This window comes from Mesorhizobium loti (genome assembly GCF_003148495.1).
GTDB lineage: Bacteria > Pseudomonadota > Alphaproteobacteria > Rhizobiales > Rhizobiaceae > Mesorhizobium > Mesorhizobium loti.
The window spans coordinates 1-55,603 of the sequence record NZ_QGGH01000013.1 but is presented as its reverse complement, the minus strand read 5'-3'; the positions used below and the strand labels follow the sequence as shown (position 1 = coordinate 55,603).

The following is a 55,603-nucleotide window of genomic DNA, read 5'->3' as shown; positions in this document are numbered from 1 at the left end:
CATGGCCATCCATGCGGTCTTGAAATCCGCTTCCGACCTCAAGGTTTTCATGCCGGCATCGGTGAAGAACGGCGACATCGTTGCCGGATCGTCAAGTGCGGATGTGTTACCAGCAGCCAGCGCTGAGCCCGTCATCATTGCGAGCGCCATCGCGCCCATCGTGAGCATTTTGGTGTTCATTTCAATTTCCTCCGTCTAGGTCATTCAAACCGCGCAAAAACGCGTGACCTGGAGGAAAAAACGTCCGCCTCTGAACTCGGTTCCCGCATGTCGCTTATTCCTTTCATCTATCGACGGCCGTCGGCTTTTTCGGCACCCAATGCGGCTTCTCGACACACTCACGACGTAGGTTTGTGGCCGGCTTGTCGGTCATCTCTTCGCCTGATCGATAAAAGCCCGCGCCACGGAGGGACCAAGACGCGGGCCGGCTGATGAGTTTAACCACCAGCCTTTCGCCGGATGCCAGTGACAACATCCGAGCATGAACTCAACTATTCGAAACAGCTAACGTTCCGCATGCGGTGCTGGTCGGCCGTATTGCCTGTCATCATCTTTCAAACCCTGCGCAGCTTCGATCACGGCCTTGCGGCTGTTGCCGTGTTTTAGGATCAACTCCCAAGTCAGGTCCGGAGACAAACCGTTCTCCGAGGCGAAATACTCGACGTGATGATCGTGAATAGCATCGTCCCTGTCGCCGGCCATTTGAGCTCCGCTCCGCAGTCTAATGCTCCCGTCGGGATCGGTCCAGGGGATGCTTGGGTGAAGCGGCCGCACCAGCCATTGCGGGTCAGTGTTTTGGGATCTCTCCCAGCAATGCCAAAGCTAAATGCATATTAGCATAGCAACAGATCAACTAAGACTGAAGTCTCTAGGTCCCTGAACCGAACGTCGGATTCCAGTCGCGATTGCGCCTGTCCACATCGCGCCGTCGGCGGGCAATTTCGTCTAGTTCTCCGCATGGCTAAAAACGACAGTGCCGTTTTCCTTGCGAATTTCAACGGACACGATTCCATCGTCGCCCTTCCGGGTCTGAAACAGGGAGATTGCATGATCCTTTGCCGCTTTCTCGGCGTGGAATATTTCCTTGTCGACGATGCCCTGTCGTCCATACCAGATGACAGTAAAAGCCATATTCGTCGTCCCTTCGCGGCAGCCACCAAGGGAAATGGTATGGCGGTTGGGACGGAAAGTCACACAATGAAAACAAACGGCTTTGCGGGGTGCAGTGGACGCTCCCGTGGGGGCAACGGATCACACCGGCCACTGCGGGAGCGTTGATTGTCCCCGCACGGCTTTCAACAACACGCCATGCAAGACACGCGTCTTGCCGATAGTGGTCGCAATGCGGCGATCTGAAGGGCTTGATGATGCTCAAGTGCAGCGCTTCCGCCGCCGCCAGAAAGCGCTCGATTTCAGCATACCTGCCTGGAAGGTTTCGATGTGGCTATGGCAGCCGTATGAGGGGGATCGCCGCAACGGGAGAATTATATTCCTCGCCTACCGCCTGGCAAGGTCAGCGCAAGTCCCGCATGATGAACTGATAGATTTGGCCAATTTCTTCATCAATCTCCTGGCCTGGGATGCCTTGGGCTTCGGCCGCCCTTTTTGCATCAACAGCCATCTCAATCACCATCAGAACCGGGTCGACCATCGGAGCGTCCGGTAGGTGGTCCGATATCCAATGGTAGAGAAATTCACTCCCGCGTTTGCTCATTCTACCCTGAAATCCTGCAGTGAAGCGTGCCGGAGGTCTTCCTCGCCGCGGAGGTGCCACACACGGCCGATCAGCCCCGGCTTACCCATTGCGTCGCGGGCCGCTTCAGGCCCTTTGGCGGCGGCCCTGCGTGCTCTTATACGCGCTTCCAAAGCCGATCTCGGACAGCGCGTTTGGAATTCCCAGTCATTCGAGGCGGGACGAACTTCAAATGCATGCATACCGGACTCACAAGCCAGGATTCAATCAGCTTGCGCTAAAATAGTTCCGGAACATTTTAGACGAATTGAATGTTTGGCGGAGATGACGGTGCTATGACCTTAAACCACCCATCCCTGGCAAGCGGCACGGTGGCGAGCCGGCCGACGAGGATGACAACTTCTATACCGGTCCGATTTCCGGTCAGCAGGTCGACATGCACGACCTGCGCCAAGTCATTTGGCACGAGCGGCCAAAGCATAAGCTTGCTGGTGGATTAGGCGAAGATGCGCTCTCAAGCGAAGCGGCAGCGCTTGGTTCATCTCCCGTGGGTCAGTGCAAGGTAGATAGCGGGCACCAACATCAACCGGCCCCCATTGCTAGAACCACCAAAATAGCCATGCGCTCAGTACCCCTAACAAGTTCGGCAAATGTTTTCCCCGTCGGTCAAAGGGTCGGCGTCCAGCAATCTAGGCGCGTGATCATGGTTGTCATTTGCGGGGTGGCTCACGCCACTCTCATTCGATCTCTGGACCATTGCTATTGTTCACCAAATAGTACCGGCCTGATCTCGGCGGGGTGAGCCGAGAACAGACCGGGCGCAAACACCTAGATCGCGGCAGCGGGCTTGTTTGGAATTGAGGCTCAGGCCTCGAGGTCCTTTGTCACATTGTTCAACATCCTCAACGCCGAACTTTTGCTTGTCGGCTGCAGAAGGCGCTGCTCGATCGCAGCGGCTTTGAATGCCGCGAAGGCGATGGCCGGGTTGCATGTGCCGTCCTTTGCCGCGGCGATCAACCGGCAAGCATCCCGGTGAACCGCCGCTCGCTTGTTTGGCCACTGTCCCAGAAGCGCCTGTTCCGCTTCACAGATCGAAGAGACCGATATAGATTTATCATCCAACAACCTGATTTGAAGCGGTGAGAAAGCGCCCATCGCACGGCCTGCTGCATAGAGAGCTGCATAACGCGCCGATAGCATTTTGGTTTCGGCGCCCCGCTTTCCGTTATTCCTGAGCCGCGGACCGCTCTGGAACATCTTCCACTAGACGCCGTTGATGGCCCAGATCGAGATACCCATTCGATCATCCGTCGTGACCCTTCGGTGACGGGCTTCCTTCGTTTCGGAAGACCTCCACCTAAACCGCCTCCCGTTGATGAAGTCGGCGCGGCGATCATCATCACAGCCCCGTCAATTCATTCAACCGGGGCGAGGAGCTATACGACGACAAAGGGGTTGGCATTGCGATCTCCACAAAAGGCCTGGCGAAGCATTGGCCAAACAAGGCAATACGCGCGAACGCTGTTGCGTCTGGGCACGTATGGACACCATTGCAGGTCGCGGGCGGTTGTCGAAGTTCAGTCAAGACACGCGGTCGCACAGGACAGCCTGCGGAACTTGCGCCGTTTCTCCCAAAGGACAGGTGCTGCCGTTGCGGGCGAGAGTCTAGAGGTGGAACATTAGTGTTCTCTAACGGTTCTATGTTGGCGATACCAAATCCACATGGTGGGTACAGCAATGGCAGCGTTGGCGTTTGAGACGGTCTATTTTTTCGGCCTGACCGGGGACGGCCTGTCAGGAGGGGTCGTTTCGCTTGTGGCGTGCACGCTGCTTTTCAATGCTATGGCGAAGGATCGCTCAAACCCATAGGTGCGCCGGGGCAGTTAGTCTACCTTGTCACGCAGCGGCTTACTGCCTTTTGGCCTTCGGAACTTCCTCAATAGCCGGACAGAATTGGCATCGACCGTGATACGGCCAAGCGCCTGCACTGTCACACGGCCTGTGTCGTCATCGACGTGCACGACCTCACCTTCGAACCGGATCTTGTCGCCTGGCTTGGCCTCGGGGTCGATGATCGAACAGGGGAAAGTGGCGGTGGGGAAATGCAGGGCCACCCGCTCCTCGATGCGCTTGCCCACAGTGGCAACGATCGCCACCTTGTCACCAATATTGATTTCCCGCGCCATGTATAGGATTCTGGCGCTGCCCTTCGGTTCGTCAAGGGGTTGCTAATGCACGGCTTTCGAGGGGCCTTTGCCTTTATGCTTTTCTCTGCCGGCGGCGCCACATTCTATTGTCGGTGGCGAGACCGCTATCACCTTCAGGGCGGGCTAGCGATGGAGCGCCTTCGATGGTGAAGATAATTCCGGCGTCCTCAAACGCTTGGCGCATGGCCGCGATGTTGGGGGGACGCGGTTTCCTAAAGCCGTTCTCAAAATCGCTGATCGTCATTTCGCTGAGATTGGCCTTTCCGGCAAAGCGCACTCGCGACCAGTTCAGCAGGGCACGTGCTGCTCTTGATTGATCTGCTGAGAGTAGGTTTCGGCTGTCCATAAGAGTTGAACATTCGATATAGCTAAAATGTTCCCTCGACCTATCATCATTGCCGCATGATGGCCGCTGCAGTGCATGCGGCTGGCCACCGGCAGGCGCCAGAACGCGCGGGACGCTTAGGCAGCGGTAAAATCGGCACAGCCATCTTTGCCGTACCGTGGCTGGAAAGCGCCGCCAAAGGGTATGAAGCGGCCAGCGACCCATTGGGTAAAGCCGGGCATCATCGGCCATGAGAGGCACTTGCGCGGCAAGGAATCATCCAAGGGTTGCGCCAAGGTGGCTACAGTCACGAAGTGCGGCGACCTACGCCTCAGCCGGTCCTATTTGCAACCTTTGAAGGACGAAGTGACCTGATCGCCTCCAGCAGTTGGCGTTCATTGGTATGAGCATTGCGAAAAATCCCGACAACCATCGACGCTATAACTTCAGCATCTCGGCCTAAGGGGTCCAGGTCTTCGTCTGCGCAAACCTGGTCGAACACACGCTGGCAAATTGCCATATCGTGAGGACTTAGGCAGGCTCTAACGGTACGGCGGTCCCGCATAACCTGAAGCCTCCGACCTGTCCACACTACAGTAGCAGGCCTTAGGACCGGAGGGAGTGAAAGTTCCGGTCCCTGACGCAAAATAACGTTCGGTGGTTGAGCGATGTTCCCGGCAGACCGGATTGGTTGATTTCGTACAATATCTTCATATAGCCGCGAGAATCAGGCGAATGCCGTTCGAGTCTTGGCAGCAGCTTGATATCAAGCGTCTCCGCAGGTCGGGTTGAGTGCCAGTCCTCACTGCAGCCGTGGTCACGGGATCGACCGGCATAAGGATGACCATCCGGACTCTAGGTTCAGACCAAAGCGGTCGGCCAATTAGAAACAACGCAATTGCCAGCAGGCGCGCCAAGAAGGCGGCGGTCTGGACATTCGCGATGATCTCGCCGAACTGCATGCTGCTCTCCCGACAATTGGGTGCCCGCCACATCACAAGGAGGTGGCGGGCACCCAATCAACCGGCGATGAAGGGACTTTCTTCGCCGGTTCCCGGTCAATGCAGATGGAATGCATTAGGTTTCGATGCGCGGACCTTTGCGCCTCTCGATTGGACGTTGGTCGGTACAGCCACGAGGAACGCCGGCTCAGGCTAGTCGGCGTGCTCGCTTAGGTCTGCTGCTGATTGGGATCGACAAGAAACGATGCCGCGATCAGGTCGTCGCCATCGATCTGGCCGTGACCGTCATCCATTATTGATGCGACCTTTTGAAAGGTTTTCATTTCGGCCGCCGTTATCCGCGCTTTCCGCATTCTGGTTTGCAGATCAGCCAGGCGGACCACGAGGGCATGCGACGCTTCGAGTTCAATGTTCATCATATCTCGTCCTGATAGATGGAGCTTGGCATGCGCAACCCGCCGCTGGCTGGCGGCGGGTTGGGGACATTCCATAGGTCAGTCGTAAACCTTGACGATCTTGCGGGTGCCGGGATCCACAAGAACCGTCCGGTTGTCGATTACGACGTAGCGGTATTTGACATTGGGAACTTCATGAAGCTCGACTGTGTCGGGGAGTGCTGTGCCGACATTGAGTTCCACGCCGGGAACCTTCAGCGATGCTAGGGGCTGCTTCTTCACATACTCATGGATGACGGTATCCTGTTCGGGCGTGATGACCACGTCCTGAGCAGCAACGGCGCCAGCACCGGCGAAAAGCAACAACGCGGCAGCGGCGCCCGTAAGACGTATTTTCATGATTTTCTCCTTTGCAAAACTGCCCGGACGAATTCGTCGCCCGTCAGTCCAATCGAACTTTGGAGGACAGCAAACGTTCCCGGGATTGGGCTTCGGTCGGAGCCGGTTTGGGACTAAGGTCTGGTCACGGATACGCGGTGCCTGATGTGATCTGACCCTCCTCGCCCAATGCACAACCGAGCAAAAAAATCCCCACCGCTTGATGCCGGCCCCTCCGCCACGATGGCAGAGCCGGTAAGGTTGGCGCCGTCCCGGCAACGTTTGGGCCACGGGACGATTTTGGCCCGGCCATCAGGGGTTTATGCTAGGACCCACAAGCGCCCGGCTGTTCTTGGAACCGGTGCGCGACGGAGCCGAAGACCAGGTTTCTCAACCCTCTTTCGCCGGGGCGCAATCTCTTGACCGACGGGCCGGGCAGCCTCTCGGCGTCTGGCGATTGTCCCGCTCGCGCCTATGTGGCCGAACTGAGGACTTGTATCTGCTTCCTCGCTCGGAAATTTCTACTAAACATTCCCGACCCAGCAGGGAACCCTTTTTCGGCTAGTGAATTAGGGGAAGGACTCGGGGATAACGTGATGACAAAGCACGACAAGGCCGGTCATAAAACCGTCGCTGACTCTCTTCGAGAGTTGATACGCGACGCGGACAATCGTCATCACGTACAGAAGCACTTCAGGCTGTCGGTCGAACCCGAGCTGTCGCCGACGCTAGCCTTACTACTTTTTGCCATCGATCAGGCTCAGCAGGGGAAGCCTTCGGTGGACCAGTGGGATTCATAACCCCAGACCTGTACGGTTTTTACCATCAATTGAACCGGGGGTGTATCGGCTCACAATAGCAGCAGCAGTAGCTTGGGAACGTCCTGGGAGAACCTGGATGAGTATCGCTGGGCGGGGAGCGAGACCTGCTTCGGCTAAGGAGCTTCTGGAGATGATGTCAGGTGTGTTCACCTGGCTCCTAGCCAGAAACCGCCGTGGACAAGGGGAAATCAAATCGGCTGATACCTCCGATCAGGCGAGCGTACGCAGCCTCCGATTTCCCATAGGTGCCATTTGCATGTACCTCAAGGCCGGCGCGGTCGCGAATGGTGATTTCCCCTCGTCGCGAACGGATAAGCCCAAGCCCTTCGAGCACCTGCAGCCCCACGGTAACACCTGGGCGCCGCACACCGAGCATCACTGCGAGAAACTCATGGGTTATTGCAAGATGGTTTCCAAGGACCCGATCGTCGCACATCAGCAGCCATCGCGCCAAACGGTCTTCCACTTTTGCTCGCACATTGCTTAGAGCGGTATAGCTGCCCTGAATGTGGAGATAGTGGACATAACGCAAAAGAAAGAGCCGCAGGCTAAGGCTAATCCGAAGAGCGGCATTGAATGGTTCCGCTTCAATTCGGACCGCACTACCCGCCAACTGGACGAAGCATTCATGCGCCGCGACGTCGACGCCCATCACCAACGCAGTGCCTGTCATTCCGTCGAAGCCGATGAGTCCGACCTCGGCGTCGCTTCCGTTCGGGCCCCTCGCAACAACAGAGCCGAGACCTTCCTCAAGGAAGTAGACCGCCTCAATCTTTGAATCGGCAGTCTCCAATCTCATTCTCAAGTCGAGGGTACGCCGCTCAAAGTGCGGCTCCAGGAGCGCGAGGTCATTCGCGTTCAGCCGACCCAGCAATCCATTCTTGTAGGAAAGGTTTAGTGGATTGGTCATAGCTCAATCCCGCTTGGGGCAAGAGCCTTCCAATCTCCCTGTCGTTCGCGCCCGTGCAAACGTGCGGGCGATCTGGTGACTTTACGCCTTGTGGCAAAGAAATGACAGCGGAAAGCGAATTGATGCACGGCGGCTCCTCCGTCGGATTATTACAAGGACCCACGGAGAAGGTTAGTGTTGGAAACGTACAGAACCGAGATTGGTACGAAACAGACAATCTTGTCGGACCCACCTTCCATGTCCTTTGGGATCAGCTCGACCAGGATTCCACGCCTCTCTTCAGCGCGGTGTCGCGAAAGTCGCGGTTATTGAGGTGAAGCAGGTCAGCGGGGTGGCGAACTGTCCAAAATAACCCGGCTTTGAAACCGTTCTGGGCGGCTTTGATCCCATTTTGGGGGGACGTGGGTCAGTTCGAGCGTCGGCAGCGGCGGAGCAATGCGCAGCATTCGTCAAAATTTGGTAATCGCGATTGTCCGTCGAGAAGCCGCCTACCCGGCCTTGTCGGCGCGTCGTCGCGCGATAATTTTTGTTGAGAAGGGGACTTCGATCAAAAGGAGCCGACCATGAAACACCAAACCCTAAGCCAACTGCAGACAATCGCAGAAGTGGAACCCTTGTCGACATACCCGATCATGACCCGGCAACAGCGCATCGAGCGCTGGGCAAAGTTGCTGGACGAACATCCCGAGCGACGCTTGGGAGCGCTGACTGGCACTGAGCATCTGAAGGGGCAAGCCCGCGACGCAGCACGCAATGAGGGCTCACCAATCACAGTGGCCCTCGAGGATCCGGTACTACGTGCGGTCGGCCTGAAGGATGACACCTATGGAGAAGCAAAACGCTTCTTCGAACTGTCTGACTGGGAATTGCACGACATCGTCTGCAGTTGCCATGTCGGGACCACGATAGGAGGGCAATGGGCTGCCGCTAGAGTCCGTCGGACAATCGCTGAGAACAGGTTTCTCAAATGGCTCAGGGAGAGAATGTGGCACTGAGATTGCCTAGAACGGCGACAACGATTGAAGCTTGTTCGAAGCGCGGTGGGTGCACGATTTCGCGGGACCAAGTGGCGCTCCTTGGTCCCGTTCTTCCCGCAATGCGGTTGCTCCTGTGAATGCACGAGTTGTAGAGGCGAGGGGGCAGCAGGGCAAGCCGCCTTGTCCATAGAGGAGGCGAGACCCTACGCAATGCAGCGCCGTGCATGAAGGCTTCGCCGCCGGTTGCGGCAAGTGACCGGCGGAAACGTTGAGACCGTAGCGGGCTGACTGGCTTTTCGGGCTGATCAGCTGGCACGATGCGACTGGGTTGTGGTGGCGCCGCAAGTGCAAAACACAGCTGGTGAGATGAGGCAAGCGACTCTAATCGGAAGGGAGCAACATCTGTGCTTCCTTAGCCGCAGCCGCGAAAGCCTTGCATATTATTTGCGGGTTAATAGGATCGCCCTCCAAAGCTGACCTGCAAAGGATCATCGCCTTGTGCCATCTGGGGCCACGTTTTGCCCATTTGAGGAGTTCGTCGGCAGCTACTTCGACGTGGTCGATCCGTTGGCGCGAGCCTGGCAAATCGGACCTCACATAGACTGGAGAAAGGAACGCGTGCATCGCTTGTCCGCGCTATCAAAAGACCCGCCGACCTTCAGCCGGCGGGAGGGAGGTCTGGAGTAGCCAGTGTGACCTGGCGTGTGAAAACGGGCGGATAAGCTTTTTGTTGCAGTTCACCGACGGAATATTAGCAGTCCCTTGACGACTAGGATTTCCGCCCCAGAGTCTCTTTATGGCTTGGAAAGTTACGGACATCAGCATAGGCGACGAAGTTGCGATAACCGTGACCGTGCTTAGAATGCTGGATGGTGCGCGAGCAAGTGTCAGCATTCCGTCCTATGCCTTTCCCCATTCGATGCCAGCACCAAAGAGGACCGAACCGGGCGACGAACTTGAGCTCAGAGGGAAGGTCAGTCGAATCGATGCAGAATCCCAAAAGGTCACCTTGAAGGCTGGCGGTTTGATCACCGTCGATGCCGATGCGATTACTGACTGGACGCCCGTTGCGCGCACGACGACGGCTCTTCGAGATGAGGTGCGCTAGCGACTCCGATTAAAGAGAAACATGGAAGCCCGAGCCGGGCCAAATTGGTTCGCATGACTTAGAACAGACCCGCCCGGCTGGAGTCGTCCAAGCGAGGAGGCCATGGTTCCTGGCCGAGTCTAGTCCATGAGGCCGAAGCCCTTGCGAAAGCCAATCATGACGACTGAAAAACTTACTGCCTGTCGGTTGCGCTCACCTTAAATGGCCGAAAACCAAGCCGCAAACCGGCGAACTGGTGCTCCGAGCAGATCATCCAGAATTGTTATCGGCCAGACGATATCGGAAGCGATTGCGAATATGTTCGTTGAAATAGCGGCCCTTGGCAAAAGCGGAACGGAACTCGGCAAAGATTTCAGGCGGCACGCCCTCAAACTCATACCGTTTGCCGCTGGCCACAAACCACACAGACCGGACTCGCTTGTCAGGATCATATTCGGTTTTGCGTATTGAGGTTGAGGGCATCCGGGAACACCTCTTTACATAACCCTCGCCGGCCACCTCGAGGGTCGAGGACACCTTCGGCAAACGAAGATTTGCGCCGGCCGAAAGTTCCATCGGCGGGAAAAAATGCAACCGCAGATGCTCCCAGCTTGCGCGCACCAGACGTACCGTCAGCGTGCACATGAGCGGCAACTAAATAGCAACTCTTGCGTTGGCGAAGATATAGCGTGAGCACGGGAGACTACGCATGACGGCCGATGCGGCAAACCTTTATCCTCGCGACCGGGACCGAATTTCGGGCAGTGAAGCTTATGTGGTTAGGCAACTTGCACGGCAGAACGGCATTACCACAACCCAAGTCCACGAGCTAATCAACAGGTATGGCGGCAGCCGCACGAAGCTAATTGCTGCGGCGAAGCTACTTCGCTCCTCAACTGGACGGCTTAGCGCAGGCGAGTAATTATTGGATCTCTGATGACTTTCCAGCCATGGACACCTCCTGCGGCGAACGCTCGATCGCCAAATCTAGCCGACTTCGGATTCAGAAACATGCGGCCATGCGGCTGCATTACGATCTTCGCTTCAAGCTTGATGGTGCCTTCAAGTCATGAAAAAGACCGTGACCTGGGCCGACTACAATGGGATGGATTCAGCAAAGCTCGCCGCATGACTTCGAAAGCGATGGCGCCCCGACAAGGCCCCCAGGCAGTGCAGGTTCGAACAGATTTTAGAAAGATGAGAGATTTCCAGCCAGCGTATGTTTGCAGCGCCGCGCGTACCTTGATCCTTCCCATCGGATCAGTGTGAAGCTGCAGATATCGCGACCGACTCAATCAGGGACTTCATAGCCCAAGAGGTTCAACGCTTGTTAGCCTGGCCACTAATGTGTTGAAGGTCATTCGATAGTAGGGATTCTCTCCGCGTAGCGATCCGGCCATAGAAGAAAAATGGCCCCGGCGGCCACGCCGGAGCCATGGAAAAACCGGCCGCAATTCAAGCTGCTTGCAGTTCGGCCGCCCGGTCGTTCACCCCGCCTTCACCCAGTGACGTCAGGGCCTCGTCGGTAGCTTTCTCTTCCTCGAGGGTCGCGTTTAGCAATTCAACCACGTTATCCTTGCCAAGGGTGGTGGCCCAAGCAATCAACGTGCCGTAGCGAGCGATCTCGTAATGCTCGACAGCCTGCGCCGCGCCGACGAGCCCGGCATCCAGGGACGTCGATCCTTTATACTCATCGAGTATTTCCGATCCTTCCTCCAGAATGCCGTCGATGGCGGGGCAGGTCTTGCCGCGCGCAGGCGCGCCGAGGATTTCGAAAACCTCCTCGAGCCGTTCTACCTGGCCTTCGGTTTCCGCAAGGTGCTTTTCGAAGGCCGCGGTGACCTGCTCGTCATCCGCGTTCTTGGCCATCTTCGGCAAGGCCTTCAGAATTTTCTTCTCAGCATAGTAGATATCCTTGAGCCCATCGAGGAACAGATCCTCAAGGCCCTTGGTCTTGGCACTTGCCTTCTTGGTGGTTGCCATCGTTGTGTCCTCCTTGTTTGAAATGACCCGTTGGGGCATTTTCTAACCCGGAGAGAAGCCGGGAGTTCCCCTATCCGCATAATATTTGAGACTCGTCCCCCGGGCTGAGACGAGAAGACGAATACGACGACAAGCTGGGCATTAGGCACCGCCGGCTATTGGTGTGTTCATGCCGTCGGCGGATCGCCAGATGAGTTCATGTGGGCGAATGAGAAGCCGGGAACGCTGGCTTTGGCGATCGCCATCATGGCGCCTTCGATCCGGCCGAGAACGATGCGCTGCCGGAACCTGGGCCTTCCCCGCCAATCCAAACCAGGTCTGATTGAACGCAACGCCTGCGTTCCCCGACTTGCGACTATGTTGATAAGTTTCTGAGGCAGCACGGAAACGGATTTCCATCGCACCTGCTCGGTCTGATCGCAACTGCGGTAGTACCCGTCTGGCTCTTTGCGGTCCATCTGCTTGGCCAATATGCTCTGCACGGGCAATCCCGCTTCGAGCAGGATGCTCAAGACTGCAACGCATTGATCCGTGCTTTTTTGTGCGCATTGAAACGGGATGCTCTTCCGCCATTCAATGATCCACCATTCACCGAGGCCGACCTCCCGCGCCATTCTTTTAGCAAATCCTACTATAATGATTCTAGCGCTGGAGCCTTTTTCTGGTCAGGTCGTTGACGGACTGAGGGCATCTTGGGAACGCGAGACTTGACCACGAAAATTACGAAGCCTGGATTCGGTCGCGCCAAGCCTAGGTTGCTCGATGTGCTTGGCCCCGGCCTTATCACCGGAGCTTCCGACGACGATCCAAGCGGCATCGCCACGTATTCACAGGCCGGCGCGCAATTCGGTTTCGCCCTGACGTGGACGATGCTGTTCAGTTACCCTCTCATGTCGGTAATCCAGGAGATCAGCGCACGCATCGGCCGCACGACGGGGCGAGGCATCGCCGGCAACATGCGAGCCTATTACCCCAACTGGCTGCTTCAGGCGGTCGTTGCCCTGCTCCTTATAGCCAACACCATCAATATCGGAGCTGACCTCGGAGCCATGGGAGACGCCTTGAAGCTTATCGTTGGCGGTCCGGCTGTACTTTACGTTGTTGTCTTCGGGGTCATGTCGGTCGGGCTCCAGGTCATTCTGAAATACCACCGCTACGTTTCGATACTCAAATGGCTGACGGTCTCACTGTTCGCCTATTTCGGCACGGTGATGTTCGTTCAGGTCCCTTGGGATGAAGTGGCAAAAGGTCTGCTCATCCCGCGGTTCTCGGCTGACGCGTCGTTTTGGACAGCCGTTGTCGCGATTTTCGGCACCACAATCAGTCCATATTTGTTCTTCTGGCAGGCTTCCCAAGAGGTGGAGGACGAAAAGGCCAAGCCTGGCCGCAAGCCGCTCAAGAAGGCGCCAGCGCAGGCGCAGCATGCAATTCATCGCATCCGCCTGGATACTTATGTCGGTATGGCGTTTTCCAACCTGGTCGCCCTCGCGATTATGATCACAGCCGGCGCGACCCTTCACGCCAAGGGCATCACAAATATTGAAACAACCGGCCAAGCGGCTGAAGCATTGCGTCCCGTCGCCGGTGAGTTTGCATTTGCTGTCTTCGCGCTCGGTGTTATCGGAACGGGGCTGCTTGCCATTCCGGTTTTGGCAGGCTCGGCCGGCTATGCCCTTGGTGAGGCGCGCAAATGGCCTGTAGGCCTCGAACGCGAGCCGCTGGCGGCTAAGGCGTTCTACGCGACAATTGCGATAGCGACGCTGGCCGGTACCTGTCTCAACTTCACGCCGATCAATCCCATCAAGGCGCTCTACTGGAGCGCAGTGATCAACGGCATGGTGGCTGTGCCCGTGATGGCAGTTATGATGCTGATGACGGCTCGACGGGATGTGATGGGCAAGACAACCGTGCCACTGGCAATGCGGCTGATGGGATGGGTTGCGACAGCTATCATGGCGGCTGCAGCTATGGTGATGATCTTTCAGCTATCCACCTGATTTCTAGTTCGGATGGAAGAGAGCCGACGATTGGCGGTGCGCAGCGAGCCGTCGAAATTCTGTCGGGGCTCGCACGCTTCTCCTCGCCGCGGTCAAGCTTCCTAGTGATCGCGTCCCAACTCCGCCGACCAAACCCATGCGCGAGATGATAACTTCGCCGCGGCTATGTCCGGTGTCGAGGTGACAGTTGAGGATTCCGGATGCTGAACGTCGTTGCTGCGAGCAAACAGTGCCTCCTCCTCGTCTCTCTGCATCCCACCTACCGCTGCAGCAACGCTTGCTATGAACGCCCCAATCACTAACGACAGGGCGCCCAGCAGCGCGAAACTGGCGCTGGCTTTCCGGACAGTGTCGGCGGTTGCTTTGGCCTTGTTTCTTGCAGCCTCAAGGTTGGCAAGAACAGTGTCGACCCTGGTCTTCGCATCCGTCTCCGACAGACCAGTGCGGGAAGCGACCAGTCGCGTCAGGTAGGTTTTATCGTCAGCTGAGACCTGGCCGTTTGCGGAGCTGGTGATTAAGATGCGTGTTGCTTGTCCGATGGCGGATGCATCGTTTTGGCCAGCTGCGGCTACTGTTCCGGTATCTGTTGGCCGAAACAGCGTATCGACAAAATAGCCGAGAAAATTATCAGTTAGGGGTGCCACGCTGCTCGCTGCTGAGGAGGTCCCACCGCGGCGCCAGGGGCCACGGTGGAAGTTGCTTGCACACCCGAACCCAGCGCTGAGGAAAGAGCCGTGCCGAGAACACCGGCAACCAGTAACGTTGCTAAGGCCCAGGCGAGGAACCGTGAGCGGTGTCACGAAAGTAGACTTCGTCGGTGTGGACGTTCACCCATTTGGTGAGCAGCCGACCGGTAAGATAGCCGCCGACACCCGCTGATAGCCACTGCACCACGACAAGCCAGGCAGCGGTCGAAATCGCGAAGGTTGTGGCGGAGGCGCTCGATCCAGCCGATGACGAAGATTCGGTGACCGGCGAGACGTCGGTCGGTGAAAGGATCGTTTGCATTTCCACCCCCTAACGCGCAAAGAGCATGATCAGAATGATGATGGGGATCGGAACCCCGAGCAACCATAGCAAGATACCGCGTCCCATGAGCTCCTCCTAATAAAACGCTGAGACGAAGTAACAATTGCTTGAGGGTCGTTTCGTTCCGACGACCGTTTTCGAATCCTGTGATTTGCTTCCGTCCGCTGTCGGCTTAAGCCGCGCTTGATAAAGCCAATTACAGTATCTGAACTTCATCAGAAAAGCAGCCGCTGCCTTCATAGCAGCCGCGCTTGCGCCGATCCTGCTCGGCGTGGCGACTGACTTTTACGTGGCGGTCACGGTGCCGCTTCCATAGTAGGGAATTGGCAGGGGTGGGCGCCATCTTGGTTGGAGGAAGCTTGCTGTCCTTTGGTATCTCGTTCCGCTGATCACTCGTCTGCCGATTCGAACCGCTCAACTTAGACGCTGAAATCGAATCGAGATGAGCCCGCAAACCAAAGTTCGCGGGCTCGCCTTGACGAACTCACTTGACGATCAGGCGCTGTTTATCCCGCGACTGCACATAGGTGCCCTTGTCGTACGCGGTCTGCGCCGTAAGTTGGTCTTTGGTGAAATTTGTGTAGAGATATTTATTACCGTCCTTGTCTGTCATGAATTTGAGTTTTTCAAAGCCGACAGCCACCTCCTTGGCGCCGATGCCGAGGAAACCGCCGACGTCGATAATGACCGCATCAATCTTCTTGTCACCGGTCAGCACCACATCCCCGATCTTGCCCACATTCGCATCGTCGGCACCATAGACAGTTGTGCCAATCAGATCCTCAGCGCGGATTTTGTCGATCGGCATTTCAGTGAGTGTCGTCCTATCGACCGTTGTTGCCGAGTTCGCCGGCGCCGGCGTCACGGTCGGCGTCGCGGGCTTGGTCGAAGCGGTCGAAAGGGAGGCATCGTATGCCTTTGTATCGAATGCGGGCAGGGCCGTCAGTTCCTCCTTAGTCGCGCTGATGACCAACCATCGCTTGCCGTTCTTTTCGGCCCACTGGGCCTTATCGAAGTCGTAAGCGACATTTTTTTCACCAACCTTGAGAAAGCCGCCGACGCCGATGATCAGAAACTTAGCTGTGCCGTCCTTCGATAGGAGGATGTCATTTACTTCGCCGATATCTTCGGCATTGTCGCCGGTGCCATTGTAGACTTCCACTCCCATGAACTTCGAGACCAGCTTGCCATCAGGAATAGCTTGGACGGCAACATTTTGGGCAGCGGTTGCAGCAGATATCACATTGCCTGCATAGGCACCGGATGCGATGAACGTGGCGAGTGCGGTGGTAGCAAGGAGCTTATAGAACATGACGTACCTCGTGCGGTTTGAGTGCGCGCCGCTTCATATGAGCGCTCCTCAAACAAACCATTCGCTAAGGCTAATGTTCCATTGCAAACAGCGGTTTATCAATCTTCTCGGGGTTTTCTAGTCCCGTAATGCGACGATGACCTGTGGCATAAGGGCAGGCCGCGAGGAACAGTCCGTCATGCCAGCCCGGCCTTCGGTCTTATAGCGCTCGACCCGGCGCGCCACTCTTGGCCAAGACACCATACGCCCGCACCGCACAGGCTTTGCAAAAGGTGCCTTCTCTCACGCAGAGGCGTGAGACGGGCATGCTTGTGGCGCGCATCCTTGTCATTCGGGGCCTCCGGTGTGTGCCAAAGCCTGGTAACTCCAGTCTCCTCGGTCCAGTCCGATGGATAGCCTCCTGGATAGGGGGACATCCTAGGGCTGCTTCAATCGCGCTGCACGGCGGGACTTCCCGAGCCCTTCGCCATCAACCGTTTGCACATTGTCTTGGTGTTGAAATCTTCCAGTCTTCACGCTCAGCCATTTTAAGTCCGTCGAAGAAACTTCGCCACCCCATCGGCGTTGGAGCATACGAAGGGAACATTCAGCTTGGAGACCCCCTGTGAGGAATTTTTTGCTAACGCGTTCGAAATCGATAAACCCTGATTGAACAGCCTGAAGGGGTCGCCATCAAAGCAGCGCGGGCGATTTCGATTGCTCGGGGGCTGGCAAGGTCTGCGCTGGCAAGACTTTCGTCGAAAGTCTTGGTCTTGCCGAATTCGACGGTCTCAAAGCGGAACTTGGCCATAACGACCTCCTTCCTTTAGCGGAATGCCCCGCTGTGGTTGCACTCCATTTCAGGAAGCTCAGGGATCGCTGGCTGATGAGCTAGAGACGACCGAGGACAACCAGAATGATGACAATGATCAGCAGTAAACCGAGGCCGCCGCCCCCATAGTAGCCGGTACCATAGAAGGGGCCGCCGCCGAGGCCGCTGAAGCCGCCAAGCAGAGCAAGGATCAAAATGATGATCAGAATTGTGCCGAGACCCATGTATGGTTCCTCCGTACTAACCCCGCATGCAGGCACGTGCAGCGCCTATGCGCTGAATATGAACTCGAAACGAAGCTTTCTGTTCCGGCGTCGGGGAGATTGCCCCATTGTTCCTTGGCCTTAACCTTGAACTGCAGCCATTTGCCTTGATTTGATCCAGTCCGTGATTTCCTTTCCTTCTGTTGAGAGACAGTGCTCAGCCTCACCGACCCTTCCTTGTTAGGGGAGAAGCGGGCTGATCAGGGATATCTAATCGGCAGCAGTTGAGGGGACAGCTGGCAGAGGATGAACCCGGGTCGATAACGAATTGTTCCGGAACTCCCAGACGAAATGCTCCGGTGGCAAAAAAAGCCGCCAGCGGCTAGCCAACGGGCTCGAAGTTCTGGAGTAGCCAGAGTGAAATTGGCAAAGGTCAACGCGCGGTGGAGGGCGTTGTTGCGCGGCGCATCCACTTTGCGTCGAGAAGCGCGTCCTCGATGCTGCCCGCCGCGGTGGAACAATCATGCCCCATGTCGGTTTTCCACGCAGGCCGCATCGGCTTGGAGGCAAAGAGAACAGGATTGGTTCCCCGGCTTCACACCCCGGCCCCACCGGCCCGCTGCCTGGCAAAGCGTATCGACACTCGTACCGTCAAGCCTCGCAAGGGAATGCCAACCCTTCGCTTGAGCAAAAAGGAGTTCCAGGATCGGTATCGCAGACAGTTCTGGGCTGCTTTTCGACTGCCGCTGCGCTCTGTCACTGGCCATGCTCCTGCTATCCCAATCATTCTTTGGGACAAATCCACGGGAAGCATCGCTTCCTGGATCATATCACGGCCACGGGTGAGACTTTGACAGCAACGTATAGCCGGTCTCTTCATCGTGAGGCTTGGATTCCGAAAGGCGTTTGGTGGAGGGGCAAGCCGTTAACCGGATCGCGCGCCCAAGGTTGGCCAATCACCTGACCGCAACGGCTAGCTGATGTCTACGTCCAAGTTTTTCGATGACAGATGCGGGCGTATTGCTCAACTCCGAAATCGACCCGAGCGAATTCCTCATAACTTTGGCTGGTGTAGGACTGGCGCGCCTGGAAGCTGCTCGTTTCCACGACAGCTCCCTTGCACCCGCGTCGTCTCGCTTCCTCCTCGACCTGGGCCAAAAGGCGCGCGCCGAGCCACCGTCTACGCAGATGCTGGGGCAGGAAAACATATCGAGAAACCAAAGCCCGAGTTTCGTCCGTCCCAAAGGCCGCCCAATATCTTTCCGGACGCATCGCATAACTCGGCTCCGATCGACGCCCGATCATCCACTTCGGTGGTTTCTACATTATACTTGTACAGGGCGGCAGCCTGCGCCTTTGCCTGCTCGGCATTCGAAGGCTGATCCGGAAATTCCTGCATCGGGAGCATGCTGATAGAACTTACTTCGTGACTTCGGGTTGCGAGGTTGGAGGTCGATGTCCGGGTATAGAGTTGGGGCCACGAACTTCGTTGCAGGATCCGCGACGAAATGTGGCTCGGTTCCTGACATTGCCTGATGGGCTGGCCTTCACCATCTAGCCATGATGTCGACGCTCAAATCAAAAAAATCCGGCGCATCCCTGCGCCAGCGCGATCTCTTCGGCGCCGGCGACGATCTGCCCGAAGGCTTCGTCTATCAGTCGGAATTGATAACACCACAGGAAGAAGCGGAGCTCGCCCGGCATCTTGAAGGCCTGCCCTTCGAGGCGTTCGATTTCCATGGCCATCTGGCAAACCGGCGCGTCGTCGGTTTTGGCCTGCGCTACGACTATGACAGACGCGAGGTCCTTGAGGCGCCGCCCATACCCGACTTTCTGCTACCCCTACGCGTGAAGGTTGCGGCCTTTGCGAGCCGGCCCGCCGAGGCCTTCGCGCAGGTATTGATCAACGAATACCGACCCGGCGCTGGCATTGGCTGGCATCGAGACAAGCCTCATTTCGAAGATGTAGCCGGCGTCTCGTTGCTGGCGCCTTGCATCTTCCGGCTCCGCCGAAAGAGCGGCGCCAAATGGGATCGCCGGACCATCGGCGTCGAGCCAAGGTCGGCCTATCTGATGACCGGACCATCGCGTACGGAATGGGAGCACAGCATTCCGCCGGTTGACCTGCATCGATACTCGATCACCTTGCGGACTTTGCGGTCTCGAAATTGAACATCGCTTTGCGCTCTTGCTGAGCTTTGAAATCGCGTTGCGATGCTTTCACGAGTTCTTGATCGCAAACCGTCCTGGGGAACCTCCCAACCCCAAGATGGTTTGGAAGACAGATCCAGCTTTCAAAGGTAGAGATTCCATGGCCAGGACGGAATCCAACTCGTTGGTGGCCAAGCGCCCGTTCTATAAAACGCCGATGGCGGTGGCCAAGGCGTGTTTCATCGGTACGCTGCTGACCGACGTGACCTATTGGCGAAGCGCGGAAATGATGTGGGCCGATTTTTCCGCCTGGCTGCTCTTCGCCGGCCTGGTCGTGGGCGTGCTTGCGGCTCTAGCGGCCCTTGTCGATTTGTTCACCGGTCGACTTTCCGGTGCGGCAAGGTCTGCGTGGCCCTCACTTCTCGGCAACCTCGTCGTGCTCGTCATAGCGTTCTTCAACGCGCTCGTGCATAGCCGCGATGCCTGGACCTCGGTGATGCCGACAGGGCTCACCCTGTCAGTCGCGGCCGTGATCGTCCTGCTCCTCGTGTGTTTGCTGGGATGGAGTTCCGACCACAATCGAGTGGAGGTGGTCGAATGAGCGCCATAGTGTTCTCCAGCCGATATGTCCAACGCGCGGCAGGTCTCGGTCTGCTGTGCGGATTGCTCCTCACACTGCCGGCGTGCAGCAATGATGAGCCGGACCCAGGTGACCAGGTCGGAGCGAACCCGACACTGCCTCAATTGGCTCAGTATCTTATTCCGCCGATGCACGTCGCTTCGATCATCGGGTGGAAACAGGATGAGACGCCGACGGTCGCCAAGGGCCTGCAGATCAAAGCCTTCGCGAAAGGACTGAAGCATCCGCGCTCGCTCTACACACTTCCGAACGGAGACATTCTCGTGGTCGAGTCCGTGGCGCCGCCCGGTGCTGCGATCAAGCGTCCGAAAGACCTGATCATGGGCTGGATCGAGTCCATGGCGACCTCGGGCGGGGGCAATGAAGGAAGCAACCGCGTCACCTTGCTGCGCGACACGAACGGCGATGGCATGCCCGATGTCCAGGACATATTCCTCGATCATCTCAATTCGCCCTTCGGCGTGGCCCTGGTCGGCAACGATCTCTACGTCGCCAACACCGACGCCATCGTGCGTTACCCCTACACCACGGGCGACACCAAGATCACCGCCCCCGGCACCGTACTCACACCGTTGCCTGGTGGGCCGATCGACCACCATTGGACCAAATCCCTTGTCGCCAGTCCTGACGGGTCGCTGCTTTATGTCGGGATCGGCTCCAACAGCAATATCACCGAGAACGGCATCCAGGCCGAGAAGGACCGGGCCGCGATCTGGGAGGTCGACCGGGCCACCGGGCGCTATCGCATTTTCGCGAGCGGGCTGCGCAATCCGAACGGGCTGAGCTGGGAGCCGCGGAGCGGGGCGCTGTGGGCGGTCATCAACGAGCGTGACGAGCTTGGTCCCAATCTGGTTCCCGATTACATGACATCGGTCAAGGACGGTGCGTTCTATGGCTGGCCCTACAGCTATTACGGCCAGCATGTCGATCCTCGCGTGATGCCGCAGAGGCCGGATCTGGTGGCGAAAGCTATCCCTCCGGACTATGCCTTGAGTTCCCATGTCGCACCGTTGGGCCTGGTGTTCTACACCGGAACCAACCTGCCGGACCCCTATCGCAACGGCGCCTTTGTCGGCGAGCATGGCAGCTGGAACCGCAAGCACTTCAATGGCTACAAAGTCGTCTTCGTAGCGTTCAAGGACGGCCATCCGCAAGGCAAGCCGCAGGATGTCGTCACCGGCTTTCTCGACAACGACAACAAGGCGCATGGGCGGCCCGTCGGAGTTGCCGTCGACAAGGCGGGGGCGCTGTTGATAGCGGACGATGTCGGAAACACGGTCTGGCGCGTGACGTCCGCATCCCGGTAGATATTTCTTCTCGTATAACGCGTGCCGCGAGAAACAGCACCGAGCCCGCTGCCTTTCTCTTCCGGAACAAGTCTTTCAAGATGGCGTTGACTGCCATGTGATCCCGTCGCGAAGGCAACAATGCCGATTGATCGGGGGGCCCTCGAAACAGTCAAGGACGTTCAAATGCAGCTGACAGCCTTCGCCCTCAATTGCTCTCTCAAGGCCTCCGGCGACAAGGAGAAATCCTCCACCGACCGCCTGCTTGCCGACCTTCTGGCAGCGCTGGTACCGCATGGGGTCAAGGGCGAGATCGTGCGTTCGCTCGATCATGATATCAAGGCCGGTGTGCTTTCAGACATGGGCAAGGGCGACGACTGGCCGAAACTCAGGCGGAAGATTCTGGCAGCCGATATTTTCGTGCTTGGGTTGCCGATATGGCTCGGTCAGCCCTCGAGCGTTGCCAAGCGCGTGCTGGAGCGCATGGATGCGTTCTTGGACGAAACCGATGGCCAGGGGCGCATGCCGGCGGCCGGAAAGGTTGCTCTGGTGGCCATTGTCGGCAATGAGGATGGGGCGCATCACTGCCATGCTGCATGCTTTCAAGCCCTGAACGATGTCGGCTTCACCATTCCCGCCAACAGTGGAATCTACTGGGTCGGCGAAGCCATGGGCGATGTCAATTATATCGACCTGCCTGAAACGCCGGAAAAGGTTGCCGCCGCGATCGAAATGACTGCTTCCAACGCTGCCCATCTCGCTGGCTTGTTGAAAGGCGAAGCCTATCCTGGCGTCTTGCGGTGAAGGTCGGTCTGGGTGTTGGCCCTCTGTATCCCAAACGCCTGAATGCTCCAACCGAAAGCCACGCCGGTTCGTCCCTTCATCGGTGATTGCCCGCGATCGCCGGATGGCAATAACGCAGCCCGTCGTGCTGCGGGCAAGACGGGCTGCGGGTATCATGCTAGGAATGAGCACGATCTTAAATGTATCCGGGTCAACGATGACGATCCGGCCGTCGGCGAGCACGAAATACTCATATGTCTCATAAGCTGGGACAATCTTGACGATGCGAGCCGGCAAGCGATGCAGCCTGATCTTGTGACGCGGCACCTCGATGCCTACGGAAACCTCGAAATCGACATTGGCTACGGGCTCGACCTTCGTCTCTTTGATCATCTGGGTGATTTGGGTTTTCTGTTCGACCGTCACATTGTCGAAGCGGTCGAAGTCTTATGCTGCGTAGAGTCTTGCCTTGGGCCTGCTGGTCCGTAGTAGCGCCGGGCTTGCCTTGGGCCTGCTCACCGGCCTTGGCCCCGGTCTTGCGGTTAGCGGTTCCGGCGGCGCAGTTTGTATCTGCTCCCCGCTGGCTTTCCGACTGTTGTTGAGCCATTGCCGTTCCACAGCCAAGCCCGATCACCAGCATGCTGGTGACGGGAACTGTTTCATACGAAAATCTCCCTGAGAAAGTCGTCCCTTCACCGGGTCGAACTTCATCAAAAAGGGTTGGTTCCAGGATGCAGGCGAAGGACTGCCAAAAGTCGCCGCCATGAGGACGGAGCACGGCACATTCGGCAAACCACAGGTCCATCAAATTTAAATGACCGGACCTTCGTTCGATGGGACGCTGATGTCTCGCCAGATCAGGAGGAAGGCGTGGCCCATCCCCAACGCGAAAACGACGAAAAGTTTGAACCCAGCGGCGCCGCCGTAGAGCCGCGCATTGAGGTCGTCGAAGCGTGTGGCGAATGGTTCGTCCGCGTGGTCGGAGACGACCAACAAGTTTGCCGTCAGTTCGAGCTCGAGTCCATCGCCCTTGCCTATGCGGAAGGCCAGCGCAGGCGTTTGAAGCTTGCGGCCATTGTGCGCCTTTAGCAGGCCGGTTCCACATATGGGTGAGCTTGGAGGACATGCCGATACGTCCCGCAACGTTGCCTGTCAGTGGGCACCATTAGACGAGGCAAGCAGCGCGGCGACTTGAAGCAAGTCGCTCACCTGGGTTCGTTGTTCATGCTTAGATAGGTAGGATCGAACTCGGCAAGCTCTGCAAGCTGATCCCAATCCAGAATGGTGACCGTGTGGTTCACCCAGGTGATGACCTTGGTCTTTTTCAGGGATCCGATCACCCGGTTCATATGCACAACCGACAGACCCAGCACATCGGCCATCTCCGCTTGCGAAAGGGGCAGGTCGAAGCTCATGCCGCTGGTGCGCTTGACCACCTGCAGGCGAACGAAGAGTTCGCATATGAGATGGGCGAGATGCGAAGTCTTGGAGCGCCTGCCCATTGCCACGATCCATTCGCGATGAATGGCGCCATCGACCAGTGTGTCGAGCCACAACAGGCGGGTCAGGTGCGGCGCCCGTTCGGTAATTGTCCTCAATTTGCTGTGGTCCGCGAACATGACACGGCAAGGAGAGAGCGCAACGATGCCGTGGTCCATCGTCTTCAGCAGGAAGGCGTGGAGGTCGACGAAGTCGCCAGGCACCTGCAAGGAGGTGAACTGCCGGCCACCATCCTCGAGCACTTTGTAGCGTGCCGCCAGGCCGTCGAGCAGCATCGTGCTGTAGGCTGGCCGCGATCCTGTCGAGACGAGGTCCTGGCCCTTTTCAAAATCTCTTCCAAAGGTGACCGTCTCGGCGAGCACAGCCTTCTCTTCGTTCGATAGATCGTCATGCTGACCAAGTTGCAGATAAAGGGGTTCCAGCATGGCGGCCTCGGGGCGATCGAAGTGGGAAGCCGATCGCCTGTATGTCGGGAAGCCGAACCCTAGACCATCGGAAGATGACAAAAGCTACCATTTGACAGGCTGCGCCAGTTTTCGTGCAAATGCTAGTGCGCAGGGGGAACCATTCGCATGTCGACGTATTTAGAACGCTGAGGCTTCCATGAATGAAACGTTACTATTTCGATCTTTATAACGGCGACGGCCTGGTCTCGGACGAGGTTGGCCAGCTGTTCGAATCCCGAGAGCAGGCAAGAGCGGAAGCAGTTCGCATCTTGCATGACATTGCTCGCGATGAAATGCCGGATCGCGATCTCGTCAAGATAACCCTTAAAATGCGTGACAAGGGTGGGACGCGGGTGTTCGAGGCGTCTCTCACCCTCAACGCCGCCTGGACCGCCTGACAGCCTCATCAATACAACGATGCAGGAATGCGTGGCGGCTAGTTCGTATGGCCATCGTCGATGTCGGCATCGGCCATGCTCCATTGCCTGCGATGCGTATATCCTTCGAACTCCACGGCCATGGCTTGGCGCACCGCGCTTTGCGCGCCATCGGCTCCGAAGACATAGTCGAAACTTTCTTGGCCGTGGGGTGTGTCGATCCGCGCTGCGGAAGCGTCACCGGCTTCCTGCAGGCCGATCAGCGTATTGCGCCATCCGACCGCAGATCCCAAATTCCGCCAACCGCGCAGCCATTACGGTTTCTGTGTCCCCCCGCGGCAACGACAGCAGAAAATTGTAACGACGAGGCAGAACCGAGAAATCAATCCGTCCGAGGGATTGGCCGTTGGCGTGAAACAGGCTCCGCGGATTTTCAGGCCATTGGCCAGCAACTGGGCGGCGACGTCGCTGGGTTTCCAGAATATCGAGGCTGTGCGAACTCATGCCGACCGCCTTGGCGAGCGGTGCCGGTCCGTCCTTGCGGTCGATGATTCGGGATACAACGCCGCGCCTAGCCATTTCAGGCCTGTCGGGCCGGCTCCGACAATCAGGATGGAGGGATCGCGCCATTGGACATCAGCTTTTTGGCAGCGCGTAAGCGATGACATCATCGCCAACTTTCGTCTCCATGAAATGATGGCCGCCGGGAGCTATGACGACGTACTGCCTGCCATCTACCTCATGATCCTGCCCGGCATGGGAGTGGTCTCCGAGGTTGCCCTGTTTCAGCCGGCGGCCGCTGTTCGGCTATAAGGCCGTCGCCCTGTCCTCAATGGCAATCGCCGTGTTCGGCCTCCTGGTAGGGGGCCACCACATGTTCGTCTCCGGCAGTCAAGCCTATGCCGGCCTGCTGTTCTCGTTCCTGTCGTTCTGCGACGCCATTCCCTCGGCGATCAAGGTGTTCAACTGGAGCCTGACGCTGCGCCAGGGATGCAGACCTCACTGTTCTTGAAGGCAGGCCATGTGACCAATCCGAATTTATAGTTCAAGCACAGCTTGATGCTGTGGCCTTCGTTGTCGAACCCGGTGTTTGACGCCAAACTCGATGGTCTGGTTCCAAGGTCTAGATAAACATATTCGGGTTTCGGTGACCAATGGTCATCGAATGATACCGTCGGGCCTTTGATGAGGCCCGGACGTTTTCGCAAGCTTACGTTACGATGAAGGAAGACGCCGACAATGACAAGTGCGGAGAAAGAGTGGCGAACTGAATCTGATGTGCGCCGTGCGAGCCGTCGCTGTCGAAGGAGAGTGCGCCGGTCAAACTGTTGTAGACAATGTGGTCGGTGGTAGCATGTGCACTCCTTCCGGTGTGGAACGCTGCGGAGGGAAGCGTGCCGACGTGAAGCCCTGCAAACACGGTATGGTCGAGGTGGATCTTGTCCTGGGTCACATCGAAGTCGGTAATCTTGTCGACGTTGCCGGCCTTGAGGGCAGAATGGAAGATGAAGACATCCTTGCCCCCATTTCCGGTCAGGACATCTCGCCCGCCCCCGCCTTTGATGACATTGTTGCCAGCATTGCCCTCGATGGTTTGAGAGAATTCATTTCCCGTGAGATTAATGGCGGTGGTGCCGGACCGGCTCGTGGTCGCGAGATGCTCGATCTCCGAGCCGGCCGAAAGCGCATAGCTCACCGATGCCCGCACGGTATCGTTGCCACTGCCCTGCAGTTCCACCACCTTGTCGCCGGTGTTGTTCACATAATAGGTGTCGTTGTAGCCACGGCCGATCATCGTGTCGGCGCCCGTTGTGCCGTGAAGTACATCGGCACGGCCGGTGCCGTGGAAAACATGATCGCTGGTCGACGGCACTGTGCCGGTCGACGGCAGGGTGCTGGTTGGGGGCAAAGAGTTGGCCGGCGGTAGCGTGCTGGCCGGAGGCACTGTGCTGGACGGCATAGCATTGCTGGTCGCAGGGATGCTTGCGCCGCTTTGGTTATGTTGCAAGAAAAAAGCCTTTAATGCCGCCGAGTCTCCAAGAGCCGTATCGCCTTGCTGGGAGCCCCAAGCATACGCGTAGTCGAAGGCGGGTGACGGAACCAGCTTGGCAAAGTGGTCCATCATGGTCTGTTCTTGAGCTGCGGTGGGCACGACATATTGGCCACCCGTGTCGGTTTTATAGTTGCCGCCGCCAAACGCCTGGTAGCCTGGAATCATCTGGCTCACCGGGATGCCCGCTGCCTTGGCGGCAGCGACGTATCGGTCGATCATGTTGTAGTCGACCACGCCACCCGTTCGCACAGGATAGGCATCCACCCCGTAGTAGTCGATATGCGTGTTGGCGGGATTGTAGGTATTCGAAAAATCCGGGTTCGCCGACGTCCCCAAGCTCATCATCGTGATATAGGTCTTGGCGCCTGGCAAATGTGAATGAATCCAGTCGGATTCTGCCATCAGATTGGCGGCGCTGGCGTAAGTACCCCACTTGCCGGTCGGGTCTGGCTCGTCAACAAGGAAGAAGCCAAATACCTTCGAATTGCCGATGAAGGGTGTGACTTTCTGGATAAAAGACGAGGATGCCCCGTTGACCTCGTTGAGCCAGACCAAGCCTTTCATGCCGGACGGCAGTGCGTTGAGCTGGTCAACGGATGAAACGTCAGCCAGATTGAATCCGGCCGTTGCGATGTCGGCGCCCGATCCGCCTGACGTGTAGTGGAGAGTTGTCATGCGCTTTCCTTCAAGTGATTCGGCGCCCGCCCCCTGCGTCGTCGTAGTCGAGGGATACATTAGCGCCAAATCACATACATGCACCCATTGAGAGATTCGTTGATCAATGGGAAGGAATGCGCTGGCGGCCCCCCTCTATTCAGCCATTCTGTGGATTGTGCTAGGCTTGGCCTATGCCACGGAGTGCGGTCTGCAGTTGTTGAGGTTCGATCAATATCGTGAGAACGGCCTGGGTGCTCGGCTTCGGACCACCGGCGCATTAGGCGAAGCGGTGTGTATCAGTCTTTAACAACTATCGGCGGCCTGGTCCCGTGATGGCGGTGCGCTATCGAAAGGCCTTCAAACCGGCACGTCAAGCCTTTACCTTCTCAAGGACGAACAGCCGTTCGCAGGATAGCAGTGGGAGAACGCTGAAGGAGTCCGTCAGGGCGAGCCCGACTTCTTCGAAATCCTGTCGCGCAACGTCAAGTCTCACGGGATGGGGTGCGGAAATTCCTCCGGTAATCATCTTTCGCAGCTTCAGACGTATTCGCTGGAAACGAGTTGTCAGACCGTAGGATACGATTAGCCGATAGCTGGAAATGCGCGCCAGTTCATTGATAATGTCTCGTCTGAGATGGGGCGGAATAAGATGGATGAGCCGGAGACAGACTACCGTGTCAAAGCTCTCGTCGGCGAACGGAAGCTTTGTCACATCGCACCGGATGAATCCTCGAAAACCCGGCTGACCTTCGTACGAGGTCTTTGCCAAAACCATCATTTCCATTGAGATGTCCGCGGCGAGCACCTCGCGACCTTGCTGGCTCAGCACCTGAGCCAGCTTCCCGGTTCCACAAGGGACATCCAGCAGTCGAGACGGACGCGGGCTGCATCTCTCCAGCGCCTTGCCGATGCAGCGCTGCTCTCTTCGGGCGATGATGTACGATGCCAAGCTGGAGAGCTTCAAACGGCCCTCATACCCCTTCAGGTACCAACTCGCAATGCTTGGATCTTGGTACTTCTGTTTGGTTGCAAGCTCATAGCTCGCGACCTCGTCGTCGTAATTGACAGGTTCAGTGATGGGTGCGTTCGATACGGCGCGAGCCATCTTCAAATCCTCGATCATCGGCTCACTTTCGCTTTTGTCTTCTCTTGTCCGGTGTTCGTAACCGCTTTGCCAAGGTTCAAACTACCGTTGGCTCGCGATGCGCGCGATTGGGCGCGGCTCGGAAGTCAGCAACCCGAAGGCGTACGTTGCGGAAGCGAGGCTTCCAGAACGCGCAATGTTTTGCATCCATCGAACGGATGAAGACTTGCCCGGAGTTGACGTTACCGTGCTTGCCTCACGGATGCACCGCGGGAAATTCCCGATCGACCTTTGTCGGGAAGTGGGAGGAACGGAAAAGCGGATGGAGGAGGAATCCAGAAAATCGGTGAAGGAAACGATGCAGTTGGAACGCCAGCACGCAATCGCGGCAACGTCCGTTTTCGATGATTTGGCGACTGACGACTTTGAGCTAAAACGCGATAGCTGCAAGAGGGGTTTCGAGCCACCTGGCCAGCAGCTGACTGCCAAAGAAGGGACCGGCAGTCATGGTTTAACCCGACGCCTGTCTCACGCAAGCGTTTGGGCCTTGTTTATTTACGCGGCGGGTGCCGGGTTGACCTTCGTAACCCAGATCGCGATCGCCCGTCTGGTGGGCGCGGCGAGCTTTGGAACCTACACCTACGTGTTCGCCTGGATCACGCTTTTGTCTTATGGCTCGACTCTCGGTTTTCACGTGGCCGTATTGCGGTTCGTGCCAGCATATGAGGCAACAAACCAATTTCCGATGGCCCTCGGGTTCATCCGTTTTGGATCCAAAGCCTGCATCATATTGGCAATTCTGATCGCGGCGGTTGGCGCGCTGATCGTGGTGGAGTGGCCTCACCATCTGGAACCGGAGCTTGCCATCAGTGTGTTAATCGGCTTGGCGACGCTTCCGCTAATCACAATCTATCTCACCGGCGCAGGCGTCGTGCGCGCCTTTGGGGGTGTTATTTCCGCACTCCTGCCCGAGCGAATTGTCCGTGACGGACTTATGCTCGCCCTGCTCGGCCTCGCAGCTTATTTCACGCCGTGGCGGTTGGACGCGACGGCGGTGATGTGGATGCTGCTGATCAGTTCAGCCACCGCAGCCTTCATAACGGGTGTCAGCGTCTGGCGCCTGTGGCCCGCTGGCCTAAGTGCCGCGCCGCCGACCTATGCCTTCAAGGATTGGTGGCCTTCGCTTCTTCCCATCATGATCATGACATTCGTGGACGTTCTGATGAACCGGACGGCTGTGGTGCTGCTCGGAAAAATCGGCTTCATAAAGGGGGCCGGGATATTCGGGGTCGGATCGAACATCTCGTTGCTTCTCACTCTACCACGTGTTGCGGTGAGCACCGCTTTCGCCCCGGCTATCTCGCGCCTGTTCGCGCGTAAGGATTTGACGGGACTCCAAGCACTATTCGCAAGAGCCACAATATTGTCCTTTGCGGGCGGCGTGGCGCTGGCGCTTCCACTGCTCGTGCTTACCGAACCGGTGTTGCGTGCGTTTGGAGGTGAATTCACCTCCGGCGCGCTGATAGCTCGGATTCTGATAGTGGGACAGCTATTCGCGGCGGCAGTAGGGCCGCAGCAGCAACTCTTGACGATGACAGGCCACGAGCGCGCCGCGGCTATACTGATGTCTGTCGCGGCACTCGTTAATGTCCTTGGTTGCATCGTAGGTATCGCGTTGAATGGAGCTGTTGGGGCAGCCATCGTCACCAGCGCGACGGCGGTTTTCCTGAGCGTTTGTCAAGCGATCTACATCCGCTCCCGGTTAGGGATTCATCCCGGATTAATCTGGGCGATCAGACATGTGCGTGAAGCCGTGATGGCGGGTCAGTTGCGCTAGCAAACCAATAAAATGGAGTCGATGGATGCTCATGGCCGCAGAGGGATTGACGACAAAGTTCATCGGAAAGACGCGGCAATCAGTGGACGTTTTGCGAACTGATGGGCTTGGACGATTCCTTCAACTCTCGGCCTTGTCGCTAAGCGAACCGCTTAGGTTTCAATGGCTTCGTCGTCGTGTTGCGGCCGATGCACGGCAAGCATTGACTAGACTAAAGGTGGCAAAGCGAAGCCGCGGCTTGTTTATCGATTGCGGCTCGAACATTGGCCAAGGTTATAAGTTCTTTTCTCAGTACTTTACGCCAGACCACTATGACTACGTCCTGATCGAACCCAACAAAAATTGCTTTTCGTATCTTTGCGCTTTGTGCACTGGGGAAATAAATATTGAGATCATCGGCAAGGCGGCCAGCGTCAGGGACGGTCAAGTCGAACTATTTGGCCCCCCCGCGGACCGGGCGGAGCCCACTCACGAAGGTTGCTCGATTGTCGCGGACCACAATGGAAGTCTGTATCAGTCAGAGAGGTTTGCACCGGATCTTGTCGAAACGTTTTCACTGTCGCAGATGATTCGAGCAAAGCGTGATCTATACGACATTGTCATTCTAAAGCTCGATGTTGAAGGCGCTGAGTATGACATACTCGACGACGTTCTCAGCTCCGGCACACATCGTGATATCTTCGCGGCATATGTAGAGTTTCATTCTCTGTATGTGCGGGGTTCCGAGAAAAGACGAAAACAAGTCGTCGAGCGCGAAATAGTACATGCTTTCTCGGATGCAGGCACTCGCTTCAGAAGATGGATATAATATCCCTGGTGAAGGGCTATCTCTTGGTTTGGGTTGAACAATGATCCTAGAGTTATTCGGGCCTTCTGCTGCCGGCAAGACGACCTTGGCGTCTGAGTTGATGCGCCTTCTGAAAATTCAGGGATACACCGTCGTATTACAAATCGGGGATCGCCGGCATCCGCTCAAAAGAGCCGCCTTAAAGTCATTTTCGAGTTTGTATTTGAGGTGGACAGGACAGCGATCTCCGGCTGCGGAGATGCTTGAAATGTTTCCGCCTAGGAACGAACTGTGGGCCATTCGTCTGAAGTGGCATCTAGAAGTTCTTATCCGGGCTTGGAGTATAGCTCAGGCGTCCGATGACGTTATTTCAATTTTTGATCAGGGAATGGTTCAATCCGTCTGCTCACTCATTTTATTCAGCGGCATAACCGATCGTGAGAGCTTGGCGCGCGCTCTTGATTTAGCGCCTAAACCGGACCTGCTCATCCGATTACAGGCGCCGAGAGAAGTTCTAGAGGCGCGCCTTCGGGAACGCCGGCGTAACCTTGGCATCATTCAACAGCTTCTCGAAGTCGATCTACAGAGCAGTCTCGATCATATTGATCACGTCAATCTCGTGGTCGAGCAGCTTGAATCACACCGACTTCCCACGATTTGCGTCGAAAGCTTGGATCCAAGCGGCCTCGCAACCGCTGCCGAAGTTATAGCACAGCAAGTGCGCGAAAGATTTCACGCAGCACAGGCGAGGTCCCTCGTCATTGGTCCTGAAAGGGACGCGGATTTCAATCAGACGGCGCATCACTATCATGTCTGACATTGGAGAAATTGGTCCGCTCATTTGCAAAAGGCGCAACCGCGCGAAAGTGGCGACATCATGTGACCTTAGCTCGCCTTCGCCTGGACGCCGCAGATGGTAATCCGAAATGTGCTCTTGGCCTGCGGTGTGGTGATGTCGTACGCGACACAACTCACCGTACCCATAGTGCACACCGGTTACGGCGAAACATTCCTCGTGCTTTGGATACTGCTCTCGATTGGACGTATCCTTGGCGGCGGCCGCATGGAAGCCTCGCCCGTCTTCGCCAAGCTCGCCGGCTTTTGGGCACTTATGGCACTTGCTCTGGGCCTGGGCATTATCGTTGGGTACCTGACCACCGTCCTGTATCTGTCCCCGTTACTGCACGACCTGCTAGCCTATCTCTTGCTTGCCAGTGTCACCTGCCTGGCCGCTGCTGAGCCCGATGCCGCTCGCCATCTTCGCGATTGTGCCTGGTGGGTTGTCGCAATCGCCAATGTTGGCCTTGCCATTCAAGTGGCACTTGGCTGGGGGTGGATCAGCCAGTCCGGTGTCAATCCGTGGTACTGGGATCGCTTCTGCGGTTGGTCAGATAATCCAAACCAGCTTGCACTTTACTGCGCGCTCTTTGGACCTCTGGCCTTGCACCTTGCAACGACCGCGACCAACCGCTGGGGAAGGTTCTTAGGGCTCTGCGGCTTGATCCTGCCGTTCTATGTCGGCAGGCTGACCAAGAGCGATACATACTTATACACCACGATCCTGACGGGTCTGATGTTCCTGGGATTGCGGACGCGGACGTGGCTCAAGACCGGCGGTGGAAACTCAAATCTTTCCCGCCAAATCGGCCTCTTGTTCATAATCGGCTTACTGCCGCTGGCAATGGCAATGACCCCCTATGTCGTCACCGGGTTCGACAGCGCCGAAGCGTTCGCCAAGAGCCTTACGAAGGACAAGGGCGGTCAAGCAACCGAGGACACTATGGCGCTTCGCCTTTACCTCTGGAGCGAGGCAGTGGACAAGGGCCTTCGATCGGGATCGCTGGGGCTGGGCCCTGGTCCGCACATGGAACGCCCCCCTGTCAGCAACCAGCAATTTCTGCCACACCCATTCGAGGCGCACAGCACATTTCTTGATCTGTACAGTCAAGGTGGGTTCATTGCAGTCCTGGCGTTGATGTGGATCGTCGTTTCTTCCGCCATATCCGCTTGGCGCGCGAAATTTGACGCCCTGCTAGCCCTTTTGGGTTCGATCATCATCTTCAGCATACCGCACTTGATCATACGCCATCCGATCATGTGGTTTGCACTCATGATTTGCCTGTTTGCGGGGAGTCCACGGATTACAGCCGCAGCGCGAATCTCGCGAGACGGCTTGTATGTCGGCAAGCGCGCTCGCATCTTGCATGTCGCCCAAGAGTGACCTCAGTTTTTGGAAAACGACATGCCATGAAAACAGATACCTAAAGCGCGTCGCATGAAACCGTTTCAACGCGACCCGCATTCTTACCTTGGCCAGGAAAGGAATAGCAGATGGATGCCGATAGACGGGAGAAAGAGGATACTTCGTTCAATCCCAGGCTGTTGGACTGGCTGGTATGCCCAATGACCAGGAGCTTACTTGCCTGGGATGCAGATGATAAGGAACTCGTATCGAAAGCCGCCGGACTTGCCTACCCGATACGCGATGGCATTCCGATCATGCTGGCGTCGGAGGCACGAGCGATCACCTCCGCAGTTGTCAAATCCAGTGCCCCAAGCCGAAAACTCTAGGCCGCATTCCGACGCAGGCACATGAAGGAAGGTGTGCCGCAGGATATCGCCCCCTTTGTCGACGGACCTCTCCGTGCTTGGCCATCATCCCGGCAGTACGGACCACGTTGACACAGTGCGTAGCCATCTGACCTTGTTCGCCGCGGCGGCTTGTTGCCAGAACACGATTTGCTTCATTCGAACAGACGAGGACAGTGGGCAGGGCTCCTCCTAGCGTTGGCTTCGCGTCATGAGCGCAGAGGAGATGAAGCGGGCCCATGAAAGAAGACCCGGAAGCCAGCAACATTGCGCGACGGAGCTGCCGTGCATGTTCGGGGAGGGTGGTATGAGCCCGCATCTGGTTTGCGTGGGAGGTGAGGATCACCTCCTGAGAATTCCCTTCCTGCTGTCCCTGCGCGAAAGAGGCTTTCGGGTCACCGCGGTTTCGAGCAGTGATGGTGCCGCATTTGCGCCTCACGGCATTGCACATCACCAATTGAGTTTCGACCGCTTTGCCAGCGGCAGCGCAGAGTGGGGCACCTTGCGCGCGGTACGCAAATTGCTGTTGGAAATCCGGCCGGACATCGTCCAGAGTTTCGATACCAAGCCGAATCTTCTGACACCCATTGCGGTACGAGGGCAGCTTCCGGTCATCCGCACCATCAATGGACTTGGCTGGACATTCTCCTCGCTGGAGCCGAGGGCGTTGGCCCTGCGTCCGATTTTTTGCTGTCTGCAGGGACTGGCCTCCATCTGGACAGCCGCGACCGTGTTCCAAAATCGGGACGACCAGGCTTTCTTCGCACGCTACCGGCTCGTCGGACGCGGCAAGGGGCGACTGGTCCACAGTTCTGGAATCGACGCGGATGCGTTTGCCAATGCGCGGGATCGCGGTCCTTCGGCGACGGCGATGCGCGAAGAACTTGGGCTCCAGTCTGCGGAAATTGTGATCTTTGTCGGTAGACTGACCCGCCAGAAGGGAATCCCGACTCTCCTTGAAGCGGTGCCCCGCGTCCTGCGCGAGAGGCCAAACGCACGTTTTGTGCTTGTCGGCCCGTGGCAATCCGAGGGCCCGTTTGCCGTCACCAAAGCGGATATTGACCGATACGCACCTTATGCAATCGCCCTTGGACCGAGGCGGGATGTTCCAGCACTTCTTGGCATGGCTGACTTATTCGCCTTTCCCACCCAGTATCGCGAGGGCGTCCCGCGCGTCCTTCTGGAGGCTGGCTTGGCTGGATTGCCGATCGTGGCCTCAAGGATGCCCGGCTGCAACGACGTGGTCGAAGACGGGTGGAACGGCTATCTCGTCCCACCCCGCGATGTGGCAGCCCTCTCATCCAGAATAATTGAAGTTCTGTCTGATCGCGCGCACGCGAAGCTCATGGGAGGGCGCTCGATCGGATTTGTTAGGGAGCAATTTGCGCTGTCCCGTGTCGTCGACCAGTATTGTGATCTGTACGAAAGTGTTCTTGATGGCCGAACGCCTGGTAAGCCTTCACATTCGCCCCCCGCCATCTCGATGACGCAGGAAGCAAGCCGACGGTTGGATGAGGCGCGGCAATGATCCGCGACGCAATATTGGCGCTCGCCGCCGCGATGTCCCATGCGACGCAGCCCGCCGCTGCGGGATTGCCAACAGGCCACACCGAATTGTTTCTGACGCGCCGGCTCGTTCTATTGATCACGCAAATTCCAATCAGGACGATTGCGACGACCGTCCGCCAGCGAGGGGGCTAGCATGTGTGGGATCACTGGAATTCTCCTGGCCCCAAACACCGCCGATGCGGGGTCGCTCAGGGCAATAGGACAGATGACCTCCGCTCTTCGGCACCGTGGGCCGGATGGCCAGGCGGTATGGACGAACCGTGAAGCCGGTATTGCTTTTGGTCACCGGCGCCTGGCCATCGTCGATCTGACCGAGGCCGGCCGCCAGCCCATGCAATCGGCGAGCGGCCGCTATGTCATCACCTTCAATGGCGAGATCTATAATTTCCAAGATCTGCGCCGCGAATTGGAAGGCGCAGGCCACTGCTTCCGCGGAACCGGTGACACGGAAGTCATGCTGTGCGCGATCGAGAGCTGGGGTCTCGAGGCGGCACTCACGCGCTTCGCCGGCATGTTCGCTTTCGGACTTTGGGATCTGAAGGAACGGATACTCCATCTCGCCCGCGACCGAATGGGCAAAAAGCCGCTCTATATCGCCTCGACACAAGAAGCGCTGCTCTTCGCTTCGGAGCTGAAGGCAATCAACTGTTTCCCGGGGTTCAACCCGGAACTCAATGTCGATGCGGCGGCGATAATGCTTTCAAAAGGGTGGGTGCCAGATGACCATTGCATCTGGCAGGGTGTGTTCAAGCTGCCGCCCGGTTCGGTCCTGTCCGTGACGGCAGCGGATTTCGCCAATGCCCGCGGCGCTTGTGCGCTTGCCCATCGCACTCGATACTGGTGGTCGCTGGCCGACGTGGCCTGCAAGGCGCGGCGGGAGCCGATCGCCGGCAGCGACGAGGAACTCACGAGCGAGCTTGACAGTCTGCTTCGCCTTTCCGTGCGCGAACGAATGGTCGCGGACGTGCCCCTTGGCGCCTTTCTGTCGGGTGGAATAGACAGCTCGACCGTCGTCGCGCTGATGCAGGCGCAGTCCAGCAGGCCCGTGCGCACCTTCACCATCGCGTTCAGCGAGGCAGGCTTCGACGAAGCGCCTCATGCCGCTGCGGTTGCACGGCTTCTGGGCACCGACCACACCGAGCTTAACCTTTCACCAGCCGAAGCGCGCGACGTCATTCCGGAGCTGCCGCGCGTGTGGGACGAGCCGTTCGCCGATGAATCGCAGATTCCGACGCTTCTGGTGGCGCGGCTCGCCCGCCGGCACGTTACGGTAGCGCTGTCGGGTGACGGCGGGGACGAATGCTTCGCTGGCTACTCCCGGCACTTCATGGCAGCCCGCCTGAGAAAGCTGCAAGGGCTTCCAGCACCATTTCGTCGGATGGTGACGGCGGGGATCGGTTTCCTGGCTCGAGCCTCGCTGCACGATTTCGCCGGCAGGTTGCCGTTATCGGAAAATGCACGGCACGCGTTGCGAAGCGACCGCTTGAATCGCCTTAGCCACCTGCTCGAGGCGACAGGTGAGGATGATCTGCTTCGGCGTCTAACCGGGACTTCGTCCCAGAACCTGCTTCATCATCAGCCACCGGCGTCGCGCTCCGGCTTGCCGCAACTCGACGACATGTTGTCCCGTCTCCTGTTCGACGACATGACCGGTTACCTGCCGGGCGATATATTGGTGAAGCTCGATCGCGCGACCATGGCCAGTAGTCTCGAAGGTCGATGTCCAATTCTCGACCATCGCGTCGTCGAATTTTCCTGGCGACTGCCGAACCACTTGAAGGTTCAAAATGGCAAGGGCAAGTGGATTCTTCGTCAGTTGCTGGGCCGCTATTTGCCGCAACGGTTGATCGATCGGCCAAAACAAGGTTTCGATGTTCCGATCGGAGCCTGGCTCAGGGGGCCTCTGCGCGCTTGGGCAGCGGACCTCATTGCAGGAATACGTCTGTCGGGCGACGGGATGCTCGACTCCGTAAAGGTCGATGCTTGCTGGCATGCTCACACCAATGGCGAACGGGATCATGCTCGCGATTTGTGGCCGGTGCTGATGTTCCAGGCCTGGCATAACGAGGCCATGCGGCCATCGAATCCGGCAACCTGTCTTTCTCACGAGATCGAAATCCCAGGGGCATGACATGGAAGGTTCCATAGCCAGACGCGCCAAACTGCCGCGTATCACGCAAGACGCTGTACCGAGGTTCGAAAACGACGCTGGCATGCGGCGACCGCAGCACAGGCGCGCGGAGGCATTAACCCCTTTCCATCAACTCGTTATCGTGATCGGGAGACTGAAATGGTTCGTGCTCGCCATCGCTCTGCTGGGTGGCATCCTGGGCGGACTTGCGGGGCTCGCTCGTCCTGTGTTGTTTGAGGCGACCACGCAGATAATCATCGATGCGCCAACCAGAAATACTTCTGCTGGCAGCACGGATTCTGTTCAGGACCTGGTGGATTCCAGCATTGATGACCATCTGACGATGCTCTCGTCTCAAATCCATCTGCGTCGAGTCCTGGAGGCTTTGCACAGGGCGGAGGCGCCCGACGCTGCTGGGAAAACCGGCTCCAACGCCGTTTTGGGCGGTCAGCGCAATACGGGCTCGTTCCTGAGCGGTCTCATGAGCCGGATGTTGTCGCTGGGCAAGCCCCCAACAGGCAGTCCCGAAGCAGCGGATGCCGCCGAACTGAAGATGCTGAGAAACGGAATGAGCGTTGGACAAGAGCTTCGGTCGCGGGTCATCACCATCGGCTTCACCGATGTCAATCCTGCACGTGCTGCTCTGGTCGCGAACACTTTCGCCCGGGTCTACATCGACAATCTCATAGAGGAACGTCGTGCATGGGATCAGACCGAATTGCAATCGGTGGTCGCCAGCCTGCCAAGAGTACAAGGCGATCTGGTCGATGCAACTGATCGTCTGGAGACATATCGGCTGACCCATGGGGCCGTCGATCAAAGCGCGGCAAACGACGCGGCCAATGAAGCTGCGGAGCTCAACCGGCAGATTTCCTTGTCGAAAGCGGACCTATCGACCGCCGAATCGCGCCTTCACCGCATCCAGGAACTGCGAAGAACAGATGCGCCGCTGTCGGCGGTCGCTGCTGAAATCGCGTCACCGGTCCTCGCCGCTCTGATGGCCCGTCAGTCCAATGCCGGCGGAGACAAGGGACTGAGCAATACGATCGATCAGGAGATCGAGCAGGGTATCGCTCGGCAGAACGCGGAGGCAAACATCTATCGCGCCCAGGTTGCGGCGCTGGAGGAGCGTAAGAAGGTGCTCGATGCAGTTGTCACTGATACCGCCAGCCGCCTTTCCGGCTTGCGCGCGCTCGAGCCGCAAGTAGCCATCGTAACGCAACGCTACAACGACCTTCTCAGCCGGCAGCAGGATTTGATCCGGCGCATTGCGGCTCCGTCTCCTGGCGTCTCGCTCTTCTCGGCTGCATGGCCGCCGGCAAGTCCCAAGACTCTACCATGGGTTTTCCTGGTTCCTCCTGGAATGGTTGTATTCGGTCTCATCGCCGCCGCCTTCGTCCTGGCGCGCAACCATTTTAACAAAACCTTGCGCAGCGAGGCCGAAGCCGAGGCCGAGCTTGGGATCCCCTGCGTGGGACTGCTTCCCAAGATATCGAAGCCGCACGCGAAACAGCTTCGGCATCTGATTCTGGGCCAGCAGAACTCGCCCTTCAGTCGCGCCGTGACCTCCGTTCTTGTCACCGCGGCGCCACCTCTGGGGAGAGGGCAGCAGCATATCATTCTCGTAACGTCCAGCATCCAGAATGAAGGCAAGACAGAGTTGGCGTGGGGCCTGGCACTGGCGGCCACACGGCTCGGAGGACGGGTCCTCTTCCTCAACCTTGATGGCAAGGACGTGCGGCTCACGAACGAGTTTCGTGGCGAATCCAGCACCGCCAAGGCCCGTAACTCCTTTGGGGATTATGTGAGTGACCGCTGCTCCCTGCAGGATGCGATCACGAGAATGCCGGAAATCGGCGTCGATCTTATGAGCGCACCAGCGCCCTCGGATGATCTGTTGACGCTTCTGTCCACGGTGGATAGGTCTCGATTTACCGACGAGCTGCTCTCGGTTTACGACGTCGTCATCATAAACGGGCCCTTGGGGCTCGGCGGGCCAGAAACCAGGCTTCTAAAGCGCTGGGCGCATGCAGTGCTTTTTGCCGTTCGTTGGGCCAACACGCGGCGCAGTATTGCGCGCGGCGTTCTTGGCTCACTGCAAGCCGGTGGGTCGGTAACCATTCCCGTAGCAACTGTGCTTACCCAGGTTAATCTGAAGAAGCATGCCGGCTATCGGCTCGGTGATAGTGCCGACCTCCTGCTGGCGAGGATTTGATGAGGCACCTTCGCCCGCTCTCATGGTGCTGCAGGAAACCAACCGCGGTTCCAAGACCGGGCCTGACCTAGAACGATCATTGTAATTATACGAGCGCCAGGATCCGCTATCTCAGCTAGAACAACGTTGGCACGCGCTCGTCCGGGAGTGGCACTGGAAACGCCATGACCCGAAAGAAGAGGCCGTCGTAACAACTACGATCGCCGGCGCGCTTGCCCTGGGCATTCACCATTGAGCCGGCCGGAAGCGCGTGTCCTTGGCAATGGGTCTGGAGAAATGAACGGCGTTGCCCTTCTTTTCGGGGTGTCGTAACCGCCCGTGTTTTGTGCCCTTAGGCGTGGATGAGCGTTTGCCCTTCTCGGCTGGCGAGCCTTTGATGAAGTTCCGGTACCATTCCACAAAACGCAGCGCGCCGTCCTTAAGGGCTGCCGCCGGTGTGAAGCCGACAGCTTGGCGAGGATCGTTGACGTCGGCGTGGTCCCAGAACGTCGCAGGGGCGAGGGCACATTGACCCGAAGGCGTGGCGGCCAAGGGCCATCTCGATGGTCGCGATCAAACGGTTAATCACTTCGGGCGGATCATTGCCGATATCGTAGATCCGATGCGGCGCCGAACTGGTGGCCGGACTAGCCGCGCGACCGTCCCAACCCGGATCCGCGCGCGGCGTCGTCGCGAGGACCCGGACCACCCCTCGACCATATCGTTGCTATAGGTGAAGTCTCGCATACGTGCCAGCGTTCGCTATTTCGATCGTTCGCTCCTCGGCGATGGCGTGGGTGAACGCATAGACCGCCATGTCGGGCCTGCTCCAGGGACCGCAGACGCTAAAGAACCGCAACCCGGTGGTGGTAAGCCAGATAGATGGCTGTACGACAGCGCCGAAGGCCCGAGACTGCACCATCAGTCCCATGATCTGCGGAACGCGGCCAGGAGAAATGCCGCTGCGTTGCCACGGATCTTCGATCGCATGGATGTCGGCGGATGTTGGCACCCAGCGAAATCGCCAGTCCTATGGTAAGACCGAAATGCGTCCCAGAAGAGCCACCAGTTCCGCTTGGCGCTTTGTCTCGGTCTTTGCGAACAGGGAGGCGAGCTGAGAGCGGATTGTCGTGCGGCTGAGGTGCCAGCTGCGGGCGATCTCCAGGGGCGCGTCGCCTTGCGCCAGGCGTAACGCGAGCTGGGTCTCCGCGCTGGTCAAGCCGAACATTTTTTGCAAGGTCTGAGGGTTCGCCGCCGACGTGTTTTCACGGTCAACCAATGCGACGATGCTGGTCCCATCCGGTGCGATGGCGCCCGTCTCATTCAGGATCACTGGCCTGTCGCCTCTGCTCCGGATTACCACCCAGGACAGGGAGCCTGGATGGAAACGGACCGGAACGTTCGCGACCAGCCGCCTTAGTCCGGCAGAAATCTCGCCGGCCGTATCGGCCGCTTCACCCTGCCGCTCGAGCGTGTCTTGAGCGGCTTCGTTCCATTCGATTACCTTCTTGTTGCGGTCCAGCATCAGGTAGCCACAGCCGATACGGTCAAGCATGCCGGTTATGGACTCCAGGCTGCGTGGTCGCCGGATTCTGAAGTTGGCGTCGGACCGATCCGGGAAATGTGTCGAGTCCGCGTGGCGCGGCTGTCTCAATACAATGTATTGGTTGCTTGCAACCGTATCGTTGTGCCTATGAATAACATTCATCGCTTCCATCCCAATAGTGATTGATTGCGACTTGAGCAAATTTCCAGATATTACTTTCATCGCGCATCATTTTGAATCAAACCGTGCTCCTTTGCCTTCAATTCGACATAGCTAAGAACCCTTCAGCATTTCTGTTCCGCTGCAGTCGTTGAAGCACGCTTTCCGATGAGCCCTTCCGAGTATGATTTTATTCGTCGGCTAAGGCATGGCAATCGAGCAGTGGTATTAGGTTGCCCCTTCTCGACCTAGTCTCGACGGGCTAGACAGAAGGTTGTAGATTGGCGCATGCGTTCATACCTCCGTGGGCTGAAATCGTGGGTGTCAGGCCCCCCGTTAACTCACGTCGCTTCCTTATCGGTGCTGGCAGTCTCGATAATATTCGAGACGACAAATTCAATACTTGTTGGGCAGGACGGGGCGTTTGTCGCGTTAATTCCCGCTATACTTGTGATTGTATACTTGGAGGGTCGTGTGGCCGCGATCGCTGCGACGCTCTTCATGGCCGCAGCCGGCTTGGGGGCACGCCGAGCCCTGAACGCTCAGCTATCTGCTGAAGACTGGACGCGCGCCATCTTCCTTCTTGTCTCAGGTGGCTTGATCGCCTTTATGTTTCATCGCCTGCGACAAGACTTGCGCGGGGCGCTTGAGGTTGCGGAGACAAGGCTCGCCGCCATTGATGCGACGGAGACCCGCTATCGTGGCGCTTTCGAGCGCGCAGCCATGGGTTTTGTAAACACCAATCGACGGGGCGAGATGCTGCTGTCGAACAGCCGCCTTCGGGATATGACAGGCTACGGAGAAAAGGAACTCGCCCAGCTAAACCTAGAGGAACTCATACATCCAGACGATCGAGATTCCGTTCTGGGGCCGCTGAGAACTCTGGATCGTACCGCTTCCTTCGCAGCGGACGTCCGTCTGTTGAGACAGGACCGCACGACATTCTGGGCCCGCCTGGCCCTGTCGTCATCCCAGCCTGATGAGGTGTCCAGCGAGAGCGTTTTCGTGGTGGTCGACGATATTTCCGAGCGACGAATGGCACGCGAGGCGCTGCGCGCCCAGAAGGAATGGCTTGATCTCGCTTTGTCCGCAGGGCGCTTGGGCACGTGGCGTGTCGATCTCGAGGACGGGACAGTCACCGGCTCAGGTAAGTTCTGGGATATTTTCGGGCTGCCCCCGGCTCCCATCCGCCGCCTGGAAGAACTCTCGACCGTTGTTCATCCGGCCGATTGGCCCAAGCTAGCTGCCTCCGCTATACCATCGTCGGCTGTGAACTACGACATCGAGATTCGTGTCCGGCGGTCGGATGGCCATGTGCGCTGGATTGCGTTGCGCGGACGGCAGGAAAAACACGGCGATGGTTCGTGGCGCATCGGGGTGGCCGCCGATCTGACCGAGCGTCGACAAGCCACGCTTCTGCGCATCGCGGTGAAGAAACGCGAGCTCGTCATGGCCGAGGAGCGCCATCGGTTCAGCAACCTGTTCCCTGTGATTACGGCCTTGGTAAATATGATCAATCCGCCAGAGAACGACGTTGCCAAATACAAGGAAATGCTGATTGACCGGATACGCACGCTGCAAGCGACGCACCTACTTCTGTCAAGTCCTGCCAGCATGTCGGGGTTGCTTCACGATCTCGTCGCCCAGGAGTTGCAGCCCTTCAAGGAGACTCGCGACATAACCATCAGCGGACCCTCCATCACCGTACCAAGTGGCGCCGCCGAGAGCTTTGCGATGCTTCTCCATGAATTGACGACCAATTCCGTGAAATACGGTGCGCTGAGTGATCCACGAGGTAGGCTCGAAGTGAACTGGCAGTTCGCATCCGACGGCGCGGGCGACGACGTCGTCTTTGATTGGGCAGAATCGGGGCGGCGGAAGAACTCAAGCGTCGGACGCCACGGCTTCGGTTCCATGATAATCGGAGTGGACGGAACGCCGATTGTCGGCCATTCGCCCAAATTTCAAATATCGGAAGATGGACTGCGATATTCGTTGCGGCTATCGCGGAAGGAACTTGAATTCTGAAGCGCGCATCTTGCCTGGCATGCATCAGGTCGCGTTCTTCAACGGCCAGCTTTGCAGCAAAACCGCTGCTTCGGTGCGGTTTCGCGCCCCAAGCTCGCGCATAATGGCAGCGACATGAATTTTCGTCGTCGCTTCGGCGATATCCAGACTGCGGGCGATCTCCTTGTTCGAGTATCCCTCCGCCATCAGCTTGAGGACGTCCTTCTGCCTCGATGTTAGTCTGTCGAGATCGCTGGCGCCCACGCGCCGTCGCACCAAAGATCTTTGGGAAGGCGGAGATATCTGGTGCTGTCCTTGTCCGGCAGACGTTCGCGACAGAAGCGCTGGAACATAGATACGGCCGGCGAGGATCTCGTTCACGGCGAACAGGACTTCCTCGTCTTTCTGTGACTTTACGATGTAGCCGTGAAGCCCGATCGAAAGTGCCTTGAGGATCTCCGCGCGTGAATCATCGGCTGAAACGATCGCGAAGCGCGTGCTAGGATAGGCAGACAGAACGTCGCCTAGCAATTCCTGATGGAACAGGCCCGGCATGTTCAGATCCAGAATCGCGAGATCGATCGAGGCTTGCTGTTCCAGAAGACTGACCACGGCATCGAAGCACGCGGCGTCGAATATTTCGACACCTGGAATGCCTGCCGTCAGTGCCAACCGCAAACCGAAACGATACAACCCGTGATCGTCGGCGATGACGATCCGATACATTGCACTACCCCAACAACGCTTACTCTGTCTGGCAACCGGGCGTATACCAGCCCGCTAAAACTCCACTACCCTGAGACGCACGGACCCGTGATGGGCCTAAAATCGTGGCCAACCATTGGTCGCTGCATCAGTAAAATCCTCGGGACAATCCACCGATGTCCCCGCCCACAAACATCATCACTTGCTAATATGTATCCCAAATAGCGATAAACTTCAGCTATTTTTTATAAACCTTTCGTGAGATGCCGTGCCGGACCAGGGTGTACCTCACAAGCAGATCCTGATCGCTTGTTTGATACCGCAAACGCGTTGGATCACTCCCATTCGAATGCAGGACGACGCTTATCCGGAGTGGCCGTACCATTCAGCATGCGATGTTCGGATTGGCTTGAGGGGGCGACTCTCCGAGCACCATTCGGCACCTGCTCGTGACGATCATGTCCGGGCTGAATGAACTGGGAGGATCGGATGAAAGCGGTGATTCAATGTGGTGGAATGGGGACACGCCTGCGGCCCTTTACATCGGTCTTGCCGAAGCCCTTGATGCCGATTGGAGCCCGGCCGGTTCTCGAGCTGCTTCTGAAGTGGCTGCGGCGCAACGGCATAGAAGAGGTTTATATCACGACCGGATATCTCGGCCATTTGATCCGCAGCGTCTGCGGCGACGGATCTCAGTGGAATCTGAAGATCCGATATACGCAGGAGATGGAGCCGCTCGGCACCATCGGACCTCTCTCGCTGATCAGAGATGAACTGAACGATACGTTTGTCGTGCTCAATGGCGATGTTCTCACCGATCTGAGCCTCAGCCGCTTTGTGGCTTCGCACCGCATGCATAAGGATCCGGTCACGATCGCGACTGCCTGCCGCCTGATCAAGATGGACTTCGGCGTCATCGACGAGATCGACAATGCGGTTCAGCTCTTCCGGGAAAAGCCGACACTCTCCCATCTCGTCAGCATGGGAATTTACTGCATGAACCCGGATGTTCTGAAGTTCATTCCTTCCGGCATTCCGTTCGGGTTCGATGATCTGATGCTGCAGATGATGCAGGGCGGCACGACCGTGCATGTGTACAAGCACGACGGACTCTGGCTCGACATCGGTCGCGTGGACGACTTCCAGAACGCACAGGCGATTTCCTGGGAAGACCAGTCGACTTCAATCGAAGTCGCCGCCGCGGCAGCATGATCCGGATTTAGAGGCCGAGTCCGCGGATATTGGTTCAGGAGGTCAAGATGCTCTTAGTGAGCGCCCCGATATTAGGCGTACCGGAGAAGCTAGCCCTCTCAAAGGTAATTGATAGCGGCTGGCTGACCATGGGAGAGCGGGTACGAGCTTTCGAAGAGGCCTTTGCCGACATCCATGGTGCGGAGGATTGCGTTGCGGTCGGCTCCTGCACCGCCGCGCTTCATCTCATCCTGCACGCACTGGGGGTCGGCCCTGGCGACGAGGTGCTGGTTCCCTCACTGACCTTTGTGGCGACAGCCAATGCGGTGCTCTACGTCGGGGCGACCCCGGTCTTTGTCGATATCGAATCGACCGACGTGCCCTTGATGTCGATCGAGGAAGCTGAAACGCGGTGCACGCTACGCACTAAGGCGGTTATTCTCGTTCACTTCGCGGGCTATCTCGCCAATCGGGAACAGTGGCAACGGTTCGCCCGTGCCCGAGGGCTGCATATCATCGAGGATGCCGCGCATGCCCCCGGCTTGAGGGAAGTGGGCACGTTCGGCGCCGCCGCGGCCTTCAGCTTCTACGGCAATAAGAACCTGACAACGGCGGAAGGGGGCGCCGTGATTGCTCGTGACCCGGCTCTCCTCGACAGGATTCGGCAAGCCCGCGGACACGGGATGACCACCGGGACACATCAGCGGTTGAACAGCCGTACGCCGCAATATGATGTCACCATGCTTGGGTTCAACTACCGCATGGATGAGCTGCGGGCGGCGATTGGGCTGGTTCAACTTGAGAACCTGCAGGAGTGGAACGAAATCAGGCGTATCCTGGCCGTCTTATACCGCCGCCTCATCGCTGAACGTTGCCCGGCTGTGACAATTCCGTTCGCCGAACCCCGCACGTCTGCCCACCACATCATGCCGATCCTCCTGCCGCGCTACGCAACGCGGCAGGCCATCATAGACGAACTGCGGACGCAGGGGATCCAGACCACGATCCACTATCCGCCAGTGCACCAGATGACGTTCTACCGCAGGCTTTTTCCCAACACCAATTTGCCCCGCACCGAGGACTTTGCACAGCGAGAGCTGACAATTCCACTGCATCCCCAGATCACTTCACCTGTAGCCGAAGCGGTTGTGACTGCTCTCGCAACCGCGCTCGACGGCTGCGCAAGAGCAGGAACCGCGGCATGAATGCGTCGGATCTATCCCTTCACAGGCCTTCTGTTTCAAGCTCCGCGCATGGCTTCGCAAGACGTTCTATCGACCTCGCGGTCGCAAGTCTCGCGATCGTCATATTTGCACCACTGATGCTGGTGATCGCGCTGGCACTTCTGTTGGAAGGCGGCCGTCCCGTCTTGTTCCTGCAGACCCGCGTGGGGGCTGGTGGCCGGCCCTTCCGCATGTACAAATTCCGCAAGTTCGGTGTGGGCTGCGGCCCCCATGGCCACCCTCTGACCGTGATGGGCGACAGCCGCCTGACGACGATCGGCCGGTTCCTCGCCGCCACAAAGTTCGACGAGCTGCCGCAGTTGTGGAACGTCCTCAAAGGCGAGATGGCGATCATCGGTCCGCGCCCCGAGAGCCTGGCTTTCGCCGATTGTTTTCGGGGCGGCCTCGAGGCCGTTCTACAATACAAGCCTGGCCTGCTGGGCCCGGCCCAAATTCTTTTCCGCCACGAGGCGCATTTCTTTCCTCGATCCGTGGATCCGATTCTGTTCTACCGGGAGGTCATCTTCCCCGCCAAGGTCAGGATCGACCTTTCCTATTATCCACGGCGCACCATCGCCTCAGATATCGCGTGGATGGCGCGCGGCTTTCTGGCTGTTGTCAGCTGGGCTCCATCGCCGCCGATTGACGTCTGAAACCCACACGGGAGCACCGCAGGTCAGCCAAGGAACGCGCAATCATGAGCTACAATGGCAAGAAAGTTCTGGTGACGGGCGCGGACGGATTTATCGGGTCGCATCTCACCGAAGCGCTCGTCTGCAACGGGGCTGATGTCACGGCCCTAGCGCTCTACAATTCCTTCGACAGCCATGGCTGGCTGGACGATCTTCCGGACAGCATTCGAAGCCGGCTGAAGCTCGTCCGCGGTGACGTCCGCGACAGCGCGTTCCTGAACCGGATCATGCGTGGTCAGACCGTCGTATTTCATTTGGCCGCCCTGATTGCGATTCCATATTCCTACGCGGCTGCCCAGTCCTATGTGGAAACCAACATCCTGGGCACGGTGAACGTCCTCGAAGCGGCGCGTCAATGGGAGACGGAGCGCGTTGTGCATACCTCCACGAGCGAGGTTTATGGAACCGCCCTGACCATGCCTATCCGCGAAACTCATCCACTGCACGGACAGTCGCCATATTCGGCATCCAAGATTGGCGCCGACATGATGGCGGAGTCCTACGCGAAGTCGTTTGATGTTCCCGTTGTCATCCTGCGGCCGTTCAACACATATGGCCCGCGTCAGAGTGAGCGAGCCATCGTGCCGACCATCATCCGCCAGGCTCTCGACCCGAATTGCCCGGCGATCATGGTCGGCGACACGAGTCCGATCCGCGACCTGACCTTTGTCGAGGACACAGCGGCAGCATTCCTGACCGCGGGTTTGGCCGGCCTGGAATTCGGCCACGCCTACAATGCCGGCAGCCAACGCGCCGTGACCATCTCTGACGTGTTGGATCTTGTCCTCGAAATGAGCGGTTCAAAAAAACCGGTCCATCGCGACGAAAACCGTTTGCGGCCGCAAAATTCGGAGGTTCGCGCCTTGCTCGCGGATTCCTCGCGCTTTGAGAGCGAGACTGGATGGCGGGCGCAGACGAGCTTGCGCGACGGGCTTGAGCGAACGATCGCATGGTGGCGGGCGCGGTTTAGCGAAGGCCGGGTACGCCGCGAAAAGGGCTACATGACATGACCCTGCTCCGGCGGCATTTTCTGGTGTTGTTGCTGATTGCCGGTGCCCTGTCTCTGGGTGTCTACATGAGCGGGGGCCGGGAAAGCGGCGCAATGGAGCAGTCGGCCCTACCGGCAGCGGAAAACCTGCCGGACTATCTGCGTCCAAAAAAGGATCCGGCATCTGGCACCATTTTCGTGCGGATCACCAAACCCGGAATCCTCGGCTCAGGGATCACATGCGGCAGGGACTATTGTAGCCACCGTTATTCAAGCGCCCAGGCGTGGAATGCGGACCAAAGCCTTTTCCTTATCGCCAATGGTTGTGGGGGCATGTGCTTTCTCGACGGGCGTACCTATGTTCCAATGTTCCGCCGCGATCGCTCGACCGAATGCGAATGGCATCCCAAGGATCCCAATCTGATGATTTGCGTGGGTGGTCGGCGGATTTCGACCTGGGCGCCACGCACCGACCACGAAGAGGTGGTGTTCGTCTCGTCAGCCTATGACGATCTGCAGTTCGGGCCGTACAAGGGCAATCCGAGCCTCGACGGCAACCGCATTGCGGTGCTTGCGACGCGCAATGACGGCAAAGCGGTGGTCTTTGGCTACGACCTCAGGCTGCAGCGGAAGTTTGCGGATATCGATCTGGCCCAGCTTCCGGGGACCACCCACTACTGCTCGATCTCTCCGTTAGGGATCAACATTCTGTGTTTCCAGGAATTGCCGGACGGTAATGAACCGAGCTTCATCTTTTCAATTGATGGCGCCTTGCGCCAGAAGTGGGCGGAGCATCATCGCCCCGGCCATGGCGACATGACGATCGATGCCGACGGCAGCGAAATCTACGTCGGCATAAGCAAATCGGATCCGGACAAGTATCAAGTGATCAAGCGGCGTTTGGGCGACGGCAAGGTCACCGCGCTGATGAAATATGGCGAAGCCCAGCATGCGTCCCTCAGATCCCTGGACAGGCCCGGCTGGGTGTTTGTCAGCTATGCCGGGATACCCGCCGAGGTATCGAAGCACAAGGATTGGGCGCCATATTCGCAGCAGGTCATTGCGCTGCGCACGGACGGCAGCGGGGAGGTGCGCCGCATCGTCAACACGCTGAATGCTCCGTTTGACTACTGGAGCGAGACGCATGCCTCGCCGTCTCCAGACGGCTCACAGATAGTCTGGTCGAGCAATTGGGGCGTTCCTGGGGGCCCGGTCTACGATTTCGTTGCCCGTGTTGAATGGCCTCGGAGTTGATGTCGACGCAGGAGGAGATTGTCGCAGATGGCCTTCCCTAAACGAACCACTCTTGCTTCAGTTGCCGTCATGTGCCTGACATCGATGGCTGTCGCCGGCGATATCGAACCTTATAAGCTGTCACCTGGCGATGCCGTCGAGATCGGGATAGCGTCAATTGCGGATCGAACGCAGCGAGCTGTGGTCCAGATGGATGGCAATATCGCGCTTCCCGAAGTCGGAATGGTCATGGTCGCAGGCCTCACGGGGTCCGAATTGCAGACGCGCATGCAAACGCTTCTGCCGACCAAGATTTTTCATGTGCGCCTGCCCGACGGCAGGGAGCAAATGGTCGTTATCAAGCCAGACGATGTGACCGCAACCATCGCCGATTACCGTCCGATCTATGTGATGGGCGACGTGCTTACCCCGGGACAACAGGCCTATCGTCCGCTCATGACCGTGCGGCAGGCGCTCGCCGTCGCCGGCGGCTTCAGCCTTTTGCGGTCACGGGCGGGCCAGACCGGACCGGATCCGGTTGATCTCAGGCGAGACTACGAAACATTGTGGGGTGACTACACCAAGGACTATTTTCACGCCGCCCGGCTCCGCGCCGAACTTCAAGACCAGGCGGATTTCGACACGCAGATACCACAAGGATCACCTCTGTCTCCCAGTATAGGAGCAGCGATCGCCCAGGCCGAAGGAGATGGGCTGAAGATTGCGCTGAGCGATTTCCAGCAGGAGCAGGCTTTTCTTGAGAAGGGCGAGAAGGACACAGCGGATCAAATCGAGGTGTTGCAGAAGCGCGAACAGGTCGAGGCCGAGGGCGTGAAAGCGGATCAGGAAGACCTGGCGCGCGTAACAAAGGTTTTTGAGTCAGGTAACCTGACCAACAACCGGCTCGCCGATGTCAGACGCGCCTTGCTTCTCTCTTCAAGTGGCGCGCTTCAAACGTCGGTCGAACTCATGCGGGCGCGACGCCAGCAGGAGGACTATGTCAGGCAGCACGAGCGCAACGAGAATCAGAGGAAGATCGGTTTGCTGATCGATCTGAAGGATACCAACGCGCGGCTTGCCGACGTCACCACCAAACTCCACGCTGCCAGCGAGAAGCTGCAACCGACCGGGGCATCCGCCCAGCCATTGCCGATTGCCGGTGAAACAATCCGGGCGCAGGTCACGATCGTCCGCAAGATGAGCGAGGAGTGGCGCAAACTAGCGGCCGGTGAAGATACGATTGTGATGCCGGGGGACACCGTCGAGGCCAGGTTCAGCACTGATCTGCAAAGCGCGGCAGTCCAGTAGGCGGCCTCGATCGCGGGCCGATAACGATGGCTCGGGGCTCACTGCTTCGTAAAGGCCATCGAACGCAACCGATCGGAAGATCACGGCAAGACCGAACTCCAGGCTCAACGGTTGCGGAAGTGAATCCTGAGTCGGGAACCGGCGTCTGCGTCCGGACGGGCGAAACGCCGCCGAAAAGGATTGTGGCGGTGCCGATCTGACTTGCAGCATGCGACATGCGCAGCCATCCATCTCACTTGAAATGGCGGCTTCTTCCCGTTTTCCACCGATTTAATATGTCAATTCCACGTTTCTCGGGCCGCCGTCACGATTTCGCTACATTTGGGCCAAAGGGCACATAAGTTAGCGGGGCGTAATATGATACAGCGAAGAGGGAACGCCCCTGAAAACCGAAAAACTGTCCTTGGCCGGTAAGGCCAGCGAGCTTGCGCGACGATTTCTCATCAGAAGTCACGAGCTATGAACCCCGGCGGAAAACTTTCGCCCGACCTGCGTGCCGCTATGCTGGGCTCCGCGCCCGCGCTGGTAGGCGTTGGCGCGTTCTCGGCGGTCATAAACATTCTCGCGCTGACCGGCTCCGTCTATATGCTGCAAATCTACGATCGCGTTTTGCCTTCGCAAAGTGTTCCGACACTTGTCGGATTTACGATCGGTATGCTGGGCCTTTACGCCGTTTATGGATTGCTGGATTTCGTGCGGCTTCGCCTGCTGGTTCGAATCGGCAATCGCCTCCATAAAACTCTGCAGCAACAGGTCTTCGCTCTCTCGCTTTCCCTGCCGCTCCTCGGCGGGCAGAATGCGAGCCGGCTGCAGCCGCTTCGCGATCTTGATCAGTTGCGCGCCTTCCTTTCCGGATTGGGGCCGACTGTCATCTTCGACGCTCCGTGGATACCATTCTATCTGCTGGTCATCTATCTGCTGCATCCGTCGCTCGGTCTGCTGGCAACGAGCGGTGCAATTGTTGTCGTGCTGCTCACCGTGATCGCGGAAATCCTTGGCCGCGGACCAGCCGCACGGGCGTCTGAGACACTCGTATCGCAACGCAACCTGGCCGATTCCGGCCGCCGCAATGCGGAGGTCGTGCGCGCCATGGGCCTTTCCGGGCGGCTCGCCGGGCGCTGGAGTGAGATCAATCACGCATATCTTGCGCACCAGGAGCGGCTCTCCGACATTGTCGGCGCCACTGGCTCACTGTCGAGGGCGCTCCGTATGGCTTTGCAGTCTTCTGTTCTGGGACTTGGTGCGTATCTCGTGATCGGGGGGGAGGCTTCGCCGGGTGTGATCATAGCATCGTCTATATTGCTCGGCCGCTCTTTGGCCCCAGTTGATGCGGCGCTCGCCAACTGGAGAGGGTTTGTCTCGTTCCGGCAGAGCTATTCCCAACTGACGGCGGCGCTCGCCGCCTTTGGCAGCCGCGGCGAGCTCATGCAACTGCCACGGCCAGAGGCGATGCTGAAGGTCGAGGATCTGACAATAGCGCCGCCAGGCCAGCAAAAGCCGACCGTGACCAACGTGAGCTTTCATTTATCCTGTGGGGCCGGGATGGCCATTGTCGGCCCAAGCGGTTCCGGCAAAACCACACTTGTGCGCGCGTTGGTGGGAGTGTGGCAGCCACTGCGCGGAATGGTACGATTGGACGAAGCTTCGCTTGACCAATGGGGCCATGAACAGCTTGGCGCCTATGTCGGCTACCTCCCACAGGACGTTGAATTGTTTGACGGAACCGTTGCCGACAACATTTCGCGATTTGGCGGCGCGGGCGACGCCAAGGGTGTGCTCGCAGCCGCCAGGGCCGCTGGCGTCGACAAGATGATCATGCGTTTGCCGGATGGTTTTCAAACACGCGTAGGCGAGGGAGGCGCAGCCCTGTCGTCCGGACAGAGGCAACTCGTCGGGCTCGCCAGGGCCCTTTATGGCGATCCATTCCTTGTCGTCCTCGACGAGCCCAATTCAAATCTGGACGTCGACGGCGACGCCGCGCTGGCCGGGGCGATCCTGGCGGTGCGCCGGCGTGGTGGCATTGTCATCGTTGTTGCCCACCGTCCTTCTGCCCTCACCAATATCGATAGCGTACTTGTCATGGCGAATGGGACGCTTCATTCGTTCGGCTCGCGCGAGGAAGTCTTGGCGAACGTTATCCGGCCATTCCCCTCCACCGCAGCCCGGTCTGCATCGGCCGTCCCGATGCAGAAAGGAATAAGCGGTCATGCGTGAGGTACTATCCTTTGTCTGATATTACCCTGTCGACATGCGCTCCGATTGGCGATGGAAACCGGAGGTCCGGGGCGAATGCAGTCGATGCGCGGGACGATATCCGAGCCAATCTCATTCTTGGCTTGGTGATCACGGCTCTGTTGATTGCCGGCGGAGGGCTTTGGCTGGGTTTGACCAACATCGCCGGCGCGGTGATTGCGCCTGCCACCGTGGTGGTCGAAAGCAACACAAAAAAAGTCCAGCATCTGACGGGCGGCACGATCGGAGGCATCTTCGCACAAGACGGGGACCATGTGCGGGCTGGCGATGTGGTGGCCAGGCTGGACGACACGCTGACACGGGCCAACCTGCAGATAATCAGTGAGGATCTCGATCGCACGACCGTTCGTCTTGCCCGGCTGGAGGCAGAGCGACAAGGTCTGCCGGAAATGCAGCTTCCGTCCGGCCTTCGGATGCGCATGGGCGATCCGCAACTAGCAGCGCTCGTCAGCGGCGAGCGCGCCCTGTTCGAAAGCCGTGCAGCTGCGTTGACGGGACAGAAGGCGCAATTGCAAAGCCGCTCGAAGCAACTCGAACGTCAGATCGATGGCCTCAAGGCGCAACAGACCGCCGAAGACCAGTCCGTGGTCCTGCTGGACGGGGATCTTGCCGATATCCAAGCGCTCTTCTCAAAAAAATTGGTGCCCAAGGAGAGACTGAGCAACGTCAGATTGGATGCCACCCGGGCGCACGGAGAGTCAGGACGACTCGCGGCGGCGGTTGCTGAGGCGCAAGGCCGAATCAGCGAGACCGAACTGCAGGTCCTTCAGCTCGATGAACAAAGGCGCAGTGAGGTCACCAGCGAACTTCGTGAAACGGAAGCCAAGCAGACCGAACTCAACGAGCGCCAGGTTGTGGCGCAAGACGAGTTGACGAAAACGAGCATCCGCGCTCCGCAATCGGGCACGATACAGGAATCCTCCATCCACACAATTGGCGGCGTGATCGCTCCTGGGGAAGTGCTCATGATGATTGTCCCCGACGCCGACAACCTCGTCGTCGATGCGTTGATCCCCCCATCGCGGATAGATGACATTCGTCCCGGTCAACGGGTGTCGATCCGGTTCCCGGCTTTCGATGCCGGCACGACGCCGGCTTGCCAAGGATCGGTCAAGCGCATTTCGGCGGACCTGATCAAGGATCAACAACACCAGCTCTCGTATTTCTCGGCACGCGTCGACGTCGAGAACAAGGCGGCCTGCCTGACCGATGCCAAGGTGCTGAAACCGGGTATGCCGGCCGAGGTTCACATCAGGACCGACGAACGCTCGGTCTGGTCTTATCTCCTGAAGCCTCTTACCGATCAGATGTCGCGGGCTTTCCGCCAATGAGGCGGCGAACTGTTGGAAGCGAGCCGCAATTATGAGCAGCTCTTGCTCTTAAGACGCGGTGAACGTCCTCCGCCCAACGCGTAGTATGGCACGCGCCGCCCGCTCCGCCGTCACGGGAATCTTGGTCGCAACGCTCTCCTGCGGCAGGACGTAGGTGGCCTTAAGCAGCCTCTCCTAGGAGAGCAGTTCGCGGATTCGGGCATGTGCCAATGCGATTTCGGCCCACAGGTCTTCGCATTCCTGCCGGCGGACATCCAGTTGGATCTGATCGGATGCCCGGTGCAGCGAAAGCTGTGAAAAATTGGTGGTTCAGCTTATCGGTCTCGGCCTCCCTGGTGAGGGCAGCCAACCTTCGGCAACCTGCCTTTCACCGCGTCGCTCCATTGGAGCCTGAATCTAGCGATCTCATTCGAGGACTCGCTATTTGCCTTGATGTAAGCTCCAGTCGCGACTGGAGGCTCTGGATTTCAGAACGCAATCCTCGGATTGACGCGGACGGCCTTCGCTCTCCGCATCCTTGCCCCTCCATGATGCGGGCGGCAGCGCTGGCTCCGGTTGTCTGAACAGTTTCCCGCGAATGATAAGTGGCGTTCCGCCGGATTTCGATCATTCGATTGCGCTGGTGTCGTGTGTGACGCCGGGAGGACCCATGCGCTTCATCAGCGACGCCCTCGCGGTTGGGAAATGTCGCGCACCCGCGAACGGGTATCTAGCTGCAGTTCATCGATGCGGCGCATCAGCGCGAGGTCCTTGGCTGACACCGGCCGCGCCTGGTGTGGGAAGGTCGTGGTTGCGGTCGATTATCGCTTTACGCTCAGCATGCCGGCCTTGATAAGCGCGCATTCCAAAAAACAATTCTCCAGTGCCAGCTCTCCGATCTTGGCGTGAAGGGCCTTCAAATCCACCGATGGCGCCTCGGCGCTCGCAACGCTCGAGCCGAAGACGCCGGCGGTGCCGTCAAGGAGTTGCGCCTTCCAGGCTGTGATTTGGTTCGGGTGAACATCGAAAAGCTTAGCGAACTCGGCCAGCGTCTTTTCGCCCTTGATGGCAGTCAGAGCCACCTTGGCCTTGAAAGCCGGTGTGTGGTCGCGTCGCGTGCGCTTCGTCATGGTCTCTCTTGATTCGCGGCAACCACGTTGCCGGTGTCCAGATTCCCAAAGCCAGCTCTGTCCCCATGACTTTCGCGTCCCCAGACAGATCAAGCGGCCCGACAGCTCTGGGTTGGGGCATCAGGCGGCCGGGCCTAACCGGCTGTTGGGGATGTGTCGTGGTTGCCGGCTGGGTCAAACTGCGCCTCGGCTGGCGGCCGCGCATCATTCAAACGAACACTCTTCGCCGGGGCGGGCTGCCTCAGCGATTGCGCAGGCCTGCTGCCTGGAGCTGCGCCCTCTCGGCCTCTTCGGATTTCAAGCGCGACATTTCAGTTCCGATTAAATCGGCAGGCTCCTCCAAACGAACGATCAGCCCGCAATCAAGGATGGGTAATGTGGTTTTCGGCGATAAGCCCGGATTATGCTGGCTATTGGGGACGAGGCCATGTGCGGTATTGTTGGAATCGTCGGCCATTCGCAGGTTGCGCCGCTCATCGTCGATGCGCTGAAGCGGCTGGAATATCGCGGCTATGACTCGGCCGGCGTCGCCACCATCGAGCATGGTGAGCTTGGCCGCCGCCGCGCCGAAGGCAAGCTGATCAATCTTGAGCGCCGGCTCAAGGACGATCCACTCGCTGGCACGATCGGCATCGGTCACACACGCTGGGCGACGCATGGCGTGCCCAACGAGACCAATGCGCA

56 protein-coding genes and 5 pseudogenes (1 of these 61 cut by a window edge) are annotated in these 55,603 nt (G+C 58.1%); 32 read left to right on the top strand and 29 right to left on the bottom strand.

What is annotated here, in order from left to right; genetic code table 11:
• The 10 genes and pseudogenes from C8D77_RS29770 to C8D77_RS29705 form a co-directional block, all read right to left on the bottom strand.
• Positions 1-180, bottom strand: partial view of a hypothetical protein gene (locus C8D77_RS29770; protein ID WP_109670972.1) — the 5' portion only. It extends 102 nt beyond the left edge of the window; the window shows 180 of its 282 coding nt (coding positions 1-180); the start codon lies at positions 178-180; its stop codon lies off the left edge, out of view.
• Between the two features lie 324 nt (positions 181-504).
• Complete coding sequence (locus C8D77_RS29765; protein ID WP_109670969.1) at positions 505-702, bottom strand: DUF3606 domain-containing protein; 198 nt, start codon at positions 700-702, stop codon at positions 505-507.
• A 243-nt stretch (positions 703-945) separates the two neighbouring features.
• Entirely contained in the window at positions 946-1,131 is a 186-nt protein-coding gene (locus C8D77_RS29760; protein ID WP_109670967.1) for a hypothetical protein, read from the bottom strand.
• A 120-nt stretch (positions 1,132-1,251) separates the two neighbouring features.
• Positions 1,252-1,448, bottom strand: a pseudogene (locus C8D77_RS38485) (hypothetical protein).
• 65 nt (positions 1,449-1,513) lie between these two features.
• Positions 1,514-1,651, bottom strand: a complete 138-nt coding sequence (locus C8D77_RS29750) for a hypothetical protein (protein WP_245462994.1) — start codon at positions 1,649-1,651, stop codon at positions 1,514-1,516.
• A gap of 906 nt (positions 1,652-2,557) precedes the next feature.
• Positions 2,558-2,893 (bottom strand): DUF982 domain-containing protein, encoded by a 336-nt coding sequence (locus tag C8D77_RS29735; protein WP_245951914.1) that lies wholly within the window; start codon positions 2,891-2,893, stop codon positions 2,558-2,560.
• A 683-nt stretch (positions 2,894-3,576) separates the two neighbouring features.
• Positions 3,577-3,879 (bottom strand): hypothetical protein, encoded by a 303-nt coding sequence (locus tag C8D77_RS29730; protein WP_109670962.1) that lies wholly within the window; start codon positions 3,877-3,879, stop codon positions 3,577-3,579.
• 73 nt (positions 3,880-3,952) lie between these two features.
• Complete coding sequence (locus tag C8D77_RS29725) at positions 3,953-4,246, bottom strand: helix-turn-helix domain-containing protein (RefSeq protein ID WP_109670960.1); 294 nt, start codon at positions 4,244-4,246, stop codon at positions 3,953-3,955.
• A 1,150-nt stretch (positions 4,247-5,396) separates the two neighbouring features.
• A complete protein-coding gene (locus tag C8D77_RS29710) occupies positions 5,397-5,606 on the bottom strand; it encodes a hypothetical protein (protein WP_164548593.1) in 210 nt (69 codons plus the stop codon).
• Between the two features lie 75 nt (positions 5,607-5,681).
• The gene (locus C8D77_RS29705) at positions 5,682-5,981 is read right to left on the bottom strand and encodes a DUF1236 domain-containing protein (RefSeq protein WP_109670956.1); all 300 of its coding nucleotides are present in this window, start codon (positions 5,979-5,981) and stop codon (positions 5,682-5,684) included.
• A 575-nt stretch (positions 5,982-6,556) separates the two neighbouring features.
• Here C8D77_RS29705 and C8D77_RS37350 point away from each other — a divergent pair.
• Positions 6,557-6,760 (top strand): hypothetical protein, encoded by a 204-nt coding sequence (locus tag C8D77_RS37350; RefSeq protein WP_126067737.1) that lies wholly within the window; start codon positions 6,557-6,559, stop codon positions 6,758-6,760.
• Between the two features lie 178 nt (positions 6,761-6,938).
• Here the strand turns inward: C8D77_RS37350 and C8D77_RS29695 are convergent, their stop codons facing one another.
• Positions 6,939-7,691, bottom strand: a complete 753-nt coding sequence (locus C8D77_RS29695) for a Crp/Fnr family transcriptional regulator (RefSeq protein ID WP_109670952.1) — start codon at positions 7,689-7,691, stop codon at positions 6,939-6,941.
• Positions 7,692-8,254: 563 nt separating this feature from the next.
• Here C8D77_RS29695 and C8D77_RS29690 point away from each other — a divergent pair.
• Complete coding sequence (locus C8D77_RS29690) at positions 8,255-8,686, top strand: hypothetical protein (RefSeq protein ID WP_109670949.1); 432 nt, start codon at positions 8,255-8,257, stop codon at positions 8,684-8,686.
• A gap of 363 nt (positions 8,687-9,049) precedes the next feature.
• Here C8D77_RS29690 and C8D77_RS39130 read toward each other — a convergent pair whose 3' ends face one another.
• Positions 9,050-9,292 carry a DUF982 domain-containing protein gene (locus tag C8D77_RS39130; protein WP_109670946.1) on the bottom strand — a complete coding sequence of 81 codons (243 nt, stop codon included), beginning with the start codon at positions 9,290-9,292 and terminating at the stop codon, positions 9,050-9,052.
• Positions 9,293-9,464: 172 nt separating this feature from the next.
• On the opposite strand from C8D77_RS39130, the gene C8D77_RS29680 reads away from it, so the two are divergent.
• Positions 9,465-9,776, top strand: coding sequence for a hypothetical protein (locus tag C8D77_RS29680; protein WP_109670944.1), 312 nt, complete (start codon positions 9,465-9,467; stop codon positions 9,774-9,776).
• A gap of 249 nt (positions 9,777-10,025) precedes the next feature.
• Here the strand turns inward: C8D77_RS29680 and C8D77_RS38480 are convergent, their stop codons facing one another.
• Positions 10,026-10,400, bottom strand: a complete 375-nt coding sequence (locus tag C8D77_RS38480; protein WP_245951913.1) for a KTSC domain-containing protein — start codon at positions 10,398-10,400, stop codon at positions 10,026-10,028.
• 64 nt (positions 10,401-10,464) lie between these two features.
• On the opposite strand from C8D77_RS38480, the gene C8D77_RS39125 reads away from it, so the two are divergent.
• A complete protein-coding gene (locus C8D77_RS39125; RefSeq protein ID WP_109670941.1) occupies positions 10,465-10,677 on the top strand; it encodes a DUF3606 domain-containing protein in 213 nt (70 codons plus the stop codon).
• A gap of 533 nt (positions 10,678-11,210) precedes the next feature.
• Here C8D77_RS39125 and C8D77_RS29665 read toward each other — a convergent pair.
• Both C8D77_RS29665 and C8D77_RS37785 read right to left on the bottom strand, forming a co-directional pair.
• Positions 11,211-11,738, bottom strand: a complete 528-nt coding sequence (locus C8D77_RS29665; RefSeq protein WP_109670938.1) for a YciE/YciF ferroxidase family protein — start codon at positions 11,736-11,738, stop codon at positions 11,211-11,213.
• Positions 11,739-11,905: 167 nt separating this feature from the next.
• Entirely contained in the window at positions 11,906-12,352 is a 447-nt protein-coding gene (locus C8D77_RS37785) for a hypothetical protein (RefSeq protein WP_164548594.1), read from the bottom strand.
• Positions 12,353-12,445: 93 nt separating this feature from the next.
• Here C8D77_RS37785 and C8D77_RS29660 point away from each other — a divergent pair, with 93 nt between their 5' ends.
• The gene (locus C8D77_RS29660) at positions 12,446-13,735 is read left to right on the top strand and encodes an NRAMP family divalent metal transporter (protein ID WP_206438781.1); all 1,290 of its coding nucleotides are present in this window, start codon (positions 12,446-12,448) and stop codon (positions 13,733-13,735) included.
• 215 nt (positions 13,736-13,950) lie between these two features.
• On the opposite strand, the pseudogene C8D77_RS29655 reads toward C8D77_RS29660, so the two are convergent.
• From C8D77_RS29655 to C8D77_RS29630, 5 genes and pseudogenes are all read right to left on the bottom strand, one after another.
• Positions 13,951-14,743: pseudogene (locus C8D77_RS29655) on the bottom strand (hypothetical protein); the annotation flags it as partial.
• Between the two features lie 505 nt (positions 14,744-15,248).
• Positions 15,249-16,076 (bottom strand): PRC-barrel domain-containing protein, encoded by an 828-nt coding sequence (locus C8D77_RS29650; RefSeq protein WP_109670932.1) that lies wholly within the window; start codon positions 16,074-16,076, stop codon positions 15,249-15,251.
• Between the two features lie 619 nt (positions 16,077-16,695).
• Positions 16,696-16,866, bottom strand: coding sequence for a hypothetical protein (locus tag C8D77_RS37780; RefSeq protein ID WP_164548595.1), 171 nt, complete (start codon positions 16,864-16,866; stop codon positions 16,696-16,698).
• An 80-nt stretch (positions 16,867-16,946) separates the two neighbouring features.
• The gene (locus C8D77_RS29640; RefSeq protein WP_109670929.1) at positions 16,947-17,111 is read right to left on the bottom strand and encodes a DUF3309 family protein; all 165 of its coding nucleotides are present in this window, start codon (positions 17,109-17,111) and stop codon (positions 16,947-16,949) included.
• Positions 17,112-18,074: 963 nt separating this feature from the next.
• Positions 18,075-18,362 carry a GNAT family N-acetyltransferase gene (locus C8D77_RS29630; protein WP_245462996.1) on the bottom strand — a complete coding sequence of 96 codons (288 nt, stop codon included), beginning with the start codon at positions 18,360-18,362 and terminating at the stop codon, positions 18,075-18,077.
• A 291-nt stretch (positions 18,363-18,653) separates the two neighbouring features.
• On the opposite strand from C8D77_RS29630, the gene C8D77_RS29625 reads away from it, so the two are divergent.
• From C8D77_RS29625 to C8D77_RS29610, 4 genes are all read left to right on the top strand, one after another.
• The gene (locus tag C8D77_RS29625) at positions 18,654-19,262 is read left to right on the top strand and encodes an alpha-ketoglutarate-dependent dioxygenase AlkB (protein WP_109671181.1); all 609 of its coding nucleotides are present in this window, start codon (positions 18,654-18,656) and stop codon (positions 19,260-19,262) included.
• Positions 19,263-19,401: 139 nt separating this feature from the next.
• Positions 19,402-19,842 carry a DUF2231 domain-containing protein gene (locus tag C8D77_RS29620; protein WP_109670924.1) on the top strand — a complete coding sequence of 147 codons (441 nt, stop codon included), beginning with the start codon at positions 19,402-19,404 and terminating at the stop codon, positions 19,840-19,842.
• Positions 19,839-21,188, top strand: coding sequence for a PQQ-dependent sugar dehydrogenase (locus tag C8D77_RS29615; RefSeq protein ID WP_170136860.1), 1,350 nt, complete (start codon positions 19,839-19,841; stop codon positions 21,186-21,188). The genes C8D77_RS29620 and C8D77_RS29615 overlap by 4 nt, the downstream gene beginning before the upstream one ends.
• A gap of 165 nt (positions 21,189-21,353) precedes the next feature.
• Positions 21,354-21,971 (top strand): flavodoxin family protein, encoded by a 618-nt coding sequence (locus C8D77_RS29610; protein WP_109670922.1) that lies wholly within the window; start codon positions 21,354-21,356, stop codon positions 21,969-21,971.
• A 222-nt stretch (positions 21,972-22,193) separates the two neighbouring features.
• On the opposite strand, the pseudogene C8D77_RS38475 reads toward C8D77_RS29610, so the two are convergent.
• Positions 22,194-22,343, bottom strand: a pseudogene (locus C8D77_RS38475) (DUF1236 domain-containing protein); the annotation flags it as partial.
• Positions 22,344-22,820: 477 nt separating this feature from the next.
• On the opposite strand from C8D77_RS38475, the gene C8D77_RS29600 reads away from it, so the two are divergent.
• A complete protein-coding gene (locus C8D77_RS29600) occupies positions 22,821-23,039 on the top strand; it encodes a hypothetical protein (protein WP_109670919.1) in 219 nt (72 codons plus the stop codon).
• A gap of 116 nt (positions 23,040-23,155) precedes the next feature.
• Here C8D77_RS29600 and C8D77_RS29595 read toward each other — a convergent pair whose 3' ends face one another.
• Entirely contained in the window at positions 23,156-23,875 is a 720-nt protein-coding gene (locus tag C8D77_RS29595) for a Crp/Fnr family transcriptional regulator (protein ID WP_109670917.1), read from the bottom strand.
• Positions 23,876-24,057: 182 nt separating this feature from the next.
• Between C8D77_RS29595 and C8D77_RS29590 the strand changes: the two genes are divergently transcribed.
• Positions 24,058-24,294: a DUF6894 family protein gene (locus tag C8D77_RS29590; RefSeq protein ID WP_109670915.1), complete on the top strand. Its 237-nt coding sequence runs from the start codon at positions 24,058-24,060 to the stop codon at positions 24,292-24,294.
• A 38-nt stretch (positions 24,295-24,332) separates the two neighbouring features.
• On the opposite strand, the gene C8D77_RS29585 is transcribed toward C8D77_RS29590, so the two are convergent.
• Positions 24,333-24,566, bottom strand: a complete 234-nt coding sequence (locus tag C8D77_RS29585) for an FAD-dependent monooxygenase (protein ID WP_170136859.1) — start codon at positions 24,564-24,566, stop codon at positions 24,333-24,335.
• Positions 24,567-24,714: 148 nt separating this feature from the next.
• Here C8D77_RS29585 and C8D77_RS38975 point away from each other — a divergent pair, with 148 nt between their 5' ends.
• Together C8D77_RS38975 and C8D77_RS38970 are read left to right on the top strand one after the other, a co-directional pair.
• Positions 24,715-25,086 carry a hypothetical protein gene (locus tag C8D77_RS38975; RefSeq protein ID WP_245462997.1) on the top strand — a complete coding sequence of 124 codons (372 nt, stop codon included), beginning with the start codon at positions 24,715-24,717 and terminating at the stop codon, positions 25,084-25,086.
• A gap of 19 nt (positions 25,087-25,105) precedes the next feature.
• The gene (locus C8D77_RS38970) at positions 25,106-25,285 is read left to right on the top strand and encodes a cbb3-type cytochrome c oxidase subunit I (protein WP_342770060.1); all 180 of its coding nucleotides are present in this window, start codon (positions 25,106-25,108) and stop codon (positions 25,283-25,285) included.
• A 198-nt stretch (positions 25,286-25,483) separates the two neighbouring features.
• Here the strand turns inward: C8D77_RS38970 and C8D77_RS29575 are convergent, their stop codons facing one another.
• Both C8D77_RS29575 and C8D77_RS29565 read right to left on the bottom strand, forming a co-directional pair.
• The gene (locus C8D77_RS29575; RefSeq protein WP_109671179.1) at positions 25,484-27,001 is read right to left on the bottom strand and encodes a calcium-binding protein; all 1,518 of its coding nucleotides are present in this window, start codon (positions 26,999-27,001) and stop codon (positions 25,484-25,486) included.
• Between the two features lie 352 nt (positions 27,002-27,353).
• Positions 27,354-28,106, bottom strand: coding sequence for a class I SAM-dependent methyltransferase (locus C8D77_RS29565; protein ID WP_109670908.1), 753 nt, complete (start codon positions 28,104-28,106; stop codon positions 27,354-27,356).
• A gap of 283 nt (positions 28,107-28,389) precedes the next feature.
• Between C8D77_RS29565 and C8D77_RS29560 the strand changes: the two genes are divergently transcribed.
• The 9 genes from C8D77_RS29560 (at position 28,390) to C8D77_RS29525 (ending at position 39,195) form a co-directional block, all read left to right on the top strand.
• Positions 28,390-29,904 (top strand): oligosaccharide flippase family protein, encoded by a 1,515-nt coding sequence (locus tag C8D77_RS29560; protein WP_164548598.1) that lies wholly within the window; start codon positions 28,390-28,392, stop codon positions 29,902-29,904.
• Positions 29,905-29,929: 25 nt separating this feature from the next.
• Entirely contained in the window at positions 29,930-30,712 is a 783-nt protein-coding gene (locus tag C8D77_RS29555; RefSeq protein WP_109670904.1) for an FkbM family methyltransferase, read from the top strand.
• A gap of 40 nt (positions 30,713-30,752) precedes the next feature.
• A complete protein-coding gene (locus tag C8D77_RS29550) occupies positions 30,753-31,508 on the top strand; it encodes a nucleoside/nucleotide kinase family protein (RefSeq protein ID WP_109670901.1) in 756 nt (251 codons plus the stop codon).
• A gap of 96 nt (positions 31,509-31,604) precedes the next feature.
• On the top strand, positions 31,605-32,912 hold the full coding sequence (locus tag C8D77_RS29545) for an O-antigen ligase family protein (RefSeq protein WP_109670899.1): 1,308 nt from the start codon (positions 31,605-31,607) through the stop codon (positions 32,910-32,912).
• Between the two features lie 110 nt (positions 32,913-33,022).
• Positions 33,023-33,262, top strand: a complete 240-nt coding sequence (locus C8D77_RS29540; protein ID WP_109670897.1) for a Trm112 family protein — start codon at positions 33,023-33,025, stop codon at positions 33,260-33,262.
• 325 nt (positions 33,263-33,587) lie between these two features.
• Positions 33,588-34,808, top strand: a complete 1,221-nt coding sequence (locus C8D77_RS29535) for a glycosyltransferase (RefSeq protein ID WP_109671178.1) — start codon at positions 33,588-33,590, stop codon at positions 34,806-34,808.
• The gene (locus tag C8D77_RS37775; RefSeq protein WP_164548599.1) at positions 34,805-34,981 is read left to right on the top strand and encodes a hypothetical protein; all 177 of its coding nucleotides are present in this window, start codon (positions 34,805-34,807) and stop codon (positions 34,979-34,981) included. The genes C8D77_RS29535 and C8D77_RS37775 overlap by 4 nt, the downstream gene beginning before the upstream one ends.
• A 1-nt stretch (position 34,982) precedes the next feature.
• On the top strand, positions 34,983-36,980 hold the full coding sequence (gene asnB, locus C8D77_RS29530; protein WP_109670895.1) for an asparagine synthase (glutamine-hydrolyzing): 1,998 nt from the start codon (positions 34,983-34,985) through the stop codon (positions 36,978-36,980).
• A 1-nt stretch (position 36,981) separates the two neighbouring features.
• Positions 36,982-39,195: a GumC family protein gene (locus C8D77_RS29525; RefSeq protein WP_109670893.1), complete on the top strand. Its 2,214-nt coding sequence runs from the start codon at positions 36,982-36,984 to the stop codon at positions 39,193-39,195.
• A gap of 225 nt (positions 39,196-39,420) precedes the next feature.
• Here the strand turns inward: C8D77_RS29525 and C8D77_RS38115 are convergent, their stop codons facing one another.
• Both C8D77_RS38115 and C8D77_RS29515 read right to left on the bottom strand, forming a co-directional pair.
• On the bottom strand, positions 39,421-39,726 hold the full coding sequence (locus tag C8D77_RS38115) for a hypothetical protein (RefSeq protein ID WP_206438782.1): 306 nt from the start codon (positions 39,724-39,726) through the stop codon (positions 39,421-39,423).
• Between the two features lie 478 nt (positions 39,727-40,204).
• On the bottom strand, positions 40,205-40,729 hold the full coding sequence (locus C8D77_RS29515) for a helix-turn-helix transcriptional regulator (protein WP_245462999.1): 525 nt from the start codon (positions 40,727-40,729) through the stop codon (positions 40,205-40,207).
• Between the two features lie 624 nt (positions 40,730-41,353).
• Between C8D77_RS29515 and C8D77_RS29510 the strand changes: the two genes are divergently transcribed.
• Entirely contained in the window at positions 41,354-42,907 is a 1,554-nt protein-coding gene (locus C8D77_RS29510) for a sensor histidine kinase (protein ID WP_342770059.1), read from the top strand.
• A 24-nt stretch (positions 42,908-42,931) separates the two neighbouring features.
• Here C8D77_RS29510 and C8D77_RS29505 read toward each other — a convergent pair whose 3' ends face one another.
• On the bottom strand, positions 42,932-43,612 hold the full coding sequence (locus tag C8D77_RS29505) for a LuxR C-terminal-related transcriptional regulator (protein WP_109670889.1): 681 nt from the start codon (positions 43,610-43,612) through the stop codon (positions 42,932-42,934).
• Between the two features lie 468 nt (positions 43,613-44,080).
• On the opposite strand from C8D77_RS29505, the gene C8D77_RS29500 reads away from it, so the two are divergent.
• From C8D77_RS29500 to C8D77_RS29465, 8 genes are all read left to right on the top strand, one after another.
• On the top strand, positions 44,081-44,803 hold the full coding sequence (locus C8D77_RS29500; RefSeq protein ID WP_109671176.1) for a nucleotidyltransferase family protein: 723 nt from the start codon (positions 44,081-44,083) through the stop codon (positions 44,801-44,803).
• A 47-nt stretch (positions 44,804-44,850) separates the two neighbouring features.
• Positions 44,851-45,987, top strand: a complete 1,137-nt coding sequence (locus C8D77_RS29495) for a DegT/DnrJ/EryC1/StrS family aminotransferase (RefSeq protein WP_109671175.1) — start codon at positions 44,851-44,853, stop codon at positions 45,985-45,987.
• A complete protein-coding gene (locus tag C8D77_RS29490; RefSeq protein WP_109670887.1) occupies positions 45,984-46,658 on the top strand; it encodes a sugar transferase in 675 nt (224 codons plus the stop codon). The genes C8D77_RS29495 and C8D77_RS29490 overlap by 4 nt, the downstream gene beginning before the upstream one ends.
• A 44-nt stretch (positions 46,659-46,702) precedes the next feature.
• Entirely contained in the window at positions 46,703-47,707 is a 1,005-nt protein-coding gene (locus tag C8D77_RS29485) for an NAD-dependent epimerase/dehydratase family protein (protein ID WP_109670885.1), read from the top strand.
• Positions 47,704-48,939 carry a hypothetical protein gene (locus C8D77_RS29480; RefSeq protein WP_109670883.1) on the top strand — a complete coding sequence of 412 codons (1,236 nt, stop codon included), beginning with the start codon at positions 47,704-47,706 and terminating at the stop codon, positions 48,937-48,939. The genes C8D77_RS29485 and C8D77_RS29480 overlap by 4 nt, the downstream gene beginning before the upstream one ends.
• A gap of 27 nt (positions 48,940-48,966) precedes the next feature.
• Positions 48,967-50,226, top strand: coding sequence for a polysaccharide biosynthesis/export family protein (locus C8D77_RS29475; protein ID WP_109670881.1), 1,260 nt, complete (start codon positions 48,967-48,969; stop codon positions 50,224-50,226).
• Between the two features lie 459 nt (positions 50,227-50,685).
• Positions 50,686-52,440, top strand: a complete 1,755-nt coding sequence (locus C8D77_RS29470; protein WP_109670878.1) for a type I secretion system permease/ATPase — start codon at positions 50,686-50,688, stop codon at positions 52,438-52,440.
• Between the two features lie 11 nt (positions 52,441-52,451).
• The gene (locus tag C8D77_RS29465; protein WP_245951912.1) at positions 52,452-53,810 is read left to right on the top strand and encodes an HlyD family type I secretion periplasmic adaptor subunit; all 1,359 of its coding nucleotides are present in this window, start codon (positions 52,452-52,454) and stop codon (positions 53,808-53,810) included.
• Positions 53,811-54,455: 645 nt separating this feature from the next.
• Here the strand turns inward: C8D77_RS29465 and C8D77_RS29460 are convergent.
• Positions 54,456-54,919 (bottom strand): annotated as a pseudogene (locus C8D77_RS29460) (transposase); the annotation flags it as partial.
• A gap of 427 nt (positions 54,920-55,346) precedes the next feature.
• On the opposite strand from C8D77_RS29460, the pseudogene C8D77_RS29455 reads away from it, so the two are divergent.
• Positions 55,347-55,603, top strand: a pseudogene (locus C8D77_RS29455) (glutamine--fructose-6-phosphate transaminase (isomerizing)); the annotation flags it as partial.

Excerpts from the sequence above, each read along its gene's own strand:
- C8D77_RS37780 (WP_164548595.1), bottom strand. The coding sequence starts at position 16,866 with ATGGCCAAGTTCCGCTTTGAGACCGTCGAATTCGGCAAGACCAAGACT.
- C8D77_RS29595 (WP_109670917.1), bottom strand. The coding sequence starts at position 23,875 with ATGCTGGAACCCCTTTATCTGCAACTTGGTCAGCATGACGATCTATCG.
- C8D77_RS29640 (WP_109670929.1), bottom strand. The coding sequence starts at position 17,111 with ATGGGTCTCGGCACAATTCTGATCATCATTTTGATCCTTGCTCTGCTT.
- C8D77_RS39125 (WP_109670941.1), top strand. The coding sequence starts at position 10,465 with ATGACGGCCGATGCGGCAAACCTTTATCCTCGCGACCGGGACCGAATT.
- C8D77_RS37350 (WP_126067737.1), top strand. The coding sequence starts at position 6,557 with ATGACAAAGCACGACAAGGCCGGTCATAAAACCGTCGCTGACTCTCTT.
- C8D77_RS29625 (WP_109671181.1), top strand. The coding sequence starts at position 18,654 with ATGTCGACGCTCAAATCAAAAAAATCCGGCGCATCCCTGCGCCAGCGC.
- C8D77_RS29760 (WP_109670967.1), bottom strand. The coding sequence starts at position 1,131 with ATGGCTTTTACTGTCATCTGGTATGGACGACAGGGCATCGTCGACAAG.
- C8D77_RS29590 (WP_109670915.1), top strand. The coding sequence starts at position 24,058 with ATGAAACGTTACTATTTCGATCTTTATAACGGCGACGGCCTGGTCTCG.
- asnB (WP_109670895.1), top strand. The coding sequence starts at position 34,983 with ATGTGTGGGATCACTGGAATTCTCCTGGCCCCAAACACCGCCGATGCG.
- C8D77_RS29565 (WP_109670908.1), bottom strand. The coding sequence starts at position 28,106 with ATGATCGAGGATTTGAAGATGGCTCGCGCCGTATCGAACGCACCCATC.
- C8D77_RS29525 (WP_109670893.1), top strand. The coding sequence starts at position 36,982 with ATGGAAGGTTCCATAGCCAGACGCGCCAAACTGCCGCGTATCACGCAA.
- C8D77_RS29730 (WP_109670962.1), bottom strand. The coding sequence starts at position 3,879 with ATGGCGCGGGAAATCAATATTGGTGACAAGGTGGCGATCGTTGCCACT.
- C8D77_RS29540 (WP_109670897.1), top strand. The coding sequence starts at position 33,023 with ATGGATGCCGATAGACGGGAGAAAGAGGATACTTCGTTCAATCCCAGG.
- C8D77_RS29490 (WP_109670887.1), top strand. The coding sequence starts at position 45,984 with ATGAATGCGTCGGATCTATCCCTTCACAGGCCTTCTGTTTCAAGCTCC.
- C8D77_RS29680 (WP_109670944.1), top strand. The coding sequence starts at position 9,465 with ATGGCTTGGAAAGTTACGGACATCAGCATAGGCGACGAAGTTGCGATA.
- C8D77_RS29545 (WP_109670899.1), top strand. The coding sequence starts at position 31,605 with ATGGTAATCCGAAATGTGCTCTTGGCCTGCGGTGTGGTGATGTCGTAC.
- C8D77_RS38970 (WP_342770060.1), top strand. The coding sequence starts at position 25,106 with ATGGCAATCGCCGTGTTCGGCCTCCTGGTAGGGGGCCACCACATGTTC.
- C8D77_RS29500 (WP_109671176.1), top strand. The coding sequence starts at position 44,081 with ATGAAAGCGGTGATTCAATGTGGTGGAATGGGGACACGCCTGCGGCCC.
- C8D77_RS29610 (WP_109670922.1), top strand. The coding sequence starts at position 21,354 with ATGCAGCTGACAGCCTTCGCCCTCAATTGCTCTCTCAAGGCCTCCGGC.
- C8D77_RS29480 (WP_109670883.1), top strand. The coding sequence starts at position 47,704 with ATGACCCTGCTCCGGCGGCATTTTCTGGTGTTGTTGCTGATTGCCGGT.
- C8D77_RS29535 (WP_109671178.1), top strand. The coding sequence starts at position 33,588 with ATGAGCCCGCATCTGGTTTGCGTGGGAGGTGAGGATCACCTCCTGAGA.
- C8D77_RS29665 (WP_109670938.1), bottom strand. The coding sequence starts at position 11,738 with ATGGCAACCACCAAGAAGGCAAGTGCCAAGACCAAGGGCCTTGAGGAT.
- C8D77_RS29485 (WP_109670885.1), top strand. The coding sequence starts at position 46,703 with ATGAGCTACAATGGCAAGAAAGTTCTGGTGACGGGCGCGGACGGATTT.
- C8D77_RS29475 (WP_109670881.1), top strand. The coding sequence starts at position 48,967 with ATGGCCTTCCCTAAACGAACCACTCTTGCTTCAGTTGCCGTCATGTGC.
- C8D77_RS29650 (WP_109670932.1), bottom strand. The coding sequence starts at position 16,076 with ATGTTCTATAAGCTCCTTGCTACCACCGCACTCGCCACGTTCATCGCA.
- C8D77_RS29690 (WP_109670949.1), top strand. The coding sequence starts at position 8,255 with ATGAAACACCAAACCCTAAGCCAACTGCAGACAATCGCAGAAGTGGAA.
- C8D77_RS29735 (WP_245951914.1), bottom strand. The coding sequence starts at position 2,893 with ATGCTATCGGCGCGTTATGCAGCTCTCTATGCAGCAGGCCGTGCGATG.
- C8D77_RS29695 (WP_109670952.1), bottom strand. The coding sequence starts at position 7,691 with ATGACCAATCCACTAAACCTTTCCTACAAGAATGGATTGCTGGGTCGG.
- C8D77_RS29550 (WP_109670901.1), top strand. The coding sequence starts at position 30,753 with ATGATCCTAGAGTTATTCGGGCCTTCTGCTGCCGGCAAGACGACCTTG.
- C8D77_RS29615 (WP_170136860.1), top strand. The coding sequence starts at position 19,839 with ATGAGCGCCATAGTGTTCTCCAGCCGATATGTCCAACGCGCGGCAGGT.
- C8D77_RS29470 (WP_109670878.1), top strand. The coding sequence starts at position 50,686 with ATGAACCCCGGCGGAAAACTTTCGCCCGACCTGCGTGCCGCTATGCTG.
- C8D77_RS29575 (WP_109671179.1), bottom strand. The coding sequence starts at position 27,001 with ATGACAACTCTCCACTACACGTCAGGCGGATCGGGCGCCGACATCGCA.
- C8D77_RS39130 (WP_109670946.1), bottom strand. The coding sequence starts at position 9,292 with ATGCACGCGTTCCTTTCTCCAGTCTATGTGAGGTCCGATTTGCCAGGC.
- C8D77_RS29630 (WP_245462996.1), bottom strand. The coding sequence starts at position 18,362 with ATGCGTCCGGAAAGATATTGGGCGGCCTTTGGGACGGACGAAACTCGG.
- C8D77_RS29560 (WP_164548598.1), top strand. The coding sequence starts at position 28,390 with ATGGAGGAGGAATCCAGAAAATCGGTGAAGGAAACGATGCAGTTGGAA.
- C8D77_RS29765 (WP_109670969.1), bottom strand. The coding sequence starts at position 702 with ATGGCCGGCGACAGGGACGATGCTATTCACGATCATCACGTCGAGTAT.
- C8D77_RS37775 (WP_164548599.1), top strand. The coding sequence starts at position 34,805 with ATGATCCGCGACGCAATATTGGCGCTCGCCGCCGCGATGTCCCATGCG.
- C8D77_RS29555 (WP_109670904.1), top strand. The coding sequence starts at position 29,930 with ATGCTCATGGCCGCAGAGGGATTGACGACAAAGTTCATCGGAAAGACG.
- C8D77_RS29725 (WP_109670960.1), bottom strand. The coding sequence starts at position 4,246 with ATGGACAGCCGAAACCTACTCTCAGCAGATCAATCAAGAGCAGCACGT.
- C8D77_RS29620 (WP_109670924.1), top strand. The coding sequence starts at position 19,402 with ATGGCCAGGACGGAATCCAACTCGTTGGTGGCCAAGCGCCCGTTCTAT.
- C8D77_RS29505 (WP_109670889.1), bottom strand. The coding sequence starts at position 43,612 with ATGTATCGGATCGTCATCGCCGACGATCACGGGTTGTATCGTTTCGGT.
- C8D77_RS29515 (WP_245462999.1), bottom strand. The coding sequence starts at position 40,729 with ATGCTTGACCGTATCGGCTGTGGCTACCTGATGCTGGACCGCAACAAG.
- C8D77_RS29495 (WP_109671175.1), top strand. The coding sequence starts at position 44,851 with ATGCTCTTAGTGAGCGCCCCGATATTAGGCGTACCGGAGAAGCTAGCC.
- C8D77_RS29710 (WP_164548593.1), bottom strand. The coding sequence starts at position 5,606 with ATGATGAACATTGAACTCGAAGCGTCGCATGCCCTCGTGGTCCGCCTG.
- C8D77_RS29750 (WP_245462994.1), bottom strand. The coding sequence starts at position 1,651 with ATGGTCGACCCGGTTCTGATGGTGATTGAGATGGCTGTTGATGCAAAA.
- C8D77_RS29705 (WP_109670956.1), bottom strand. The coding sequence starts at position 5,981 with ATGAAAATACGTCTTACGGGCGCCGCTGCCGCGTTGTTGCTTTTCGCC.
- C8D77_RS38480 (WP_245951913.1), bottom strand. The coding sequence starts at position 10,400 with ATGTGCACGCTGACGGTACGTCTGGTGCGCGCAAGCTGGGAGCATCTG.
- C8D77_RS37785 (WP_164548594.1), bottom strand. The coding sequence starts at position 12,352 with ATGGCGCGGGAGGTCGGCCTCGGTGAATGGTGGATCATTGAATGGCGG.